38 protein-coding genes are annotated in these 40,479 nt (G+C 72.3%); 31 read left to right on the forward strand and 7 right to left on the reverse strand.

Annotation, left to right across the window (positions count from 1 at the left end; translation table 11 throughout):
• Positions 1–19: 19 nt before the first annotated feature.
• The 3 genes from DKT69_RS41605 to DKT69_RS09330 all read right to left on the reverse strand — a co-directional run bounded on the left by DKT69_RS41605 (position 20) and on the right by DKT69_RS09330 (position 2,550).
• Positions 20–781: a VOC family protein gene (locus DKT69_RS41605; protein ID WP_109801180.1), complete on the reverse strand. Its 762-nt coding sequence runs from the start codon at positions 779–781 to the stop codon at positions 20–22.
• Between the two features lie 93 nt (positions 782–874).
• On the reverse strand, positions 875–1,612 hold the full coding sequence (locus DKT69_RS09325; protein ID WP_109801181.1) for an ABC transporter permease: 738 nt from the start codon (positions 1,610–1,612) through the stop codon (positions 875–877).
• Positions 1,613–1,623: 11 nt separating this feature from the next.
• Complete coding sequence (locus DKT69_RS09330; RefSeq protein WP_236647418.1) at positions 1,624–2,550, reverse strand: ABC transporter ATP-binding protein; 927 nt, start codon at positions 2,548–2,550, stop codon at positions 1,624–1,626.
• Positions 2,551–2,629: 79 nt separating this feature from the next.
• Between DKT69_RS09330 and DKT69_RS09335 the strand changes: the two genes are divergently transcribed.
• The gene (locus tag DKT69_RS09335) at positions 2,630–3,679 is read left to right on the forward strand and encodes a WD40/YVTN/BNR-like repeat-containing protein (RefSeq protein ID WP_109801182.1); all 1,050 of its coding nucleotides are present in this window, start codon (positions 2,630–2,632) and stop codon (positions 3,677–3,679) included.
• 4 nt (positions 3,680–3,683) lie between these two features.
• Here the strand turns inward: DKT69_RS09335 and DKT69_RS09340 are convergent, their stop codons facing one another.
• Positions 3,684–5,723 (reverse strand): HelD family protein, encoded by a 2,040-nt coding sequence (locus DKT69_RS09340; RefSeq protein ID WP_109801183.1) that lies wholly within the window; start codon positions 5,721–5,723, stop codon positions 3,684–3,686.
• Positions 5,724–5,937: 214 nt separating this feature from the next.
• Here DKT69_RS09340 and DKT69_RS09345 point away from each other — a divergent pair, with 214 nt between their 5' ends.
• The 3 genes from DKT69_RS09345 to DKT69_RS09355 are packed head-to-tail and all read left to right on the forward strand — an operon-like array spanning position 5,938 to position 8,743.
• A complete protein-coding gene (locus DKT69_RS09345; protein ID WP_109801184.1) occupies positions 5,938–6,519 on the forward strand; it encodes an ArsR/SmtB family transcription factor in 582 nt (193 codons plus the stop codon).
• Positions 6,520–6,562: 43 nt separating this feature from the next.
• On the forward strand, positions 6,563–7,858 hold the full coding sequence (locus tag DKT69_RS09350; protein ID WP_109801185.1) for an MFS transporter: 1,296 nt from the start codon (positions 6,563–6,565) through the stop codon (positions 7,856–7,858).
• 33 nt (positions 7,859–7,891) lie between these two features.
• The gene (locus tag DKT69_RS09355) at positions 7,892–8,743 is read left to right on the forward strand and encodes a menaquinone biosynthetic enzyme MqnA/MqnD family protein (protein WP_109801186.1); all 852 of its coding nucleotides are present in this window, start codon (positions 7,892–7,894) and stop codon (positions 8,741–8,743) included.
• A gap of 97 nt (positions 8,744–8,840) precedes the next feature.
• Here DKT69_RS09355 and DKT69_RS09360 read toward each other — a convergent pair whose 3' ends face one another.
• Complete coding sequence (locus DKT69_RS09360; RefSeq protein ID WP_109801187.1) at positions 8,841–9,776, reverse strand: serine hydrolase; 936 nt, start codon at positions 9,774–9,776, stop codon at positions 8,841–8,843.
• Positions 9,776–10,726 (reverse strand): hypothetical protein, encoded by a 951-nt coding sequence (locus DKT69_RS09365; RefSeq protein ID WP_109801188.1) that lies wholly within the window; start codon positions 10,724–10,726, stop codon positions 9,776–9,778. The genes DKT69_RS09360 and DKT69_RS09365 overlap by 1 nt, the downstream gene beginning before the upstream one ends.
• 367 nt (positions 10,727–11,093) lie before the next feature.
• On the opposite strand from DKT69_RS09365, the gene paaA reads away from it, so the two are divergent.
• From paaA to DKT69_RS09485, 24 genes are all read left to right on the forward strand, one after another.
• Positions 11,094–12,164, forward strand: a complete 1,071-nt coding sequence (gene paaA, locus DKT69_RS09370) for a 1,2-phenylacetyl-CoA epoxidase subunit PaaA (protein ID WP_109801189.1) — start codon at positions 11,094–11,096, stop codon at positions 12,162–12,164.
• Positions 12,161–12,448, forward strand: coding sequence for a 1,2-phenylacetyl-CoA epoxidase subunit PaaB (gene paaB, locus DKT69_RS09375; protein ID WP_109801190.1), 288 nt, complete (start codon positions 12,161–12,163; stop codon positions 12,446–12,448). The genes paaA and paaB overlap by 4 nt, the downstream gene beginning before the upstream one ends.
• Entirely contained in the window at positions 12,445–13,170 is a 726-nt protein-coding gene (gene paaC / locus DKT69_RS09380; RefSeq protein ID WP_109801191.1) for a 1,2-phenylacetyl-CoA epoxidase subunit PaaC, read from the forward strand. Before paaB ends, paaC begins: the two co-directional genes overlap by 4 nt.
• Positions 13,167–13,643, forward strand: a complete 477-nt coding sequence (gene paaD / locus DKT69_RS09385) for a 1,2-phenylacetyl-CoA epoxidase subunit PaaD (RefSeq protein WP_109801214.1) — start codon at positions 13,167–13,169, stop codon at positions 13,641–13,643. Before paaC ends, paaD begins: the two co-directional genes overlap by 4 nt.
• Entirely contained in the window at positions 13,640–14,749 is a 1,110-nt protein-coding gene (gene paaE / locus DKT69_RS09390; RefSeq protein WP_109801192.1) for a 1,2-phenylacetyl-CoA epoxidase subunit PaaE, read from the forward strand. Before paaD ends, paaE begins: the two co-directional genes overlap by 4 nt.
• Before the next feature lie 325 nt (positions 14,750–15,074).
• Entirely contained in the window at positions 15,075–16,265 is a 1,191-nt protein-coding gene (gene mqnC / locus DKT69_RS09395) for a cyclic dehypoxanthinyl futalosine synthase (RefSeq protein ID WP_109801193.1), read from the forward strand.
• Between the two features lie 318 nt (positions 16,266–16,583).
• Positions 16,584–17,294 (forward strand): demethylmenaquinone methyltransferase, encoded by a 711-nt coding sequence (locus tag DKT69_RS09400; protein ID WP_109801194.1) that lies wholly within the window; start codon positions 16,584–16,586, stop codon positions 17,292–17,294.
• 91 nt (positions 17,295–17,385) lie between these two features.
• Positions 17,386–17,616, forward strand: coding sequence for a hypothetical protein (locus DKT69_RS09405; RefSeq protein ID WP_109801195.1), 231 nt, complete (start codon positions 17,386–17,388; stop codon positions 17,614–17,616).
• A 134-nt stretch (positions 17,617–17,750) separates the two neighbouring features.
• Positions 17,751–19,028, forward strand: a complete 1,278-nt coding sequence (locus DKT69_RS09410) for a geranylgeranyl reductase family protein (protein ID WP_109801215.1) — start codon at positions 17,751–17,753, stop codon at positions 19,026–19,028.
• A gap of 133 nt (positions 19,029–19,161) precedes the next feature.
• Positions 19,162–19,527, forward strand: coding sequence for an NADH-quinone oxidoreductase subunit A (locus DKT69_RS09415; protein ID WP_109801196.1), 366 nt, complete (start codon positions 19,162–19,164; stop codon positions 19,525–19,527).
• Positions 19,528–19,541: 14 nt separating this feature from the next.
• On the forward strand, positions 19,542–20,222 hold the full coding sequence (locus DKT69_RS09420; RefSeq protein ID WP_109801197.1) for a NuoB/complex I 20 kDa subunit family protein: 681 nt from the start codon (positions 19,542–19,544) through the stop codon (positions 20,220–20,222).
• Entirely contained in the window at positions 20,219–20,953 is a 735-nt protein-coding gene (locus DKT69_RS09425; protein WP_109801198.1) for an NADH-quinone oxidoreductase subunit C, read from the forward strand. Before DKT69_RS09420 ends, DKT69_RS09425 begins: the two co-directional genes overlap by 4 nt.
• Entirely contained in the window at positions 20,950–22,275 is a 1,326-nt protein-coding gene (locus DKT69_RS09430) for an NADH-quinone oxidoreductase subunit D (RefSeq protein ID WP_109801199.1), read from the forward strand. The genes DKT69_RS09425 and DKT69_RS09430 overlap by 4 nt, the downstream gene beginning before the upstream one ends.
• Before the next feature lie 52 nt (positions 22,276–22,327).
• Positions 22,328–23,485: an NADH-quinone oxidoreductase subunit NuoE gene (gene nuoE, locus DKT69_RS09435; protein ID WP_109801200.1), complete on the forward strand. Its 1,158-nt coding sequence runs from the start codon at positions 22,328–22,330 to the stop codon at positions 23,483–23,485.
• Positions 23,482–24,798: an NADH-quinone oxidoreductase subunit NuoF gene (nuoF, locus tag DKT69_RS09440; RefSeq protein ID WP_109801201.1), complete on the forward strand. Its 1,317-nt coding sequence runs from the start codon at positions 23,482–23,484 to the stop codon at positions 24,796–24,798. Before nuoE ends, nuoF begins: the two co-directional genes overlap by 4 nt.
• Positions 24,798–27,290, forward strand: coding sequence for an NADH-quinone oxidoreductase subunit G (locus DKT69_RS09445; protein ID WP_109801202.1), 2,493 nt, complete (start codon positions 24,798–24,800; stop codon positions 27,288–27,290). The genes nuoF and DKT69_RS09445 overlap by 1 nt, the downstream gene beginning before the upstream one ends.
• A complete protein-coding gene (nuoH, locus tag DKT69_RS09450; RefSeq protein WP_109801203.1) occupies positions 27,287–28,642 on the forward strand; it encodes an NADH-quinone oxidoreductase subunit NuoH in 1,356 nt (451 codons plus the stop codon). The genes DKT69_RS09445 and nuoH overlap by 4 nt, the downstream gene beginning before the upstream one ends.
• A 1-nt stretch (position 28,643) precedes the next feature.
• The gene (nuoI, locus tag DKT69_RS09455; protein ID WP_109801204.1) at positions 28,644–29,285 is read left to right on the forward strand and encodes an NADH-quinone oxidoreductase subunit NuoI; all 642 of its coding nucleotides are present in this window, start codon (positions 28,644–28,646) and stop codon (positions 29,283–29,285) included.
• The gene (locus DKT69_RS09460; protein ID WP_109801205.1) at positions 29,282–30,055 is read left to right on the forward strand and encodes an NADH-quinone oxidoreductase subunit J; all 774 of its coding nucleotides are present in this window, start codon (positions 29,282–29,284) and stop codon (positions 30,053–30,055) included. The genes nuoI and DKT69_RS09460 overlap by 4 nt, the downstream gene beginning before the upstream one ends.
• Positions 30,052–30,351: an NADH-quinone oxidoreductase subunit NuoK gene (gene nuoK / locus DKT69_RS09465; protein WP_088959269.1), complete on the forward strand. Its 300-nt coding sequence runs from the start codon at positions 30,052–30,054 to the stop codon at positions 30,349–30,351. Before DKT69_RS09460 ends, nuoK begins: the two co-directional genes overlap by 4 nt.
• Before the next feature lie 11 nt (positions 30,352–30,362).
• Positions 30,363–32,288, forward strand: coding sequence for an NADH-quinone oxidoreductase subunit L (nuoL, locus tag DKT69_RS09470; protein WP_109801206.1), 1,926 nt, complete (start codon positions 30,363–30,365; stop codon positions 32,286–32,288).
• A gap of 64 nt (positions 32,289–32,352) precedes the next feature.
• Positions 32,353–33,885 (forward strand): NADH-quinone oxidoreductase subunit M, encoded by a 1,533-nt coding sequence (locus DKT69_RS09475; protein ID WP_109801207.1) that lies wholly within the window; start codon positions 32,353–32,355, stop codon positions 33,883–33,885.
• Positions 33,882–35,435, forward strand: a complete 1,554-nt coding sequence (gene nuoN, locus DKT69_RS09480; protein ID WP_109801208.1) for an NADH-quinone oxidoreductase subunit NuoN — start codon at positions 33,882–33,884, stop codon at positions 35,433–35,435. Before DKT69_RS09475 ends, nuoN begins: the two co-directional genes overlap by 4 nt.
• Before the next feature lie 90 nt (positions 35,436–35,525).
• The gene (locus tag DKT69_RS09485; protein ID WP_109801209.1) at positions 35,526–36,611 is read left to right on the forward strand and encodes a polyprenyl synthetase family protein; all 1,086 of its coding nucleotides are present in this window, start codon (positions 35,526–35,528) and stop codon (positions 36,609–36,611) included.
• Between the two features lie 62 nt (positions 36,612–36,673).
• On the opposite strand, the gene DKT69_RS09490 is transcribed toward DKT69_RS09485, so the two are convergent.
• Positions 36,674–37,852: an MFS transporter gene (locus DKT69_RS09490; RefSeq protein WP_109801210.1), complete on the reverse strand. Its 1,179-nt coding sequence runs from the start codon at positions 37,850–37,852 to the stop codon at positions 36,674–36,676.
• A 153-nt stretch (positions 37,853–38,005) separates the two neighbouring features.
• Here DKT69_RS09490 and DKT69_RS09495 point away from each other — a divergent pair, with 153 nt between their 5' ends.
• From DKT69_RS09495 to DKT69_RS09505, 3 genes are all read left to right on the forward strand, one after another.
• The gene (locus DKT69_RS09495; protein WP_109801211.1) at positions 38,006–38,788 is read left to right on the forward strand and encodes an IclR family transcriptional regulator; all 783 of its coding nucleotides are present in this window, start codon (positions 38,006–38,008) and stop codon (positions 38,786–38,788) included.
• Positions 38,789–39,311: 523 nt separating this feature from the next.
• Positions 39,312–39,806 (forward strand): sigma-70 family RNA polymerase sigma factor, encoded by a 495-nt coding sequence (locus DKT69_RS09500; protein ID WP_236647421.1) that lies wholly within the window; start codon positions 39,312–39,314, stop codon positions 39,804–39,806.
• The coding region (locus tag DKT69_RS09505) for an anti-sigma factor family protein (RefSeq protein ID WP_109801212.1) at positions 39,803–40,479 on the forward strand (677 nt) is incomplete at its 3' end. The genes DKT69_RS09500 and DKT69_RS09505, both read left to right, overlap by 4 nt.

Genomic DNA, 40,479 nt, shown 5'->3' on the forward strand with positions numbered 1-40,479 from the left:
AGGGTATTCGTCGGCAGCGTCAGAGGTGTATAAGAGACAGGGAGAAGAGGGCGCCCTGGGGGTCGCGGAGGGCGGCGGTGCGGCCGGCCGGGATGTCGCGGGGCGGGACCAGGATGGTGCCGCCGAGTTCGGCGGCGCGGGCGGCGGTGGCGTCGGCGTCGTCGACCGCGAAGTAGATCGACCAGTACGCCGGCAGGTCCGCCGGCAGCTCCTCCAGCGGCGGCATCATCCCGGCGACCACCCGCGCCCCGCACCGCCAGCCGGTGTAGGTGACCGGGCCCATCGGCCGCTCCTCCGGCTGCCAGCCGAAGACCAGCGCGTAGAACTCCTTCGCCCCCTCCGGATCGGGGGTGACCAGCTCGTTCCAGCACATGGCACCCGGCACGTTGAACAGCTCCGCGCCCGGCATCGCCATCGGCTGCCAGACGCTGAACACCGCGCCGGCCCGGTCGGCGAGGACCGCCATCCGGCCCTGGTCGAAGACGTCGAACGGGGTGACCAGAACCTGCCCGCCGGCCCGCTCCACCCGCCTGGCGACCAGGTCGGCGTCGTCGGTCGCCACGTACGTCGACCAGATCGGCACCTGGTCCGGGGTGGCCGGCGGGCCGGCGCCGGCCACCGACCTGCCGTCCTTGAGGAAGACGGTGTACCCGCCCGCCTCCGGCTCCGGGGAGACCCGGCCGGTCCAGCCGAACAGCTGCGGGTAGAACCGCTTCGCGTCCTCCAGGCCGGGCGTGGCCAGGTCGGCCCAGCAGGGCGTGCCGGGCTCGATGCCGTTCACGGTGACCCCTCTCGCCGGTGGCGGCCCGCTGGCACGCCCTGCCGGAATCGTGGCACCGTCCCGTCGGCCGCCGGGCGGGATTCGGACAAAAGGTCAGGTGAAACGGCGGCCCTCGTCCCGCCGGTACGCCCAGCCGGCGATCGCCGCCAGCACGACGATCCAGACGCCGAGCATCACCACGGAGACCTGGTCGGGTCGCCAGTCCGTGGTCGCCGCCCACATCAGCTCCACGGCGCCCCGGGTCGGCAGAAAGGGGGCGACCGCCTTGATGAGCCCGGGCGCGTCGTCCGGGCCGGAGAGCAGCCCGCCGCCGAAGGCGAGCGGGAAGAAGATGATCTGCGCGACCACGATTGCCGCCTTGCTCGGCAGCGAGTAGCCGACGGCCAGCCCCAGCAGGGTGAACGGCACCGAGATCACCGCGACCGTGGCCGCGCCGAGCAGGAACTGCACCGCGGTGACCCGGGCCGCGGTGCCTACCGCGGCGATGACCACCACCGGCAGCATCGACAGGTAGGTCAGCACCAGGCCGGCCAGGATCCGGCCGGCCAGGCGTGGGGCCGGTCCGGCCGGCAGGGTCCGGGTGTACGGGTTCCAGGGCTGGTCGCGGTCCTCGGCGACGCCGACGCCGTACTGGAAGATGTTGGCGCTCATCACCGCGAAGGTGACCATGGCGCCGGTGGCGTAGGTGGCGCCCGCCGCGTCGTCGCCGGCGAACGGCACCACGAAGAAGAGCATCGCGGCGGCGGGGAAGAACGCGCTGCCGAACACCGCCACCGGGATCCGGACGATCTCCAGCAGCTGGTAGCGCGCGTGAACCAGGGCGAGCGGCACGGGTGGCCTCCCTAGACGGTGGTGGTCGCGGGCCGGTCGTCGGCGGTGATGGCGAGGAACGCCTCCTCCAGCGAGGTGGGGCGGACCTCCAGGTCGCGGAACGCGACCCTGGCGGTGACCAGGTCACGGACGAGCTGGTCGGCGTCGGTGGTGAGCAGGTGGGTACGCCCCTCGGTCCGCTCGGTGGCGACCACGCCCGGCAGGGGCGGCAGGTCGTCGGCGACGAGGCTGACCCGGCGTACGCCGACGATGCCGCGGACGGCGTCCACCGTGTCGTCGGCGAGCACCCGGCCGTGGCCGATCACCACCACCCGGTGCGCGAGCGCCTCCACCTCCTCCAGGTAGTGGCTGCTCAGCAGGACCGTGCCGCCGTCGGCGTGGAAGCCGCGGACGGCCTCCCAGAGGGTGTGCCGCGCCTCGACGTCCAGCCCGGTGGTCGGCTCGTCGAGGATGACCAGCCGGGGCCGGCCGACGAAGGCGAGGGCGACCGCGAGCCGGCGGCGCTGGCCGCCGGAGAGACCGCCGGTCTGCCGCCGCACCTGCTCGGTGAGGCCGAACCGGTCCAGCAGTTCGCCCCGCGGGACCGGGTCGGGGAAGTGCGCGGCGACGAAGTCGACCACCTCGCCGACCCGAAGCGTGCCGGGCAGCCCGGTCTCCTGCGGGGTCACCCCGATCAGCCGTCGGCTGGCCGGGTCACGGGGGTCGCCGCCGAAGAGCTCCACCTGGCCGGCGGTCGGTCGGCGCAGCCCGACCAGCAGGTTGAGCAGGGTGCTCTTGCCGGCGCCGTTCGGGCCCAGTAGGCCGACCAGCTCGCCGGCGTGGACGGTCAGGTCGACCCGGTCCAGGGCGAGCACGTCGCCGTAGCGGCGGGTGGCCTGGTCGGCGCGGGCGAGCACGTCGCCGGGGATGGTCGCGGTTGCGGGCGCGATGTCTGGCACGGCTCCTGTATAGCCGCTCCGGGCCACCGGAGGGTGCCGGTGGTATCGGTTGTCGCCGATCTCCGGTAGGTTCCGGCGCATGCGGATGCGTGCGCTCACCTGTCTCATCCTGGCCGCCGCCGTCCTCGCAACCGGTTCCGGGGCCACCTGGCGCCCGGAGCCGAGCTGGCAGCTCACCGACGCCGGGGTGACCGCCCGGCTGCGGGGGCTCGCCCCGGTGGACGGCCGGGTCGCCTGGGCCAGCGGCAGCGGCTCCACCGTGCTGCGGACCGTCGACGGTGGACGGCACTGGGCGCAGGTGGGGCCGCCCACCGACGTACCGCTGCAGTTCCGGGACATCGAGGCGTTCGACGCGCGCCGGGCGGTGGTCCTGTCGATCGGGCCGGGCGGCGAGTCCCGGGTCTACCGCACCGACGACGGCGGGCGGAGCTGGGCGGAGACCTTCCGCAACCCGGACGACGCGGCCTTCTACGACTGCCTCGCCTTCTTCGACGATCGGCACGGGCTGGCCCTGTCGGACCCGGTGGACGGCCGGTTCCGGCTGATCGCCACCGCCGACGGTGGGCGCTCCTGGTCGGTGCTGCCCACCGCCGGCATGCCCGCCGCGCTGCCCGGCGAGTTCGCGTTCGCCGCGAGCGGCACCTGTCTGATCACCGCCGACCACGGCCCGGACCGGGCCTGGTTCGCCACCGGCGGCGCGTCCACCGCACGGGTTTTCCGCACCGACGATCGGGGGCTGAGCTGGCAGGCCGCCGACACCCCGGTGCCCGGTGGCCCGTCCGCCGGCATCTACTCGCTGGCCTTCCGCGACCCCCGGCACGGCATCGCGCTGGGCGGCGACTTCGCCAGCCCGACCAGCGCTCCGGACGGCGCGGCCCGCTCCACCGACGGCGGTCGCAGCTGGACGGTCGCCGACGCGCAGCCCGGCGAGTACCGGTCCGGGGCGGCCTGGGCGCACGGCGGCACCGCCCTGGCGGTGGGCCCGACCGGCAGCGACGCCAGCCGGGACGGCGGCCGGACCTGGCGGCGCTTCGACACCGGCAGCTTCGACGCGGTGGAGTGCACCCCGACGGGCGCCTGCTGGGCCTCCGGCGAGCAGGGGCGGGTGGCCCGGCTGAGCTGGCGCTGACGGGTCAGCCGAGCGGGTCCGGCAGCGGCTCCCGGTGCAGCACCGAGAGCCGGGAGACCGCCCGGGTCAGCACCACGTAGAGGCGGTGCAGCCCGCGCGGTTCGGCCGCGACGATCGCGGCCGGTTCGACGACCACGACGTGGTCGTACTCCAGGCCCTTGACCAGGGTCGCGGGCACCACGGTGACCCGCGCCGCGGTCGCCACGTCGTCGGCGCTCGCGGTCTCGACGCCCGCGTCGGCGAGCGCCGCCCGGAGCCCGTCCACCGCGTCCTCGGCGGCGATCACGCCGACCGAGCCGTCGTGCGCGAGCGCCGCCCGCACCTCGGCCACCGCCGCCACGGTCAGGTCGGCCACCGTACGCACGTCCAGCGCGCCGTCGCGGCGCAGCGACTCGGCCGGCGGTACGTCGACGGCGAGGGCCGGCAGCAGCCGGTTGGCGAACGCGACCACCACCGCCGGCACCCGGAAGCCGATGCTCAGCGGCACCACCACCGCGTCCGGCTTGCCCAGGTGCGCCAGGGACTCCCGCCAGTCCGTGGCGGCCCACGGCGCGGTGCCCTGGGCCAGGTCGCCGAGGAGGGTGATCGAGCCGTGCTCGCTGCGCCGGGCGATGGCCCGGCACTGCATCGGGGAGAGGTCCTGCGCCTCGTCGACCACCACGTGCCCGAAGCCGGCCGGTCGCTCGATCAGCCCGGCCGCCTCGTCGATCAGGACCGCGTCGGCCGCGGTCCACTTAGCGGCCTTCGGGGTGCGGCCGAGCTTCGTCCCGGTCGCCAGGAGTGCCTGCTCCTCGGCGGTGAGCAGCCCGTCGGCGGCGGTGGCGAGCGCGTCCGGGTCGGCGAGCAGGGTGTGCACGAGTCCTTCCGGGGTGAGCGCCGGCCAGACCGCGTCGAGGAAGGCGGTGACCGGCTTCGCCTTGGCCATCCGGCGCAGCCAGGCGTCGCTCGGTGACTCGGCGCGGCGGGCCTCGGACTGGCGTTGCAGCAGCCCCACCACCCGGGCCCGGACGCGCTCCCGGCCGGTGGCGTACGGCAGCCCTTCCCGGCGGGTCTCCTCGACCACCCGGTGCAGCGGGTCGAGGCCGATCCGCCAGCGGAACGAGCCGTCCGAGACCATGATCGGCTCGGTCGGCGCACCGATGTGCGCGTCGACGGCGCGGCGCAGCACCTCGGCCATCCGGACGTCGTGCTTGAGGGCCGCGACGGCCGAATCGTCCACGGCCCGCACCGGCGTCCGGGCGATCAGGTCCTCCACCGTCGCCTGCGCGACCTCGACCTCGCCGAGCGCCGGCAGCACCGCCGCGATGTACGACAGGAAGGCCCGGTTCGGCCCGACGATCAGCACTCCGGAGCGGCGCAGCCGTTCCCGGTGCAGGTAGAGCAGGTACGCGGCCCGGTGCAGCCCGACCGCGGTCTTACCGGTGCCGGGCGCCCCCTGGACGCAGATCGAGTCGGCCAGGTCGGCGCGGACCAGCTCGTCCTGCTCGGGCTGGATGGTGGCGACGATGTCCCGCATCGGCCCGACGCGGGGGCGCTCGATCTCGGCGGTGAGGATCCGGCTGGCGGTGCCCAGCTCCTCGCCCCGGTCCAGGTGCTCGTCCTCGAAGCTGGTGAGCAGGCCGCTGCTGAAGCCGAACCGGCGGCGGATCGCGACGCCCTGCGGGTCCCGGGCGCTGGCCCGGTAGAAGGAGCGGGAGACCGGGGCCCGCCAGTCCAGCACCAGCGGCTCGCCCGCCTCGTCGGTGACGTGCCGCCGCCCGACGTGGTACTCCCGCCCGGCGTGGTCGGGGTCGGTGTCGCCGAAGTCGAGCCGGCCGAAGAAGAGCGGGGTGGTCGGGTCGTCGGCGAGTTCGGCGACCCGCCGGGCGAGGGTGCGGCCCAGCATCTCCGCCGCGTACGGGTCGCCGGCGACCTGCTCGCCGCCGGCGAAGAGGGCTTCGGCGCGTTCCCGCATCCGGCGCAGCGCCGCTCGGGAGAGGTCCAGGTGGGCGCGTTCGGCGACGAGTTCGTCGTCCAGGGTCTGTTCTTGGGCGTGCAGGGTCATCCACGTACTCCTCGACACGGGGAAAAACACTGCCGCTCGCGTTTCCGACCGGTGGGTCGGCGCGGGGACGTCCGGTGCGGTGCTACACACCTCGGCCGTCAGGCGGGACAGGGCAGCCTACTCCCGCCAGCTGGGTGGGCAACCGGATATCCGGCATGCCACCCCGTCGGGTCGGCCGTTGGCCCGGTCGGCCGGCGGGCGGGATCATGGGGGGATGACCGAGGCGCGCCCCGAGCAGCGCCGGGTGACGATCAGCGACCCGCAGGTGATGCGGGCGCTGGCCCATCCGGCCCGAATCGCGATCATGGAACATCTCAGCTCACTGGAGGGCGGCGCGACCGCCACCGAGTGCGCCGAGATCGCCGGCCTGTCGCCGAGCGCGACCAGCTACCACCTGCGGGCGTTGGCGAAGTTCGGGCTGATCGAGCCGGCGCCGAGCCGGGGTGACGCGCGGGAGCGGGTGTGGCGGGCGTTCAGCCCCTCCTACTACATCGAGCCCGGACGGTCGGCCGGCTCCGAGGCGCGGGCCGCCGAGCGGGCCCTGGTGGAGGCGCACACGGCCCGCGACGCGCAGCGGACATTCGACTGGCTCGACCGGGCGGCGGACGAGCCGCCGGAGTGGTACGACGCCGCCCGGCTCAGCGACACCCTGCTGCTGCTCACGGCCGAGGAACTCGCCGGGCTCAACGAGTCGATCCAGGAGCTGATGGCGCCCTACCGCCGGCGGATCCGCAGGGACCCGCCGGCGGGCGCCCGCACCGTCGCCGTGCAGTACCGGGCGCTGCCCATCGATTGACGGGGGCTTGTGCGGACCAGATGTGAAGCACTATTTTCGAAGTATGGCCTTCACATCTGGTCCGTCGCGCTGGTCCGACGTCTGGCTCACCACGGCCGCGCGGGGCATCTCCAGCTGTGGGGACTTTCTCGCCGCGAGCGCCCTCACCCTGGCCCTGCAGTCCGCCGGGGCGGGCGGCCTGGCCGTCTCCGGCCTGCTGCTCGCGGCCACCCTGCCGCTGGTGGCGCTCGCCCCGCTGACCGGACGCCTCGCCGACCGGGTGGACAGCCGGCTCCTGCTGGTGATCGCCGGGCTCGCCCAGGCCGGGGTCTGCCTCGCCCTCGCGTACGCCGACGATCCGGTCCTGGTCATCGCCCTGGTGGCGGTGCTCGCCGCCGGGCTCGCGGTCACCCAGCCGGTGCTCGCCGCGCTGGTGCCCGCCATGGTCCGGGCCGCGGACCTGCCCCGGGCGAGCGCCCTCAACCAGACCGCCGGCACCCTCGGCGCGCTGGCCGGGCCGGCGCTGGCCGGGGTGCTGGTCGGCGAGTTCGGCGCGCGCCTGCCACTGCTCGTCGACGCCGGCAGCTACCTCGCGCTGGTGGCGGCCGGGCTGCTCATCCGTACCCGACGGGGCGGCTCCCGACGGGCGGACCCGGCGGCCACCGGGCCCGGGACGGCCACGACCGGCTGGCGGTTGCGCCGCGACCCGCTGCTGGTCGTGATGGTCGGCACCCTCGCCGCGGTGATCGGTGCGGTCGGGGCGATCAACGTGATCGAGGTCTTCTTCATCCGGGAGACGCTGGGCAGCTCCACCACCGTGTACGGCGTGGTGACCGGCGCCTGGACGCTCGGCATCGTGCTCGGCGGTTGGCTCTTCGCCCGGCTCGCCCGGCGGCTGGTGGACGACGGCGCGCTGCTCGGCGCCGGTCTGGCCCTGCTCGGCGGCTGCTGCCTGGCGGTCCTGGCCTCGGCGGCGGTGCCGTCCGCGGCGTTGCTCGTGCCGATCTGGCTGCTCGGCGGGGTGGCCAACGGGGGCGACAACGTCTTCAACAACCTGCTGCTGGCCCGCCGGGTTCCCGAGGCGTCCCGGGGCCGGGCGTTCGCCGTCTTCGGCGCCGCGGTCCAGGGGGCCGGGATGGCCGGGTTCCTGGTCGGCGGCCTGCTGCTGGAGCTGGCCGAACCCCGGCCGCTGGTCGCCGGCTGCGGGGTGGCCGGCCTGCTCGTGGTCGCCGCGGTGGCGGTCCCGGTCCGCCGGGCGGTCCGCGCCGAGCGGGCGGCCGTGGCCCGACCGGACGACCGCGGCCCGGCGGTCGACCGCGTGGCGGCTGCGGAGTTGGCCACTCCGACGCCATCCCGGTGAGCCGGCCGTCGGCGGCGGGGATACGGTCGGGGCATGGCTGACCGCATCACCCGCCCCCGTGTCGGACACATCCAGTTCCTGAACTGTCTGCCGATCTACTGGGGGCTGATGCGGTCCGGCGCGCTGCTCGACGTCGACCTGCACAAGGACTCGCCGGACCGGCTGAACGCCGCGCTGGTCGCCGGCGACCTGGACATCGGGCCGATCTCGCAGGTGGAGTACCTGCGGCACGCCGACGAGCTGCTGCTCCTGCCGGACCTCGCGGTCGGCAGCGACGGCCCGGTCCTCTCCGTCAACGTGGTCTCCACCAAGCCCCTCGCCGAGCTGGACGGCCGCCGGGTCGCGCTCGGCTCGACCTCCCGGACCGGCGTCCTGCTGGCCCAGCTCCTGCTCGCCGAGCGGTACGGCGTCCGCCCCGAGTACTTCCGCTGCCCGCCGGACCTGACCCAGATGCTGCTGGAGGCCGACGCCGGGGTGGTGATCGGGGACGTGGCGCTGCGCGCCCTCTACGAGGCGCCCCGCCGGGGCCTGGAGGTCACCGACCTCGGCCAGGCCTGGCGGGACTGGACCGGGCTGCCGATGGTCTTCGCCGTCTGGGCGGTCCGCCGCGACTTCGCCGCCGCCCACCCCGGCATGGTCAAGGAGGTGCACGAGGCGTTCCTGCGCTCGCGTGACCTCTGCCTGGCCGAGCTGGACCAGGTCGCCGAGGCGGCCGCCCGGTGGGAGCCGTTCGACGCGGCGACCCTGGCGACCTACTTCCGCACCCTCGACTTCTCCCTGGGCGAGCGGCAGGTGGCCGGCCTGCGCGAGTTCGCCCGGCGGGCCGCCGCGATCGGCGAGGTCCCCGCCCTGCCCGAGGGCGGCCCCGAGTTCTTCGCCGGCTGACCAGGCCGGCCGCTCCGGTTCTGCCGGCCGGTCTGAAACGACGACGTGGCGGCATCCCGGGGTCGGGACACCGCCACGTCGGCGAAGCGGAGACGGCTCAGGTGGCCGGGCGGAGCAGCGCCTCGGTGATCTTCTGGCAGTTCTTCATGCCGTACTCGTAGCCCATGTTGATCGGGTAGCGGACCATCACGCCCATCGTCCAGGTGTCGCCGATGGCGAGGCAGTTGATGTGCATCTCCTGCTCCCGCGTGCGGTCGATCCAGCCGTTCTTGATCGCGATGGTCTTCTGCTCGGCGGCCGGGAACGCCTTGCGGATGCCGAAGTCGCCGACGCCGCGGACCAGCCGCATCTCGTTGAGCAGCCACTTCGTCCACTTCGGCCCGGCGGCCCGGCCGTCCGAGATGCACAGCCCCAGCCGCGCGGTGTCCCGGGGGGAGAGGTTCGTCCGGCTCCAGCCGCCGTCCGCGGCCACCTTGCTGTCGGTGAGCTCGCAGGTCGAGAGCAGTCGCTTGATCGAGGCCGACCGGCCGACGTTGTTGTAGAACTGCTCGGCCCGGGTGTTGTCGCTGTCCCGGATGATCTGGGTGGCGTCGGCGAGCTTGGCGCTGCTCGGGGTCTGCCCGGCCTCGTCCGCCCGGCGCAGGTAGTCGGCGACGATCCACGACTTGATCATCGAGGCGGTGGTGCTGGTCTCACCCATGTTCTTGGAACCGATGATCTCGCCGGTCCGCTTGTCCAGCACGCTCCAGGCGTACCAGCCCTTGATGTCGAGGTCGAGATCCTGGGCCTGGAACGGCAGCGGCTCCAGGGAAGGGGACGGCGACGGGGTCGGCTGGGATCGGCTGCTGCGGTCGGTGGCCGCGCTGGTGGACCGGCCGGGCGACCCGGCCGAGTGCGAGCTGGCCGTCGGGCGCAGCGGGGAGCCGGGCACCACCCGGAGCGAGACGAGCACCAGTCCGACCAGGATGACGGCGACCGCGCCGTACATGAGCGGCCGGTGGTCGTTGCCCGGACGGCGCCGGGTGCCAGCCATCAGAGCTTCCCGACCGGCTGCTGCGGCACCTTCAGGGCCGCGCCAGGCTGCGGGGTGACGAGCTGGGTGGTGACGCTGGCGCAGACCTTGGCGCCGTACGCCAGGCCGAGCTTCTGCGGGTAGCGCATCATCACCGCGAGGGTCCACTTGTCGGTCACCGCGAGGCAGTTGACGTGCCACTGGACGTCCGCCCAGAGCATGGTGAACCCGTTCTTGATGCTGACCGGTCCCTGCGCCTTGATCTCGTCCGGCAGGCCGTCGATGATCCCCCACCGGCCACCGCCCTGGGTGGTCTGCTGGTCCTCGACGTCACCCCGGACCTTGGTCATCTCGCTGAGGACGAAGCTCGTCCACTTCCGTCCGGCGGCGGTGCCGTCACCGATGCAGTCACCCATCCGCACCGCGTCCTGCGGCGACATCTGGGTGTACGCCCACTTCGCCTTGGTCGGCTCGATCTTCGTGTCGGTCAGCTTGCACATCTTGATCAGCCGCTCCAGCACTGGCCGGCGCCCGCCGGCGTTGTAGAGCGACTCGGCGGAGATGTCGTTGCTGTCCCGAATGGCGGTGACGATCTGCTTCTTCCGGGTCGCGCTCAGCGGCTTGTCGCCGAGTTGCCGAAGGTAGTCGGAGACGATCCACGCCTTCATCATCGACTCGGTCGAATTGGTCGCGGTCATGTTCTGCGCGCCGCTGATCTCCCCGGTCTTCCGGTCCATCAGCGCCCAGGAGAAGAACTTCCCCTTGAAGTCCACCGAGACCGGGCCGGCGGCCAGGGTCGGCGGGGGCGGTGTGGTGGGCGCGGGAGCGGGCACGTTCTCCCCGCCGCCGATGCCGCCGATGCTGGCGAGGGCGCTCCCACCGGAGAGGCGGGCGTACGCGGCGGGCACCAGCATGACGCCACCGAGAAGGACCGCCACGATGGCGAGCACCATGGTCACGCGAGGTCGCATGAGTGGGTGAGCTCCAGATGTCTGGCCGGGGGGACCGGCTTTTCCGAATGGGTACGGCCTGATCGCCGGGGCCGGGGGAATGGCCGTGAGCCGGTGGCGATCGTCAGCAGCCGATCGGTGTGCCGGGGGAAGTCTACTTCCGGACAGGCCCGACGCCAGGATCTGCCGCCTGTGAACTCGCCGTGAAGGCGGGGCAATCTGCCGCTATGCCGCCGTTGGGAGGATTCCCCCTCCCGCAGTGGCCCAACTCACAGGTTTGCGCAGGTCGGCGGCTCTCACTGGGAGCGGTCAGCCGGCGACGGAAGGTGTGGCCGGTTTCCTGTTACACCCTCTGGTGTCATCGGTCGCGAGCTGTAACACTGGCCTCATGTATGGCAACGACTTCTCCGCGCCGGACGACGCGCCCGGCGGTGGCCTGCTCGGCGAGGTCGAGGCGGCCGAGGCGGCGCTGCGGGAGGCCGCCGCCCGGGCCCGGCGCGGCGGGCCGGCCCCTGACGAGGACCTCGAGGCGTACTTCGCGGACGTGATCGACGCCGATCAGAAGATCGAGCCGCGCGACTGGATGCCCGAGGCGTACCGGAAGACGCTGATCCGGCAGATCGCGCAGCACGCGCACTCCGAGATCATCGGGATGCAGCCCGAGGGGAACTGGATCAGCCGCGCCCCCTCGCTGAAGCGCAAGGCCATCCTGCTGGCCAAGGTGCAGGACGAGGCCGGCCACGGCCTCTACCTCTACGCCGCGGCGGAGACCCTGGGGGTCAGCCGGGACGAGCTGGTCGAGCTGCTGATCAGCGGCCGGCAGAAGTACAGCTCGATCTTCAACTACCCGACGTTGACCTGGGCCGACGTGGGCGCGATCGGCTGGCTGGTGGACGGCGCGGCGATCGTCAACCAGGTCCCGCTCTGCCGCTGCTCCTACGGGCCGTACGCCCGCGCGATGATCCGGGTCTGCAAGGAGGAGTCGTTCCACCAGCGCCAGGGGTACGAGATCCTGCACACCCTGGCGCACGGCACCCCCGGGCAGAAGGCGATGGCCCAGGACGCGGTCGACCGCTGGTGGTACCCGTCACTGGCCATGTTCGGGCCGCCGGACGGAGACTCGACCCACTCGGCGCAGTCCATGGCCTGGAAGATCAAGCGATTCTCCAACGACGACCTGCGGCAGCGCTTCGTGGACATGTGCGTGCAGCAGGCCGAGATCCTGGGCCTGCGCATCCCCGACCCGGACCTGCGCTGGAACGACGAGCGCCAGGCGTACGACTACACCCAGCCCGACTACGACGAGCTGATGCAGGTGATCAAGGGCAACGGGCCGTGCAACCGGCAGCGGATGGAACACCGCCGCCGCGCCCACGCCGACGGCGCCTGGGTGCGCGAGGCCGCCGCCGCGTACGCCGCGAAGCGGTCGGCGAACAACAAGGAGAAGGTGGCCGCGTGAGCAGGGAATCGTCGCCTCTTTGGGAGGTCTTCGTCCGGGCCCGGCGCGGGCTGTCGCACACCCACGTCGGCAGCCTGCATGCCCCCGACGCGGAGCTGGCCCTGCGCAACGCGCGGGACGTCTACACCCGCCGTCAGGAGGGCGTCTCGATCTGGGTGGTGCCGGCGGCCGCGATCACCGCGTCCAGCCCGGACGAGAAGGACGCCTTCTTCGAACCGGCGGCCGACAAGGTCTACCGCCACCCCACCTTCTACGAGGTCCCGGACGGGGTGGCCCACCTGTGACCGGCTCCTTCGACTTCGTCCTCTCCCTCGGCGACGACGCGTTGATCGCGGCGCAGCGGCTCGGCGAGTGGACCTCCCGCGCGCCGGAGATGGAGGAGGACATCGCCCTGGCGAACATCGCCCTCGACCAGCTCGGCGCGGCCCGGCTGCTGCTGACGTACGCGGGTGAGCTGGAGGGCGCTGGCCGGGACGAGGACGCGCTGGCGTTCCTCCGCGACGACCGGGAGTTCCGCAACTGCCTCCTGGTCGAGCTGCCCAACGGCGACTTCGCGGTCACCATGGCGAAGCTGTTCTTCCTGTCGGCGTACCAGTTGCCGCTCTACACCGCGCTGGCCGGTTGCGCCGACGAGCGGCTGGCCGCGATCGGGGCGAAGGCGCGCAAGGAGTCGGCGTACCACCTGGACCACGCCGCGCTCTGGGTGAAGCGGCTCGGCGACGGCACCGAGGAGTCGCACCGCCGGATGCAGGCCGCGGTCGACGAGGTCTGGCCGTACACCCATGAGCTGTTCGCGGCGGACCCGGCGGCGCCGGTCGACCCGGCCACCCTGCGGGCCGACTTCGACGCCACGGTCTCCACCGTGCTCGCCGAGGCGACGCTCACCCGGCCCGAGACCGGCTGGACGCCCGGTGGTGGGCGGGACGGCGTGCACACCGAGCACGTCTCCTACCTGCTGGCCGAGATGCAGGTGCTGCACCGGGCGCATCCGGGGGCGAAGTGGTGACCGACCCCAGGGCGGCCGCGGCGGCGGTGGTGGACCCGGAGATCCGGGTCATCACCATCGACGAGCTGGGCATCCTGCGGGCGGTCGAGGAGAACCCGGCCACCGGCCGGGTCGTCGTCACCATCACCCCCACCTACACCGGCTGCCCGGCGATGGACGTGATCCGGGCGGACATCCGCCGGGCGCTCGCCGCCGCCGGCCACCCGGACGCCGAGGTCCGTACGGTCTACAGCCCGGCCTGGAGCACCGACTGGATCTCCGACAGCGGCCGGGCGAAGCTCGCCGCCGCCGGCATCGCCCCGCCGGCACCGGTCAGCGCCGGCAACGTCGTGCCGCTGACCCTCGCCGTGCGCTGCCCGCGCTGCGGCTCCCCGGAGACCGAGCAGGTCAGTCGCTTCGGTTCCACCGCGTGCAAGGCGCTGTGGCGCTGCCGCTCCTGCTCCGAACCCTTCGACCACCTGAAGGCGCTGTGACTGTCACCATCACCCGACCGGTCCGTCGCCGGCCGGCCTTCCACCCGCTTCCCGTGGCCGCCGTCGACCGGCTCACCGACGACTCCGTGGCGGTCACCTTCGCCGTGCCGGCGGAGCTGCGGGAGACCTTCGCGTTCTCCGCCGGCCAGCACCTGACCGTGCGGCGCACGGGTGCGGGCGGGGAGGACGTGCGGCGGTCGTACTCGATCTGCTCCACTCCGGACGACCTGGCCCGGCACGGCCGGCTGCGGATCGGGGTGCGGGAGATCCCCGGCGGCGCCTTCTCCGCGTTCGCCTGCGGTGCGCTGCGCGGCGGCGACACCGTCGAGGTGCTGCCCCCGTTGGGGCACTTCACCACGGCGTTCGCGCCCGACCGGGTGCGCCACTACGGCGCGGTGGTGGCCGGTTCCGGCATCACCCCGGTGCTCGCGCTGGTCGCGACCGCGCTGGCCGTCGAGCCGGCCAGCACCTTCACCCTGGTGTACGGCAACCGCACCGCCAACACGGTGATGTTCGCGGAGGAGCTGGCGGACCTGAAGGACCGCTACCCGACCCGGCTGCACCTGGTGCACGTGCTCTCCCGCGAGCAGGGCGAGTCGCCGCTGCTGTCGGGGCGGATCGACGCCGACCGGCTGGGCCGGCTGCTGGACACCATCGTGCCGGGCGACGCGATCGAGGAGTGGTTCCTCTGCGGCCCGTACGGGATGGTGGTGGACGCGAAGGCGGTGCTGACCGGCCGTGGGCTGGCGGAGCCGGCGGTGCACACGGAGCTGTTCCACGTCGACGCGCCGCCGGAGCCGGTGCGCCGCCCGGGCGACGAGCCCGGCGCGGGGGCCGAGGTGACGATCGTGCTGGACGGCCGCTCGTCGAACTTCACGATGGGCCGTGACGAGCGGGTGCTGGACGCCGCTCTCAAGGTCCGCGGCGAGCTGCCGTACGCCTGCAAGGGCGGCGTCTGCTCCACCTGCAAGGCGAAGGTCGTCTCCGGCGAGGTGACCATGGCCCGCAACTACGCACTGGAGCCGGACGAGGTGGCCGCCGGCTACGTCCTCACCTGCCAGTCGAGCCCGGTCACCGACAAGCTGACGGTCGACTACGACGCGTGATCCCTGGGCGGCTCGCGTCGAAGGTTGCGCTGGGTGACGGCCGCGGTCGAGCGTGACATCCCCTGTTCCGGCCTTTGCTCTGCTTCAGCAGAGGCAACACCGCCCTGATCAGCTCTTCTCTCCTTGACCGCCCGGCATGACGAGAAGAGCCCGCTTACTTTGGGTGGCTGTTGCGTATGTTGAAGCAGAGCAAAGGCGGCGGATCGGGGTGTCGGAGCGGATGCCGGCGTAACGCCCCGTGGCCCTGGCAGGACCGAAGGCCGAGGACGTCACATCGGGCGGCCGCGCGTCGCCGGGTCGGAACCGGCGACGTAGGCTCGGGGGCGTGACGGTGAGCCGGGAGATCGACGACATCCTGCAGCGCGGCGCGGACGGCGGGCGCATCACGCCCGAGGAGGCCCTGCTGCTCTACACCGAGGCGCCCTTCCACGCGCTCGGCGAGGCGGCGGACGCGGTGCGCCGGCGGCGCTACCCGGACAACATCGTCACCTACCTGATCGACCGCAACATCAACTACACGAACGTCTGCGTGACGGCGTGCAAGTTCTGCGCGTTCTATCGGGCGCCGAAGCACAAGGAAGGGTGGACCCACCCGACCGAGGAGATCCTGCGCCGCTGCGGCGAGGCGGTCGAGCTGGGCGCCACCCAGGTGATGCTCCAGGGTGGCCACCACCCGGACTACGGCGTCGAGTACTACGAGGAGCTCTTCTCCTCGGTGAAGAAGGCGTACCCGCAGCTCGCCATCCACTCCATCGGCCCGAGCGAGATCCTGCACATGGCCAAGGTCTCCGGCGTCAGCCTCGACGAGGCCATCGCCCGGATCAAGACAGCCGGCCTGGACTCGATCGCCGGGGCCGGCGCGGAGATGCTGCCGGACCGCCCGCGCAAGGCGATCGCCCCGCTGAAGGAGTCCGGGGCGCGCTGGCTCGAGGTGATGGAGCTGGCGCACCGGCAGGGCGTCGAGTCCACCGCGACGATGATGATGGGCACCGGCGAGACCAACGCCGAGCGGATCGAGCACCTGCGGATGATCCGCGACGTGCAGGACCGCACCCAGGGCTTCCGGGCCTTCATCCCGTGGACGTACCAGCCGGAGAACAACCACCTGAAGGGCCGCACCCAGGCCACCACCCTGGAGTACCTGCGGCTGGTCGCGGTGGCCCGGCTCTTCTTCGAGACGGTGCCGCACCTGCAGGCCTCCTGGCTGACCACCGGCAAGGATGCCGGCCAGCTCGCCCTGCACATGGGCGTGGACGACCTCGGCTCGATCATGCTGGAGGAGAACGTCATCTCCTCCGCGGGCGCCCGGCACCGCTCCAACCTGCACGAGCTGATCGGGATGATCCGCTCGGCCGACCGGATCCCGGCGCAGCGGGACACCCTCTACAACCGGCTCGCCGTGCACCGCACGCCGGCCGACGACCCGAGCGACGACCGGGTGGTCTCGCACTTCTCCTCGATCGCCATTCCGGGTGGCGGGGTCGGGAAGTCGCTCCCGCTCGTCGAGGTCAACTGACCCCTGCCCGCGACGTCCCGCGCGGTCGACCGTCCCGAGCCGCAGGGCGGTCGGCCGAACGGTCAGGGTTCGGCGCGGGGAGTGGCGGTCGTGATCGCGTGCCGCTAACGTGCCGGCTCGTAGCTTCCTTCGCCGCACGGCGAGCTCTCCACGATCGTCCTCCATCGGCCCGCGAGGGCCGTTCACATAACGCACGGCAGCAGGGGCGGGATGGGTCACCATCCCGCCCCTGCTGTCCCTTCCGGTCGTGACGTCCGCTCCGCCCGGCGACGGGTACCCGTCCACCGTTGGCTGGGGACCGGCTGGCAGAGTGGAGGGGTGAGCCGTACCCCGCAGGGCCAGCGCGCCAGCCTGGACAAGCAGCCGCACGAGGTCGCCGCGATGTTCGACGGCGTGGCGGCCCGCTACGACCTGACCAACACCGTGCTCTCCTTCGGGCAGGACCGGTTCTGGCGGCGGGCCACCCGGGCGGCGCTCGGCCTGCGCCCCGGCGAGCGGGTGCTGGACGTGGGCGCGGGCACCGGCGTCTCGACCGAGGAACTGGCCCACTCCGGGGCGTACGCGGTGGGGGCGGACCTGTCGCTGGGCATGCTGCACGCCGGCAAGCGGACCCGTCCGCAGGTGCCGCTGCTGGCCGGGGACGCGCTGAGGCTGCCGTTCGCCGACGCCAGCTTCGACGCGGTGACCATCTCCTTCGCGCTGCGCAACGTCAACGACACCGACGCCGCGCTGCGCGAGCTGGCCCGGGTGACCAGGCCGGGCGGCCGGCTGGTGGTCTGCGAGTTCAGCACCCCGGTCAACCCGGCCTTCCGGACCGTCTACCTGTCGTACCTGATGCGGTCCCTGCCGGCGGTGGCCCGCGCGGTCTCCAGCAACCCCGACGCGTACGTCTATCTCGCCGAGTCGATCCGGGCCTGGCCCGACCAGGCGGCGCTGGCCGCGCGGATCGGCGCGGCCGGCTGGGGCCGGGTGGCCTGGCGGAACCTCACCGGCGGCGTGGTGGCGCTGCACCGCGCGATCCGCGACTGACCCGACGCGGCGTCGCAAGCCTCGCGGGCCAGAGAAGCGTCTTTTTCGTGAATATCCGTTTTTAGTCCACTTTGCCCCGTAGGCTCGCCCCATGACGGGACGAGACCAGGCGGCCGCGACGGCGGCCACCGACGACGACGCCGCGGAACTCATCGCGCAGCTCAAGGAGCTGGCCGGCGCCGATCCCGCCGACGTCCGTCAGGTGGTCGCCGAGGTGCTCGCCGCGCTCGACCGCGCCGCCGGGGGCGCGCTGCGGGACCACCTGCCCGAGGCGATCCGGGTCGATGCCGGGCTGGACACGGCCGCCCACACCCTGCCCTGACGCCGAAGTGGGCCCCTACCGGCGCGTTTCCACGAAGTTAGGTACCCCTCACCGCCTACCGGTGTAACCCCGGTCATAGACTCCAACCCGATCGGCTTGTGAAGCATTTCACGAGCATGCGGGAGGAGGCGCAGATGACCGCGGTGGAGAACGACGCCGACGTGATCGTCGTGGGCGCCGGTCCCGGAGGATCGGCGACCGCGTACCACCTGGCTCGGCACGGCGTCCGCGTGCTGCTGCTGGAGAAGACCGAGTTCCCCCGGGAGAAGGTCTGCGGCGACGGGCTCACCCCGCGCGCCGTGCGGCAGCTCATCCGGATGGGCGTGGACACCTCGCCCGAGGCCGGCTGGCTGCACAACAAGGGCCTGCGGGTGATCGGCGGCGGGGTACGCCTCGAACTGGACTGGCCCGACCTGGCCAGCTTCCCCAACTACGGCCTGGTCCGTACCCGGCTCGACTTCGACGACCTGCTCGCCCAGCGTGCCGTCTCGGCCGGGGCGAAGCTGCGCACCAGCGTGAACGTCATCGGCCCGGTGCTCGACGCCGACGATCGGGTGATCGGCGTGCAGGCCGAGGTCGGCCCGGAGAAGGAGCCGGCCACCTTCCACGCCCCGCTGGTGGTCGCCGCGGACGGCGTGTCCGGCCGCTTCCCGCTCGCCCTCGGGCTGGCCAAGCGGGAGGACCGGCCGATCGGGGTGGCCGTCCGGCGCTACTACCGCTCGCCGGCCAAGCACGACGACGACTACCTGGAGTCGTGGCTGGAGCTGCGCAGCAAGGACAGTGGCGACAACCTGCTCCCCGGGTACGGCTGGATCTTCGGCCTGGGCGACGGGCGGGTCAACGTCGGCCTCGGCGTGCTGAACTCCTCCTCCGCCTTCGGCAGGACGAACTACCGGCGGCTGCTCACCGACTGGCTGGCCAACACCCCCGAGGACTGGGGGATGACCGACGAGGCGAACGCGGAGGGCCCGATCCTCGGCGCCGCGCTGCCGATGGGCTTCAACCGGGTTCCGCACTACACCCGCGGGGTCATGCTGGTCGGCGACTCCGGCGGCATGGTCAACCCGTTCAACGGCGAGGGCATCGCGTACGCGATGGAGTCCGGCGAGCTGGCCGCGGAGATCGCGGTGCAGGCGCTCGCCCGGCCGGCCGGCGCCGAGCGGGAACGGGCGCTGATGGCATATCCGCAGGAGCTGAAGGCCCGCTTCGGGGGCTACTACCGGCTCGGCGGCATCTTCGTGAAGCTGATCGGCCGTCCGGAGATCATGCGGCTCGCCACCAAGCACGGCATGCCGCACCCGACGCTGATGCGCTTCGTGCTCAAGCTGCTGGCCAACCTGACCGATCCGCGCGGTGGCGACTCGATGGACCGGGTCATCAACGCGATGACGAAGGTCGCGCCCGCCGTCTGACAACGGGTTCCCGGCCGGCGACGGCCGGGATCCGACAAAGATCGACCCCCCCGCCGGCCGAGGTCGTGAGGGACGTGAATAGTGTGATTTTGGCCAGCCACCGAGGGCAGGGAAGGACGAGCAGGAGATAACGATGACGCTCTCGCCTTACGCACCGATCATCGGGCTGTTCGCCCTCGCCGCGGGGTTCGCGCTGTTCTCCGTGGCCGCCGCCCGCTTCGCCGGTCCCCGGCGCTTCAACAAGGCCAAGCTCGAGGCGTACGAGTGCGGCATCGAGCCGAGCCCGCAGCCGGTCGGCGGTGGCCGGTTCCCGGTCAAGTTCTACCTGACGGCGATGCTCTTCATCGTCTTCGACATCGAGATCATCTTCCTCTACCCCTGGGCGGTCTCCTTCGACGCCCTGCCGATCTTCGGCTTCGTGGAGATGGTCATGTTCATCGTCGCGGTCTTCGTCGCCTACGCCTACGTCTGGCGGCGCGGCGGCCTGGACTGGGACTGAGGGAGGTACGGCAGATGGGTATCGAGGAGAAGCTTCCCGCCGGCGTCCTGCTCACCTCCGTGGAGAAGCTGGTCAACTGGTCGCGGAAGTCGTCCGTCTGGGGCGCCACCTTCGGCCTGGCCTGCTGCGCCATCGAGATGATGGCGGCCGGCGGTCCGCACTACGACATGGGCCGCTGGGGCATGGAGGTCTTCCGCGCCTCGCCCCGCCAGGCGGATCTGATGATCGTCGCCGGCCGGGTGAGCCAGAAGATGGCCCCGGTGCTGCGCCAGATCTACGACCAGATGGCCGAGCCCCGCTGGGTGCTCTCCATGGGCGTCTGCGCGAGCAGCGGCGGCATGTTCAACAACTACGCCATCGTCCAGGGCGTCGACCACGTGGTGCCGGTCGACATGTACCTCCCGGGCTGCCCGCCCCGGCCGGAGATGCTCATCGACGCGATCCTCAAGCTCCGCGAGAAGATCATGTACGAGCCGCTGGGCGCGAACGGCCGCAAGATGCTGGAGGCCCGCAAGGAGCGCGGTGACGTGCCCGTCGTGCCGTACGGCTCGATGCCGTCGTCGTACCGCAACGACAAGGCCCGGCGTGCCGAGTGGACGAAGGCGGTCCGCGAGGGGCGCGAGGAGCAGCTGCGGATCGAGAACTGGATGAAGGCTCAGAACCACCTCCACCCGCACGAGGGCGTGAAGAAATGACCGCACCTGACAACAAGGCGAACGGCGGCGTGCCGGTGCCGACGACCCCGGCCGGCGCCACCAGCGGCGCACCGGCGGAGTACCCGCCGGCCAGCCCGGCCGGGCGCGGCATGTTCGGCATGCACGGCACCGGCGACGTCTCCGGCTACGGCGGCCTGGTCCGCCAGCGCAAGCCGGTCGAGGAGACCCCCCGGCCGTACGGCGGCTACTTCGACGAGGTCCGCGACGCGCTGGAGGAGGCGTACCCCGCCTTCGGCGACGCGATCGAGAAGGTCGTCGTCGACCGCGGCGAGCTGACCCTGCACGTCCGCCCCGAGCGGATCGCCGAGGTCTGCCAGGTGATGCGGGACGACCTGGCGCTCCGCTTCGAGCTGTGCTCCTCGGTGTCCGGGGTGGACTACCTGGGTGCGGACGAGCGCCGGCTGCACGTGGTCTACCAGCTCACCTCGATGACCTACCGGCGCCGGGTCCGGCTGGAGGCCGCGGTCTCCGTCGAGGACCCGCACCTGCCGAGCGTCACCGCCGTCTACCCGACCGCCGACTGGCAGGAGCGGGAGGCGTACGACATGTTCGGCATCGTCTTCGACGGCCACCCCAACCTGACCCGGATCCTCATGCCGGACGACTGGGAGGGGCACCCACAGCGCAAGGACTACCCGCTCGGCGGCATCCCCGTCGAGTACAAGGGTGCGGAAATTCCCCCGCCGGACCGTAGGAGGTCCTACCAGTGACCACGTCGAACTACGCGACCGAGCGCGAGACCACCGAGGGCAGGGTCTTCACCGTCACCGGTGGGGACTGGGACCAGGTCGTCTCCGGCACCGACCCGATCAACGACGAGCGGATCGTCGTCAACATGGGTCCGCAGCACCCGTCCACGCACGGCGTGCTCCGGTTGATCCTGGAGCTGGAGGGCGAGACGGTCCGCGAGGCCCGCTCGGTCGTCGGCTACCTGCACACCGGCATCGAGAAGAACCTGGAGTACCGCAACTGGGTCCAGGGCTCGACGTTCGTGACCCGGATGGACTACCTCGCGCCGCTGTTCAACGAGACGGCGTACGCGCTGGCGGTGGAGAAGCTGCTCGGCATCACCGACGAGGTGACCGAGCGGGCGAACACCATCCGGGTGCTGATGATGGAGCTGAACCGGGTCTCCTCGCACCTGGTCTGGCTGGCCACCACCGGCATGGAGCTGGGCGCGATCTCGATCATGCTGTACGGCTTCCGCGAGCGGGAGCACATCCTCGACATCTTCGAGACCATCACCGGCCTGCGGATGAACCACGCGTACGTGCGGCCGGGCGGCGTGGCGCAGGACGTGCCGGACGACGCGATCGTCAAGATCCGGAACTTCCTCAAGATGATGCCGAAGAAGCTCAAGGAGTACGAGGACCTCCTCTCCAGGCAGCCGATCTGGACCGAGCGGACCAAGGGCGTCGCGGTGCTGGACGTGACCGGCTGCCTGGCGCTCGGCGTCACCGGTCCGGTGCTCCGTTCCGCCGGTCTCGCCTGGGACCTGCGCAAGACCATGCCGTACTGCGGCTACGAGACGTACGAGTTCGACGTGCCGACCCACCCGGACGGCGACGTGTGGGGCCGCTACCAGGTCCGGCTCGCCGAGATCCGGGAGTCGCTGAAGCTGGTCGAGCAGGCCCTCGACCGGTTGAAGCCGGGCCCGGTGATGGTGGCCGACCGCAAGATCGCCTGGCCGGCGCAGCTCGCCATCGGCGTGGACGGCATGGGCAACTCGCTGGAGCACGTCGCCAAGATCATGGGTCAGTCGATGGAGTCGCTGATCCACCACTTCAAGCTCGTCACCGAGGGCTTCCGGGTCCCGCCGGGCCAGGTGTACGTCGGCATCGAGTCGCCCCGCGGCGAGCTGGGCGTGCACGCGGTCTCCGACGGCGGCACCCGGCCCTACCGGGTGCACTACCGGGAGCCGAGCTTCGTCAACCTCCAGGCCCTCCCGGCGATGGCCGAGGGCGGCCTGATCGCCGACGTGATCGCCGGTGGCGCCTCGCTGGACCCCGTGATGGGTGGTTGTGACCGGTGAGCGCGAGGAGTGAGCTTGCGAGCCCCGCAGTCGCGAACGGAAGGCGACTCTGATGACGACTTTCACTGAGCAGACGCGCGAGCGGGCGCGGGAGATCATCGCCCGCTACCCGGCCGACCGGTCCCGCTCGGCGCTGCTGCCGCTGCTGCACCTGGTCCAGTCGGAGGAGGGCTACGTCTCCCCGGCCGGCGTCGAGTTCTGCGCCGAGGTGCTCGGGCTGAACAAGGCCCAGGTCGGCGCGGTGGCCACCTTCTACACCATGTACAAGCGCAAGCCGACCGGCGACTACCTGGTCAGCGTCTGCACCAACACGATGTGCAACGTGCTGGGCGGCCAGGAGGTCTACGACACCCTCGCCGAGCACCTCGGCGTCGGGCACGACGAGACCACCGCCGACGGGAAGATCACCCTGGAGCACGCCGAGTGCCTCGCGGCGTGCGACTACGGCCCGGTGATGACCGTCAACTACGACTTCTTCGACGGCGTCGACCCGCAGGGCGCGGTCGGCGTGGTCGAGGAGCTGCGCGCCGGTGGCCGGCCGATGCCGACCCGGGGCGCCCGGCTCTGCACGCTCAAGGAGATGGCCGTGCAGCTCGCCGGCTTCGCCGACGAGCGCGAGGGCGCGGTCGCCGACGGCGGCCCGGGCGAGTCGAGCCTGCGCGGCCTGCGCCTGGCCGAGCAGCACGGCATCGCGGTGCCGGGCTTCGACCCGAACACCCCGATCCGGAGCAAGGCCGAGGCCGACCAGGCCGCGGCGCAGGCGAAGGCGAAGGCCGAGGCGGCCAAGCCCGCCCCCGCCGAGGCCGCCGCCGCCCCGGTCAAGGGCGGAGACGGGGCGGCCAACCCCGCCGCGAAGGCGGGGACGGCCGAGCCGGCCGAGCCGGAGTCGGTGGCCGGCAGCACGGCCCCGGACGTGAAGGCGCCGGACGACAAGTCGCCGCAGGTGCGTACCGCCGAGACCCGGCAGCCCGACGCGCGGACCGCCGTGCCGGACGCCCCCGGCACCAAGGTCCCGGCGGACAGCACCGCGCCGGCGCCGCGCGACGCCCAGGAGGCGGCGGCCGCCGGCGCGGCGGCCAACCCGCCGGCCGGCGACGGCAAGCCCGCCGGTGACGAGGCCGGGGCGCAGGAGCGCAACCTCAAGGAAGCGTCGACGGGCGCCAACGGCGCGAGCCCGACCGTCGCGAGCGAAACGGGGGGCCAGAAGTGACCACTCCTCGGCCGGAGACGCTGGCCAAGCTGACGCCGGTGCTGACCAAGCGCTGGCTGTCGCCGGACGCCTGGCGGATCGGCACCTACGAGAAGCTGGACGGCTACGCCGCCCTGCGCAAGGCGCTCAACGCCCACCCGGACGACCTGATCCAGCTGATCAAGGACTCCGGGCTGCGCGGCCGCGGCGGCGCCGGCTTCCCGACCGGTCTGAAGTGGGGCTTCATCCCGCAGGGCGACGGCAAGCCGCACTACCTGGTGGTCAACGCCGACGAGGGCGAGCCGGGCACCTGCAAGGACCTGCCGCTGATGACGCACGACCCGCACTCGCTGGTCGAGGGCGTGATCATCGCGTCGTACGCGATCCGGGCCAACCGCGCCTACATCTACATCCGCGGCGAGGCGGTGCACGCCGCGCGCCGGCTGCGCAACGCGGTGGCCGAGGCGCGGGCCAAGGGTTACCTGGGCCGGAACATCATGGGCAGCGGCTTCGACCTGGAACTGGTGGTGCACTCCGGCGCCGGGGCGTACATCTGCGGTGAGGAGACCGCGCTGCTGGACTCGCTGGAGGGCTTCCGGGGCCAGCCCCGGCTGCGCCCGCCGTTCCCGGCGACCCACGGCCTGTACGCCAGCCCGACGGTGGTCAACAACGTCGGCACCATCGCCAGCGTGCCGTACATCGTGCTCGGCGGCGCGGACTGGTGGAAGACCATGGGCACGGAGAAGTCCTCCGGGCCGATGATCTACTCGCTGTCCGGCCGGATCGCCAACCCCGGCCAGTACGAGTGCTCGATGGGGATCACCCTGCGCGAGCTGATCGACCTGGCCGGCGGCATGCAGCCCGGGCACGAGCTGAAGTTCTGGACCCCGGGCGGGTCGTCGACCCCGCTGCTCACCGCCGAGCACCTGGACGTGCCGCTGGACTTCGAGGGGGTGGCGGCGGCCGGCTCGATCCTGGGCACCACGGCCACCCAGATCTTCTCCGACCAGGACTGCCCGGTGTACGCGACCTACCGCTGGCTGGAGTTCTACCACCACGAGTCGTGCGGCAAGTGCACCCCGTGCCGGGAGGGCAACTACTGGATGGTCCGGGTCTACCGACGGATCCTCGCCGGCCAGGGCACTCACGAGGACCTGGACACCCTGCTCGACACCTGCGACAACATCCTCGGCCGCTCGTTCTGCGGCCTGGGTGACGGTGCCACCAGCTCGGTGACCTCGTCGCTGAAGTACTTCAAGCAGGACTACCTCGACTACATCGAGGGACGTACCGCGCCGAAGCTGTCGGACAAGCAGCTGGTGGGAGCCCACTAATGACCGACGTAGCCAAGCAGACCGAGACCGTCACCCTCACCATCGACGGCGTCGAGGTCACCGCCCCCAAGGGCGCGCTGCTGATCCGGGTCGCCGAGCAGTTGGGCACCGAGATCCCGCGCTTCTGCGACCACCCGCTGCTGGCCCCGGCCGGCGCCTGCCGGCAGTGCCTGGTGGAGGTGGAGGGCCAGCGCAAGCCGGTCGCCTCCTGCACCCAGACGGTGGCCGACGGCATGGTGGTCCGCACCCAGCTCACCTCCCCGGTCGCGAAGAAGGCGCAGGAGGGGGTGATGGAGCTGCTGCTCCTCAACCACCCGCTGGACTGCCCGATGTGTGACAAGGGCGGCGAGTGCCCGCTGCAGAACCAGGCCATGTCCACCGGCCGCACCGACTCGCGCTTCCACGAGCACAAGCGGGAGTACGAGAAGCCGATGGCGATCAGCACCCAGGTGCTGCTCGACCGCGAGCGCTGCGTGCTCTGCCAGCGCTGCACCCGGTTCTCCGAGGAGATCGCCGGCGACAAGTTCATCGACCTGATGGGCCGGTCGTCCGCCGAGGAGATCAACATCTACCGGGACGACGCGTACGGCGAGGAGGGCGACGCGGGTGACGTGCCGTTCAACTCGTACTTCTCCGGGAACACCGTGCAGATCTGCCCGGTGGGCGCGCTGACCGGCGCGCAGTACCGGTTCCGGGCCCGCCCGTTCGACCTGGTCTCCAGCCCGAGCGTCTGCGAGCACTGCTCCGCCGGGTGCGCCCAGCGCACCGACTGGCGGCGCGGCAAGGTGCAGCGCCGGCTGGCCGGCGACGACCCGGCGGTGAACGAGGAGTGGAACTGCGACAAGGGGCGGTGGGCCTTCCAGTACACCCGCGCCTTCGACCGGATCACCACGCCGATGGTCCGCGACGAGCGGACCGGTGAGCTGCGCGAGGCGTCCTGGAGCGAGGCGCTGACCCGCGCCGCCGAGGGGCTGCGCGCCGCCCGGGACGGCGCTCGGGGCACGGCGGTGCTCACCGGCGGCCGGCTGACCGTCGAGGACGCCTACGCGTACGCGAAGTTCGCCCGGGTCGCGCTGAACACCAACGACATCGACTTCCGGGCCCGGCCGGTCTCCCGCGAGGAGGCCGACTTCCTGGCCAGCAACGTCGCCGGGGTCACCGACGTCACCTACGCGGACGTGGAGAACGCGCCCGCGGTGGTGCTGGTCGGCCTGGAGCCGGAGGAGGAGTGCCCGATCCTCTTCCTGCGGCTGCGCAAGGCGTACCTGAAGAAGAAGCTCACGGTGTACGCGCTGGCGCCGTTCGCCACCCGCGGCCTGGAGAAGCTCGGCGCCAAGCTGGCCCGGGTCGTGCCGGGCGAGGAGGCCAGCGTGCTGGCCGAGCACGCCACGGTCGCCGAGGCGCTCAGCACGCCGGGCGCGATCCTGATCGTCGGCGAGCGGCTGGGCGCCGTGCCGGGCGGGCTCTCCGCCGCGGCGGGCATCGCCCGGCGTACCGGGGCGAAGTTGGCCTGGGTGCCGCGACGCGCGGGTGACCGCGGCGCGGTCGACGCGGGCTGCCTGCCCAACCTGCTCCCCGGTGGCCGCCCGGTCACCGAGCCGGCCGCCCGGGCCGAGCTCGGCGAGGCGTGGGACATCGCGGCCGGGGTGATCCCGAGCCAGGCCGGCCGGGACACCGACGGCATCCTCACCGCCGCCGCGAACGGCCAGCTCGGCGCGCTGGTGGTGGCCGGCGTCGACCCGGCCGACCTGGCCGACCCGCGGCTGGCCGAGCAGGCCCTCGACGCGGTGCCGTTCCTGGTCAGCCTGGAACTGCGGATGAGCGCGGTGGCCCGCCGGGCGGACGTGGTCTTCCCGGTCGCCCCGGTGGTCGAGAAGGCCGGCAGCTTCCTCGACTGGGAGGGCCGGCTGCGGCCCTTCGAGGCCGTGCTGGAGACCGCCGCGATGACCGACGGCCGGGTGCTCGACGCGCTCGCCGCGCAGCTCGACGTCCGGCTCGGCACCGGCGACGTGACGAGCGTCCGCCGGGAGCTCGGCGCGCTGCCGTCGACCCGGGTGGGCCGCCCGCCCGTCCCCACGGTCGAGCCGGCCGCCGTCCAACAGCCCGGACCGGGCGAGGCGGTGCTGGCCACCTGGCACCAGCTGATCGACCTGGGCAGCCTGACCGACGGCGACGAGCACCTCGCCGGCACCGCGCGCCCGCCGGTGGTCCGGCTGGGCAAGGGCACCGCCGAGGCGATCGGCGTCGCCGACGGTGACCCGGTCACGGTGGGCACCGACCGCGGGGCACTCACCCTGCCGGCGGCGATCACCGAGATGCCGGACGGCGTCGTCTGGCTGCCGACCAACTCACCCGGCTCGACCGTGCGGCGCAGCCTCGGCGCGACGTCCGGCACGGTCGTACGGCTCAGCGCGCCCGCCGCGACCGGTCCGGTCGCCGCGGACGCGGCCGGTCGTCCGGGTCCCCTCCTCAACTCCGGGGGTATCCAGTGAACGCCCTCTACCTGGCGCAGGATCCGACGCTGGCGGACTTCGGCAAGGATCCGTGGTGGCTGGTCCTCGGCAAGATCGTCTTCGCCTTCGTCTTCGGTCTGCTGGCCACGCTGCTCGGCGTCTGGTTCGAGCGCCGGGTCGTCGGCTACATGCAGGTCCGGCCCGGCCCCAACCAGGTCGGCCCGTTCGGCCTGCTCCAGACGCTCGCCGACGGCCTGAAGATGGCCTTCAAGGAGGACATCCTGCCGCGGACGGCGGACAAGGTGGTCTTCTTCTTCGCGCCGACCATCTCGGTGATCTGCGCGGTCACCTCGCTGTCGGTGGTGCCGTTCGGCCCGATGGTCAGCATCTTCGGCCACCACACGCCGCTGCAGGTCACCGACGTGTCGGTGGCGGTGCTGGTGATCCTCGCCTGCTCCTCGATGGGCATCTACGGCATCGTGCTCGGCGGTTGGGCCTCTGGCTCGACGTACCCGCTGCTCGGTGGCCTCCGCTCCAGCGCCCAGATGATCTCGTACGAGGTCGCGATGGGGCTGAGCATCGTGGCGGTGTTCATGACCGCCGGCACGATGTCCACCAGCGGGATCGTCGCCGCGCAGGCGCACGGCACGCGGCTGAGCCTCGGCGGCTGGGAGGTCGCCGCACCCGGCTGGTACGCGATCCTGCTGCTGCCCAGCTTCATCATCTTCTTCATCGCCACCGTCGGTGAGACCAACCGGGCGCCGTTCGACCTGCCCGAGGCGGAGTCGGAGCTGGTCGCGGGCTTCATGACCGAGTACAGCTCGCTGAAGTTCGCGCTGTTCATGCTCTCCGAGTACGTCTCGATGGTGACCATGTCCGCGGTCACCACCACGCTCTTCCTCGGCGGGTGGCGGGCGCCGGCGCCGATCACCACCTTCTGGGCCGGCGCCAACTCCGGTTGGTGGCCGATGCTCTGGTTCTTCGGCAAGGTGCTGATCCTGGTCTTCGTCTTCGTCTGGCTGCGGGGCACCCTGCCCCGGCTCCGCTACGACCAGTTCATGCGCTTCGGCTGGAAGGTCCTGCTGCCGATCAACCTGGTCTGGATCCTGGTCCTGTCCGGGCTGCGCTCGATCGAGGACTGGCAGTCCCGGGACCGGCTGCTCGCCACCGCGATCGGCGCGGGCGTGCTGCTGCTGGCCACGCTCTTCTGGCCCAGTCGCAGGCGGGAGCCGAGGCCGACGCTCCAGGAACAGGTCAACAGCCGTCCGCACGGCAGCTTCCCGCTGCCCCCGATGGACCTGCAGGTACCACCGAGCCCGCGCACCAAGCGCGTGGTCGCCGAGCGGGAGCCGGCCAACGTCGCCGCCGGCTCGGACTCCAGGGAGGTGTGACGTGGGCGCGATCACCGGAACGTTCAAGGGCTTCGGAGTCACCTTCTCGCACATGTTCAGGAAGGTCGTCACCACCGACTACCCGTTCAAGCCGCCGGTGTCGGCGCCGCGCTACCACGGGCGGCACATCCTCAACCGGCACCCGGACGGGCTGGAGAAGTGCATCGGCTGCGAGCTGTGCGCCTGGGCCTGCCCGGCGGACGCGATCTACGTGGAGGGTGGCGACAACACCGAGGAGCAGCGCTTCTCCCCGGGTGAGCGGTACGCCAGCGTCTACCAGATCAACTACGCCCGGTGCATCTTCTGCGGGCTCTGCATCGAGGCCTGCCCGACCCGTTCGCTCACCATGAGCAACGAGTACGAGCTGGCCCGGGACAACCGGCAGGACCTGATCTTCACCAAGGAGCAGCTGCTCGCGCCGCTGCTGCCGGGGATGGAGCAGCCGCCGCACCCGATGCGGCTGGGTGACAGCGAGAAGGACTACTACATCGGTTCGCTGACCAACCCGGGCACCTCGGCCGGTGCCGAGCACTCGCCGATGGGCCCCGGTCGGTACCAGGTGGAGGAGCACCCCGGCGTGACCTTCCCCGGCGCCGAGCAGGCGGCCCAGCGGGCAGCGGCAGGCAAGGGAGACGGCGCATGACCACGCAGACGGTGCTCGCCGAGGCGGCCTCGGTCTCCGGCGGCGAGGCGGTGACCTTCTGGATCCTGGCCCCGCTGGCGCTGATCGGCGCGATCGGCATGGTCTGGGCCCGCAACGCGGTGCACTCCGCGCTCTGGCTGGTGCTGACCATGCTCTGCCTGGGCGTGTTCTACGTGCTCCAGGCGGGTCCGTTCATCGGCATGGTGCAGATCATCGTCTACACCGGCGCGATCATGATGCTCTTCCTGTTCGTGCTGATGCTGGTCGGCCGGGACGCCTCGGACTCGCTGATCGAGACGCTGCGCGGGCAGCGGACCGCCGCGGTCCTGCTCGGGCTCGGCTTCGCCGGCCTGGTTGGCAGCGGCCTCTACCGGGCCCTGCACGGCGTCCGGGCGGTCGGCCTGGAACAGGCCAACGCCGAGGGCAACGTGCAGGGCATCGCCCGGCTGCTCTTCACCAAGTACGTCTTCGCCTTCGAGCTGACCTCGGCGCTGCTGATCACGGCCGCGGTCGGCGCGATGGTGCTGGCGCACGTGGAGCGGCGCAAGGAGGACCGGATGGACCAGGTCGCCACCATGAAGGCCCGGTTCCGCCCCGGCAACTACCCCGGTCCGAAGCCCGGTCCGGGCGTCTTCGCCACCTCCTCCTCGGTGGCCACCCCGGCCCGCCTGCCCGACGGCCGGCTGACCGAGCGCAGCACGCCGGACATCCTGCCGGTCCGTGAGCTGACCGCCGAGGAGACCTCGCTGAAGGGGACGGACAAGAAATGACCCCCGACTACTACCTGATCCTCGCCGCGGTGCTGTTCACCATCGGCGCCGTCGGGGTGCTGGTCCGGCGTAATGCCATCGTGCTGTTCATGTGCGTCGAGCTGATGCTCAACGCGGCCAACCTGACGCTGGTCACCTTCAGCCGGATCAACGGTGACCTCAACGGTCAGATCATGGCGTTCTTCGTGATGGTGGTGGCGGCGGCCGAGGTCGTGGTCGGGCTCGCGATCATCATGTCGATCTTCCGGACTCGACGCTCGGCGAGCGTCGACGACGCCAACCTGCTCAAGTACTAAGGGGCAAGCAAGTGGAAGAGACTGTGCGGTACGCAGAGGCCACGGGCTTGCTGGGCAGCGTCTGGCTGCTCGTGGCGATCCCGCTGGTAAGCGCGGCGATCCTGCTGCTGCTCGGCCGGCGGGCCGACCGCTGGGGGCACTGGCTGGGGGTGGCCGCCATCGGCGCCGCCTTCGTGCTCGGCCTGACCTACTTCTTCCAGCTGCGTGGCCTGGAGAACAAGTCGGTCGAGCAGAGCCTGTGGCAGTTCATCTCGGTCGGCGACTTCAAGGTGGACTTCGGCCTGCTCTTCGACCCGCTGGCCGCGGTCTTCGTGCTGCTGATCACCGGGGTGGGCTTCCTGATCCACCTCTACGCGGTCGAGTACATGGCGCACGACGAGGGCCGCCGGCGGTTCTTCGCGTACTTCAACCTCTTCGTCGCCGCGATGCTCCTGCTGGTGCTCGGCAACAACTACGTGATGCTGTACTTCGGCTGGGAGGGCGTCGGTCTGGCGTCGTACCTGCTGATCTCCTTCTGGTACGGACGGCCGAGCGCGGCCACCGCGGGCAAGAAGGCCTTCCTGATGAACCGGGTCGGCGACGCCGGCCTGGCCATCGGCATCTTCGTCATGTTCGCCACCCTCGGCACCACCCAGTACGACGAGGTCTTCAACGGCGTGGGCGCGCTGACCGGCACCACCGTGCTGGTGCTCGGCCTGCTGCTGCTGCTCGGCGCGGCCGGCAAGTCCGGCCAGTTCCCGCTCCAGGCGTGGCTGCCGGACGCGATGGAGGGCCCGACCCCGGTGTCGGCGCTCATCCACGCGGCCACCATGGTCACCGCGGGCGTCTACCTGATCGCCCGCTCCAACCCGATCTTCTCGGCCAACCACACCCTGCAGCTCGTGGTGGTCAGCGTCGGGGCGCTCACCCTGCTGATGGGCTGCCTCATCGGCGCGGCCAAGGACGACATCAAGCGGGTGCTGGCCTGGTCCACGGTCAGCCAGATCGGCTACATGTTCCTCGGCGTCGGGCTCGGCGGCGGGGCGTACGCGCTGGCCATCGTGCACCTGCTGGCGCACGGCTTCTTCAAGGCCAACATGTTCCTCGGCGCCGGCTCGGTGATGCACGGCATGAACGACCAGGTGGACATCCGCCGCTTCGGCAACCTGTCCAAGTACATGAAGGCCACCTGGCTGACCTTCATGATGGGCTGGCTCGCCATCATCGGCATGTTCCCGTTCTCCGGCTTCTTCTCCAAGGAGCCGATCATCGTGGCCGCGTTCGAGCGGGAGGGCTGGACCGCCTGGCTCTTCGGCGGCGCGGCGCTGCTCGGCGCCGGGCTCACCGCCTTCTACATGACCCGGCTCTTCGTGCTCACCTTCCACGGCCCGGCCCGCTGGACCGAGGACATCGAGCACCCGCACGAGTCGCCGAAGCTGATGACCATCCCGCTGGTCCTGCTCGCGATCGGGTCGGTCGGCGCCGGCTTCCTGCTCGCCACTTCCGTGCCGGACTGGCTGCAGGCCACCGGCGGGCTGGGCGGCCAGGAGGAGGGGCACGAGGCGGTCCTCGCGCACTGGCTGATCACCGCGCTCTCGCTGCTGGTCACCGTGCTCGGCGCCGGGCTGGCCTGGGCGCTGTTCCGCACCGGCACGGCCACCGCGCCGCAGCCGGCCGGCGTGCTGGTCACCGCCGCCCGCCGGAACCTCTACACGGACGCCGTCAACGAGGCGGTCTTCGAGAAGCCGGGCATCTTCCTCACCCGGGCGCTGGTCTTCCTCGACAACCGGGGCGTCGACGGGCTGGTCAACGGCCTCGCCGCCGCGGTGGGCGGTGGATCGGGCCGGCTCCGGCGGCTGCAGACCGGCTTCGTGCGGTCGTACGCGACCTCGATCCTGACCGGCGCGCTGCTCGTGGTGGCGGCGTTCCTGGCGGTGCAGGCGGGGTGGCTGGCGTGATCGACCTCAACACGACCGCCCCCGCCGGCGGGCCACGCAGTCACGACGGAGGTAAGGCCGAATAATGTCCAACTTCCCGTTCCTCTCGGTGCTGACCGTGGCACCGCTGGTCGGCGCACTGGTCGTGGCCCTGCTGCCGCGCCGCTCGCCCGAGCTGGCCAAGCAGGTGGCGTTCGGCTGGTCGCTGCTGGTGCTGGTGCTGTCGGTGATCATGTGGATCACCTTCCAGGCCGACGGTGACCGGTTCCAGTTCCGCGAGTCGTACCCGTGGATCCCGAACTGGGGCGTCAACTTCACCTTCGCCGCCGACGGCATCGCGCTGGTCATGCTGATGCTGATCGCGATCCTGGTGCCGCTGGTGATCCTGGCGTCGTGGCACGACGCCGAGTCGTCGAAGCGCTCCGTGCCGGTCTACTTCGCCCTGCTGCTCGTCCTCGAGTGCACGATGATCGGCGTCTTCGCCGCCGCCGACGTCTTCCTGTTCTACGTGTTCTTCGAGGTCATGCTCGTGCCGATGTACTTCCTCATCGGCAGCTACGGCGGCCACCAGCGGCAGTACGCGGCGGTGAAGTTCTTCCTCTACTCCCTGGTCGGCGGCCTGTTCATGCTGGCCGCGGTGATCGGCCTCTGGGTGGTCGGCGGGAAGACCTTCGACTGGCAGGCGCTGAGCCAGGTGGACATCTCCACCGGCACCGCCCGCTGGCTCTTCCTCGGCTTCTTCCTCGCCTTCGCGATCAAGGCGCCCTTCTTCCCGTTCCACACCTGGCTGCCGGACGCCGGTGGCGCGGCCCCGGCCGGCGCGGCGGCGCTGCTGGTCGGCGTGCTCGACAAGGTCGGCACGTTCGGCATCCTGCGGTACTGCCTGCCGCTGTTCCCCGAGGCGTCGCGCTGGTTCGCGCCGTGGGCGCTGGCGCTCGGAGTGATCGGCATCATCTACGCCGCGCTGCTGGCGGTCGGCCAGAACGACCTCAAGCGGCTGGTGTCGTACACCTCGATCGCGCACTTCGGCTTCATCGGCGTGGGCATCTTCGCCTTCACCACCCAGGCCGGCACCGGCGCGGTGCTCTACATGCTCAACCACGGCCTCGCCACCGGCCTGCTCTTCCTGGTGGTGGGCATGCTGATCGCGCGCCGCGGCTCGGCCCTGATCAGCGACTTCGGCGGCGCCGGCAAGCTCGTCCCGGTGCTGGCCGGGGTGCTCTTCTTCGCCGGTCTCGCCTCGCTGGCGCTGCCCGGCACCGCGCCGTTCGTCTCCGAGTTCCTGGTGCTGATCGGCACCTTCACCACCAACAAGCCGGTCGCGGTGATCGCCACGCTCGGCATCATCCTGGCCGCCGCGTACGTGCTGTGGATGGTGCAGCGCACCACCCAGGGCACCCTCAACCCGGCCCTGACCGAGGTCGAGGGCATGCGCCGCGACCTCACCCTGCGCGAGAAGGTCGTGGTCGCCCCGCTGATCGCGCTGATCGTGCTGCTCGGCTTCTATCCCAAGCCGGTCACCGATGTCATCAACCCCGCCGTCCGCGCGACCATGCAGGACGTCGGTCGGACCGATCCCGCCCCGACGGTCGGCAGCGTCCAGGAGGCCGCAAAATGACCGAGCTGAAGTTGCCGTCGATCGACTACGCGGCGCTCGCTCCGATCCTGATCATGCTGGGCGTCGCCCTGGTCGGCGTCCTGGTCGAGGCGTTCGTGCCCCGGCGCCTGCGCAACACGGTGCAGCTCACGCTCGCCCTGGCGGCGGTGCTCGGCGCGCTCACCATGGTCATCCTCAACTCCGACGACCGGCTGCTCACCGCCGGCCAGGCGATCGCGGTGGACGGGCCGACGCTCTTCCTCCAGGGCGCGATCCTGGTCCTCGCCGCGATGGCGCTGCTGCTCATCGGCGAGCGCTCGATCGAGCGGGGCGGGGCGTTCGTCGCCCACGCCGCGGTCACCGCCGAGTCGCCCGACGACCGGCGGCAGGCCGAGGGCGCGAGCGGGACCACCGAGGTGTACCCGCTGGCCACCTTCGCGATCGGCGGCATGCTGATCTTCGTGGCGGCGAACGACCTGCTGACCATGTTCATCGCGCTCGAGGTCTTCTCGCTGCCGCTCTACCTGCTCTGCGCGCTGGCCCGCCGCCGGCGGCTGCTGAGCCAGGAGGCGGCGATGAAGTACTTCATGCTCGGCGCGTACGCGTCGGCGTTCTTCCTCTTCGGCGTGGCGCTGATCTACGGCTTCACCTCCGGCATCCCGGGCCGGACCGCCGGGGTCGACTTCGCCACCGTGCACGCCGCGGTCACCGACTCCCCGGCCAGCCCGGTGCTGCTCTTCGCCGGGATGGCGCTGCTCGCCATCGGCCTGCTCTTCAAGGCGGCCGCCGCGCCGTTCCACGTCTGGACGCCGGACGTCTACCAGGGCGCCCCGACGCCGGTCACCGGGTTCATGGCCGCCTGCACCAAGGTCGCCGCGTTCGGCGCCCTGCTGCGGGTCTTCCACGTCGCGTTCTCCGGGGCGGCCTGGGACTTCACCCCGGTCCTCGGCGCGGTGGCGGTGCTGACCATGCTGGTCGGCGCGGTGCTGGCGGTCACCCAGACCGACATCAAGCGGCTGCTGGCGTACTCGTCGATCGCGAACGCCGGCTACCTGCTGGTGGGCGTGCTGGCGCCCAGCAAGGACGGGCTCTCCGGCACGATGTTCTACCTGGTGGCGTACGGCTTATCGGTGCTCGCCGCGTTCGCCGTGGTGACCCTGGTCCGGGACGCCGACGGCGAGGCCACCCACCTGTCCCGCTGGGCCGGGCTGGGGCGGCGGTCCCCGTTCTTCGCGGCGATCTTCACCTTCCTCCTGCTCGCCTTCGCCGGTATCCCGCTGACCAGCGGCTTCATGAGCAAGGTCGCCGTCTTCGGCGCGGCGTGGGCAAGCGGGAACGCGTGGCTTGTCGTGGCAGGCGTGGTGACCAGCATGGTGCTGGCCTTCCCCTACCTGCGGGTCGTGGTGATGATGTGGCTCTCCGAGCCCGGCGACGCCACCCCGACGGTCACCGTGCCGGGCGCGCTCACCTCGGCGGCCCTGGTGATCGGCGTGCTCGCCACCCTGGTCCTGGGGGTCGCCCCGGCGCCGCTGCTCGACCTGGCCAACGGTGCCGCCGAATTCGTGCGATGACGGAGGTCGTCCCACCGGGGGCCGGTACGCCGTGGCGTGCCGGCCCCCGGTCCGTGTCCCCCTGTCCAGGGCAGGTCGAACGGGTGTGGCATGGTTGAAGACGTGGTGATTCCGGCTGGCGAGCGTTCAGGTGCCACCGGCTCCGGCGGTCGTCGGGGTCCGGAGGGCACGGGTCAGTTCGGCGCGCTCGGCCTGCAGCTCGCCGATCCCCGCGTCGAGGCTTCCGTGCTGGGCCTGCTGGAGGACGTCGAGGGTGAGCTGCGGGCCAGCGTGGCCAGCGCCGACCCGCTCGTCACCGAGGCCGCGCGGCACCTGATGGAGGCCGGCGGGAAGCGGTTCCGCCCGCTGCTGGTCGCGTTGGGCGCGCAGTTCGGCGACCCGACCGGGCCGCAGGTCGTCCCGGCCGCCGTGGTGATGGAACTCACCCACCTGGCGACGCTCTACCACGACGACGTGATGGACGAGGCGGCCGTGCGGCGGGGCGCCCCGAGCGCCAACTCGCGCTGGGCCAACTCGGTCGCCATCCTGGTCGGCGACTACCTCTTCGCCCGCGCCGCCGACCTGGCGGCCGACCTGGGCCCCGAGGCGGTCCGCCTGCAGGCGCGCACCTTCGCCCGGCTGGTGCACGGGCAGATCGCCGAGACCGTCGGCCCCCGGGACGGCGAGGACCCGGTCGACCACTACCTGAACGTCATCGCCGGGAAGACCGGTTCACTGATCGCCACCTCGGCCCGGTTCGGCGGCATGTTCGGCGGCGCGTCGGCCGAGCACACCGAGGCGCTGGCCGGGTACGGCGAGATCATCGGGGTGGCCTTCCAGCTCTCCGACGACCTGCTCGACATCGCCTCCGAGTCGACCCAGTCCGGCAAGACCCCCGGCACCGACCTGCGCGAGGGCGTACCGACCCTGCCGGTGCTCTACGCGCTCGCCGCGGACGACTCCGATGCCGCCTCCGTCCGGCTCCGGGAGATCCTGGCCACCGGCCCGCTGGTCGACGACGCGCTGCACGCCGAGGCCCTCGGCCTGCTCCGCGAATCTCCCGCGCTCAAGCGGGCCCGCGAGACCGTGCGCAGCTACGCCGAGGACGCCCGGACCCAGCTCGCCCCCCTCCCGCAGGGCCCGGCCCGCCGCGCCCTCGAATCCCTCTGCGACTACATCGCCGACCGCACCAGCTGACCCCGCGCCGGGCCGCTCCCTCCCGGGCGCACTCCCGCCCAGGGCGGGCCGGGGCAGAGCCGTCAGGGGTGGGTGAGCAGGCGGCTGCCGGTGAGCATGAGGGTGGCGGCCACCAGCATCGACGCCGCCGCGACGGCCCACATGGTGGGGTAGCCGAGGTGGGCGGCGACGGCGCCGAGGGCGAGCGGGCCGAGGCAGCCGCCCGCGTACACCCCGGTCTGGGTGATCGAGGTGGCGGCGGCCGGGGCCTGCGGGTGCAGCTTGACCACGGCGAAGTTCATCAGCCCGGGCCAGGCCCAGCCGAGACCGAAGCCGAGCACCACGCCGGCGACCAGCGGCACCGGGCCGGCCAGCGCGAGCAGGCCCAGCCCGCCGGCGCCGACCACCAGCATCCCGGCGATCAGGGCGACGTGGCCGCCGGCCCGGCGGTCGGCGAGCCAGCCCGCGCCCACCCGGGCCACCACGCAGACCGCGCTGCCCAGGGTCAGCGTGAGGCCGGCCAGGCCCGGTGACAGCCCCCGGCCGACCGACGAGTCCACCACGAACGTGCCCAGCGCGTTGGCCGCTGCGGCGGCCAACGTCGCCGCCAGCCCGACCACCACCAGCGCCCAGGTCGCCCGGCCGGCGCGGGAGGCGCCGGCCCGCGCGGTCCGCCCGCCCTCCTGCACGGGTACGGCCGGCAGCGCGGCCAGCGCGGCCACCGCCGCCGCCACGAACGCCCAGCGCCAGCCGGCGGTCAGCGCGATGGTGGGCACGGCCGCGCCGGCCAGCAGCGTGGAGACCGGGATCGCGGCCTGCTTCACCCCGAACGACAACCCCTGCCGGTGCGCGGGCACGTGCCGGGCCAGCGCGGCGTTGCTGGCGAGCTGGCCGAGGGCGTTCGCGGCGGCGCTGAGCCCGAGCAGGGCCACCAGCGCCGGGTACGACCGCGCCAGCGCCGCCACGGCCAGCAGCGAGCCGGCGGAGAGCAGGATGCCGGCGCGGGCCACCACGGCCGGGCCGTACCGCTCGACCAGCGCCCCGGAGGGGACGGAGGCGAGCGCGCTGATCCCGAAGTAGACCGAGACGGCGAGACCCAGCCCGGCGGGGGAGAAGTGGAGGTCGTCGGCCATCTGCACGGCGAGGCCGCCGACCAGGAAGACGGGCAGCACGCAGGCGATGGTGGTGGCGATGGCGCCCGCGCTGGCGCGGACGGTCCGCCGCGGCGCGTGAGGTGCGGGGTCGAGCAGGGTGTCGGTCATGGTCAGGCAAACCTACGCCGTCACGTTTTGGCAGCGGATCGTGTCTGTCGGTGCACGGCCCGTGCCCGGTGATCTGGCATCCTCGATCCGAACAGGCATTTCGCACTCGGCCTGTTTTTCATATGGTGTAAGTCCCCGGCGGCGGAGGTGGTTGTGCGCGACCCCTTGGCGGAACCTTCGGACCTGATCCGGAGCGTGTCCCGCGCGCTTCGAGTGCTCGAGTCGGTCGGTCGTGCGCCCAAGGGCCTGACCGTCAAGCAGATCGCCCGCCGCTGCGAGCTGACCGTGGCCACCACGTACCACCTGGTGCGCACCCTGGCATACGAGGGCTACGTGATCCGCCGCGAGGACGGGACATACATCGTGGGGCTGGAGGTGGCCGACCGCTACCGCGAACTGGTGACCGCGTTCCGCGGGCCGCAGGCGGTCGGTGAGTCGCTCCGCCGGGCGGCCGTCGACACCGGGTACAGCCACTACCTCGGGCGTTTCGTGGGCGGCCAGGTCGCCGTCACGGCGGTCGCCGAGGGGCCGCGGTCGCCGTACCTGGAGGACCTGGTGCCCGGCTTCGACGAGGGCGCGCACGCCACCGCGCTCGGCAAGAGCCTGCTCGCCACCCTCACCGCCGAGCAGCGCTTCCGCTACCTGCGCGAGTACGGCATGCGCCCGTTCACCAGCGCCACCCTGACCACCGTCGAGGCGTTCGAGGCCGACCTGGCCGCCGGTGACCGGCGCGGCATGCAGCTGGAGCTGGGGCAGTTCCGGCAGGGTGTGGCCTGCGCCGCCGTGCTGGTCACCCCGGACAAGGACATCGAGCGTCGGGTGGTGCTGGCCTGCGCGCTGCCAGCCAGCGAGATGATGACCTCCGCCCGGGTGGTCCGGGCCAAGCTACTCACCGTCGCCCGGGCCGTCGCCGACGGCATCGCCGCTGAGGGCTGACCGGCACCGCCGGTCGCGGGTCGGCCGGCCGGGACACCGGACCTGCCGCGTCTCGTTCCGCTCGGGGCGGCGCGAAGGGCCCCGTCCCTGGCGGGAAGCGGGGCCCTTCGGGCGGCGGTCCAGCGCCGGACCGCCACGGGGAACGTCAGCGGGACGTTCACGCCGACCCCGCCGCCGGGCCTCGGTTCCTCGCGTCGCGGGCAAGACGACTGCTCCGTGTGCCCGCGCGGCTGGAGCAGCTCGTCGAGGACGGCCGCACCAAGACCCTGCTCCACACTGCCGAGGCGGACTCGGCGCTGGGCGACGTCGTCGGTGGCACGGCGGAATCACCCGCGCGCCTACCGGGCGGACGCTGCCAGGACCCGGTGAGCGCGGGTCGGCCGAGATGTGAACCGGGTATGAATACATGCGGCGCGAGCTGCGGTGAACCGATCGGGGCCACCGCACGTATTGACGGGCGAACGCACCGCCCGGACCCGCCGTCGAGAGCGAGGTGTCCGCCATCACCGACCACGACGCCCAACTGCTGCGCGCGCTGCACGACGAGCACGCCGACGCGCTCTTCGCGCACGCCCTCCGGCTGGTCAACGGCGACCGGACGCGCGCCGAGGACCTGGTGCAGGAGACGCTGCTGCGGGCGTGGCGGCACCCGGAGGCGCTGGACCCCACCCGCGGCTCGGTCCGCGCCTGGCTCTTCACCACCGCCCGGAACCTGGCGATCGACGCCTGGCGGCGCCGGTCCACGCGCGTCGGCGAGGTCTACACCGACGAGCTGCCCGAGCCCGCCGACACGGTCGACGAAACGGAGCGCGCGGTGGAGGCGTGGACCGTGGCCGAGGCGCTGAACCAGCTCAGCCCGACCCACCGCGAGGTGCTGGTCGAGTGCTTCTACCAGGGACGGTCGGTGGCCGAGGCCGCCGCCCGGCTCGGCGTGCCACCGGGCACGGTCAAGTCGCGCACCCACTACGCGCTGCGCTCACTACGGTTGGTCCTGGCCGAGATGGGGGTGACCCGATGACCCGCTGCGAGTTCGCGCACGACGACGGCGCGTACGTGCTGGGCGCCCTCGCTCCCGGCGACCGCGCCGCGTACGAGCGGCACCTGGCCGGCTGCGCGACCTGCCGGGAGGCAGTGGCCGAGATCGCGGTCCTGCCGGGGCTCCTCGGTCGGCTCGACCCGGCCGGGCTGGAGCAGTTCCTCCCGTCCGCGTCCGAGACCTCGCGGCTGCCCGCGCTGCTCTCCGCCGCCCGGGACCGCCAGCGCCGCGCGCGATCCCGGTCCCGCCGACGGTACGCGCTGACCGCGCTCGCCGCCGCCGTGCTCGCCCTGCTGGTGGGGGTCGGGGTGACCCTGGCCCGTCCGGACGCGGCCGACCCTGCGGAGGTGCCGATGGTGGCCATGCGGCCGGTCGCCGGCACGGTGCCCGTGCACGCGGAGATCGGGTTGACCCGCACCGACTGGGGGACCCAGGTCACCATGCACTGCGGCTACGACCAGTGGGGCGGGCACCGCCAGGCGTGGACCTTCCGGCTGGTGGCCCACGGCCCGGACGGCGCGACGGAGCAGATCGGCTCCTGGCTCGCCGCCCCCGGCGAGGACGTCCGTCTCACCGGCGCCACCCGCTTCACCGGCGGCGAGCTGGTCCGGCTGGAACTGCTCCGCGGGGACAACACCCCCGTCCTCACCTACGA

This window comes from Micromonospora sicca (genome assembly GCF_003172935.1).
Taxonomy (GTDB): domain Bacteria; phylum Actinomycetota; class Actinomycetes; order Mycobacteriales; family Micromonosporaceae; genus Micromonospora; species Micromonospora sicca.

Bases quoted from the DNA above. Each gene is read 5' to 3' on its own strand.
- DKT69_RS09405 (WP_109801195.1), top strand. From the start codon at position 17,386: ATGACGGGACGAGACCAGGCGGCCGCGACGGCGGCCACCGACGACGAC.
- DKT69_RS09490 (WP_109801210.1), bottom strand. From the start codon at position 37,852: ATGACCGACACCCTGCTCGACCCCGCACCTCACGCGCCGCGGCGGACC.
- DKT69_RS09355 (WP_109801186.1), top strand. From the start codon at position 7,892: ATGGCTGACCGCATCACCCGCCCCCGTGTCGGACACATCCAGTTCCTG.
- DKT69_RS09340 (WP_109801183.1), bottom strand. From the start codon at position 5,723: ATGACCCTGCACGCCCAAGAACAGACCCTGGACGACGAACTCGTCGCC.
- DKT69_RS09415 (WP_109801196.1), top strand. From the start codon at position 19,162: ATGACGCTCTCGCCTTACGCACCGATCATCGGGCTGTTCGCCCTCGCC.
- DKT69_RS09360 (WP_109801187.1), bottom strand. From the start codon at position 9,776: ATGGCTGGCACCCGGCGCCGTCCGGGCAACGACCACCGGCCGCTCATG.
- DKT69_RS09420 (WP_109801197.1), top strand. From the start codon at position 19,542: ATGGGTATCGAGGAGAAGCTTCCCGCCGGCGTCCTGCTCACCTCCGTG.
- DKT69_RS09425 (WP_109801198.1), top strand. From the start codon at position 20,219: ATGACCGCACCTGACAACAAGGCGAACGGCGGCGTGCCGGTGCCGACG.
- DKT69_RS09445 (WP_109801202.1), top strand. From the start codon at position 24,798: ATGACCGACGTAGCCAAGCAGACCGAGACCGTCACCCTCACCATCGAC.
- nuoE (WP_109801200.1), top strand. From the start codon at position 22,328: ATGACGACTTTCACTGAGCAGACGCGCGAGCGGGCGCGGGAGATCATC.
- DKT69_RS09345 (WP_109801184.1), top strand. From the start codon at position 5,938: ATGACCGAGGCGCGCCCCGAGCAGCGCCGGGTGACGATCAGCGACCCG.
- nuoN (WP_109801208.1), top strand. From the start codon at position 33,882: ATGACCGAGCTGAAGTTGCCGTCGATCGACTACGCGGCGCTCGCTCCG.
- DKT69_RS09475 (WP_109801207.1), top strand. From the start codon at position 32,353: ATGTCCAACTTCCCGTTCCTCTCGGTGCTGACCGTGGCACCGCTGGTC.
- DKT69_RS09365 (WP_109801188.1), bottom strand. From the start codon at position 10,726: ATGCGACCTCGCGTGACCATGGTGCTCGCCATCGTGGCGGTCCTTCTC.
- DKT69_RS09485 (WP_109801209.1), top strand. From the start codon at position 35,526: ATGGTTGAAGACGTGGTGATTCCGGCTGGCGAGCGTTCAGGTGCCACC.
- DKT69_RS09350 (WP_109801185.1), top strand. From the start codon at position 6,563: ATGGCCTTCACATCTGGTCCGTCGCGCTGGTCCGACGTCTGGCTCACC.
- nuoK (WP_088959269.1), top strand. From the start codon at position 30,052: ATGACCCCCGACTACTACCTGATCCTCGCCGCGGTGCTGTTCACCATC.
- DKT69_RS09460 (WP_109801205.1), top strand. From the start codon at position 29,282: ATGACCACGCAGACGGTGCTCGCCGAGGCGGCCTCGGTCTCCGGCGGC.
- DKT69_RS09410 (WP_109801215.1), top strand. From the start codon at position 17,751: ATGACCGCGGTGGAGAACGACGCCGACGTGATCGTCGTGGGCGCCGGT.
- DKT69_RS09335 (WP_109801182.1), top strand. From the start codon at position 2,630: ATGCGGATGCGTGCGCTCACCTGTCTCATCCTGGCCGCCGCCGTCCTC.
- paaA (WP_109801189.1), top strand. From the start codon at position 11,094: ATGTATGGCAACGACTTCTCCGCGCCGGACGACGCGCCCGGCGGTGGC.